55 protein-coding genes and 1 tRNA gene (2 of these 56 cut by a window edge) are annotated in these 57,671 nt (G+C 64.4%); 22 read left to right on the top strand and 34 right to left on the bottom strand.

What is annotated here, in order from left to right; translation table 11 throughout:
- Window positions 1-185, top strand: partial view of a glycine betaine ABC transporter substrate-binding protein gene (locus tag FGL95_RS06485; protein ID WP_169585412.1) — the end only. The gene continues 784 nt to the left of window position 1, outside the view; only the last 185 of its 969 coding nucleotides appear in the window; the start codon falls outside the window, past its left edge; the stop codon is at window positions 183-185.
- 2 nt (window positions 186-187) lie between these two features.
- Here the strand turns inward: FGL95_RS06485 and FGL95_RS06480 are convergent, their stop codons facing one another.
- Genes FGL95_RS06480 through FGL95_RS06475 form a run of 3 tightly spaced genes read right to left on the bottom strand, consistent with a single transcriptional unit; the run spans window position 188 to window position 1,793 of the window.
- Window positions 188-1,057: a TauD/TfdA dioxygenase family protein gene (locus tag FGL95_RS06480; RefSeq protein ID WP_169585411.1), complete on the bottom strand. Its 870-nt coding sequence runs from the start codon at window positions 1,055-1,057 to the stop codon at window positions 188-190.
- Window positions 1,058-1,106: 49 nt separating this feature from the next.
- Window positions 1,107-1,181 carry a putative leader peptide gene (locus tag FGL95_RS33120; RefSeq protein WP_420838032.1) on the bottom strand — a complete coding sequence of 25 codons (75 nt, stop codon included), beginning with the start codon at window positions 1,179-1,181 and terminating at the stop codon, window positions 1,107-1,109.
- A 42-nt stretch (window positions 1,182-1,223) separates the two neighbouring features.
- Entirely contained in the window at window positions 1,224-1,793 is a 570-nt protein-coding gene (locus tag FGL95_RS06475; protein WP_169585410.1) for an NUDIX hydrolase, read from the bottom strand.
- Window positions 1,794-1,862: 69 nt separating this feature from the next.
- On the opposite strand from FGL95_RS06475, the gene FGL95_RS06470 reads away from it, so the two are divergent.
- The 4 genes from FGL95_RS06470 to FGL95_RS06455 are packed head-to-tail and all read left to right on the top strand — an operon-like array spanning window position 1,863 to window position 5,509.
- Entirely contained in the window at window positions 1,863-2,513 is a 651-nt protein-coding gene (locus FGL95_RS06470) for an ABC transporter permease (RefSeq protein WP_169585409.1), read from the top strand.
- A complete protein-coding gene (locus FGL95_RS06465) occupies window positions 2,467-3,714 on the top strand; it encodes a betaine/proline/choline family ABC transporter ATP-binding protein (protein ID WP_169585408.1) in 1,248 nt (415 codons plus the stop codon). The genes FGL95_RS06470 and FGL95_RS06465 overlap by 47 nt, the downstream gene beginning before the upstream one ends.
- Before the next feature lie 26 nt (window positions 3,715-3,740).
- Complete coding sequence (locus tag FGL95_RS06460) at window positions 3,741-4,517, top strand: ABC transporter permease (protein WP_240962838.1); 777 nt, start codon at window positions 3,741-3,743, stop codon at window positions 4,515-4,517.
- On the top strand, window positions 4,517-5,509 hold the full coding sequence (locus FGL95_RS06455) for a glycine betaine ABC transporter substrate-binding protein (RefSeq protein ID WP_169585406.1): 993 nt from the start codon (window positions 4,517-4,519) through the stop codon (window positions 5,507-5,509). Before FGL95_RS06460 ends, FGL95_RS06455 begins: the two co-directional genes overlap by 1 nt.
- A 6-nt stretch (window positions 5,510-5,515) precedes the next feature.
- Here FGL95_RS06455 and FGL95_RS06450 read toward each other — a convergent pair whose 3' ends face one another.
- The 3 genes from FGL95_RS06450 to FGL95_RS06440 are packed head-to-tail and all read right to left on the bottom strand — an operon-like array spanning window position 5,516 to window position 8,083.
- Complete coding sequence (locus FGL95_RS06450) at window positions 5,516-6,778, bottom strand: acyl-CoA dehydrogenase family protein (protein WP_169585405.1); 1,263 nt, start codon at window positions 6,776-6,778, stop codon at window positions 5,516-5,518.
- Between the two features lie 16 nt (window positions 6,779-6,794).
- Window positions 6,795-7,790 (bottom strand): phosphotransferase, encoded by a 996-nt coding sequence (locus tag FGL95_RS06445; protein WP_169585404.1) that lies wholly within the window; start codon window positions 7,788-7,790, stop codon window positions 6,795-6,797.
- The gene (locus FGL95_RS06440) at window positions 7,787-8,083 is read right to left on the bottom strand and encodes a DUF6285 domain-containing protein (RefSeq protein WP_169585403.1); all 297 of its coding nucleotides are present in this window, start codon (window positions 8,081-8,083) and stop codon (window positions 7,787-7,789) included. Before FGL95_RS06440 ends, FGL95_RS06445 begins: the two co-directional genes overlap by 4 nt.
- A gap of 27 nt (window positions 8,084-8,110) precedes the next feature.
- On the opposite strand from FGL95_RS06440, the gene FGL95_RS06435 reads away from it, so the two are divergent.
- A complete protein-coding gene (locus FGL95_RS06435) occupies window positions 8,111-8,569 on the top strand; it encodes a nitroreductase family deazaflavin-dependent oxidoreductase (RefSeq protein ID WP_169585402.1) in 459 nt (152 codons plus the stop codon).
- Between the two features lie 6 nt (window positions 8,570-8,575).
- Here FGL95_RS06435 and FGL95_RS06430 read toward each other — a convergent pair whose 3' ends face one another.
- The 7 genes from FGL95_RS06430 to FGL95_RS06400 all read right to left on the bottom strand — a co-directional run bounded on the left by FGL95_RS06430 (window position 8,576) and on the right by FGL95_RS06400 (window position 19,530).
- Window positions 8,576-13,516: a diguanylate cyclase gene (locus FGL95_RS06430; protein WP_169585401.1), complete on the bottom strand. Its 4,941-nt coding sequence runs from the start codon at window positions 13,514-13,516 to the stop codon at window positions 8,576-8,578.
- An 89-nt stretch (window positions 13,517-13,605) separates the two neighbouring features.
- On the bottom strand, window positions 13,606-14,148 hold the full coding sequence (locus tag FGL95_RS06425; protein WP_169585400.1) for a hypothetical protein: 543 nt from the start codon (window positions 14,146-14,148) through the stop codon (window positions 13,606-13,608).
- Between the two features lie 76 nt (window positions 14,149-14,224).
- Complete coding sequence (locus FGL95_RS06420) at window positions 14,225-16,024, bottom strand: potassium channel family protein (RefSeq protein WP_169585399.1); 1,800 nt, start codon at window positions 16,022-16,024, stop codon at window positions 14,225-14,227.
- Between the two features lie 15 nt (window positions 16,025-16,039).
- A complete protein-coding gene (locus FGL95_RS06415) occupies window positions 16,040-16,423 on the bottom strand; it encodes a DUF6394 family protein (RefSeq protein WP_169585398.1) in 384 nt (127 codons plus the stop codon).
- A gap of 185 nt (window positions 16,424-16,608) precedes the next feature.
- On the bottom strand, window positions 16,609-16,962 hold the full coding sequence (locus tag FGL95_RS06410; protein ID WP_338079774.1) for a GDSL-type esterase/lipase family protein: 354 nt from the start codon (window positions 16,960-16,962) through the stop codon (window positions 16,609-16,611).
- A 28-nt stretch (window positions 16,963-16,990) separates the two neighbouring features.
- On the bottom strand, window positions 16,991-17,557 hold the full coding sequence (locus tag FGL95_RS06405; RefSeq protein ID WP_169585397.1) for a hypothetical protein: 567 nt from the start codon (window positions 17,555-17,557) through the stop codon (window positions 16,991-16,993).
- A 215-nt stretch (window positions 17,558-17,772) separates the two neighbouring features.
- Entirely contained in the window at window positions 17,773-19,530 is a 1,758-nt protein-coding gene (locus tag FGL95_RS06400; protein WP_169585396.1) for a putative bifunctional diguanylate cyclase/phosphodiesterase, read from the bottom strand.
- A gap of 176 nt (window positions 19,531-19,706) precedes the next feature.
- Between FGL95_RS06400 and FGL95_RS06395 the strand changes: the two genes are divergently transcribed.
- Together FGL95_RS06395 and FGL95_RS06390 are read left to right on the top strand one after the other, a co-directional pair.
- Window positions 19,707-20,705, top strand: a complete 999-nt coding sequence (locus tag FGL95_RS06395) for a magnesium transporter CorA family protein (RefSeq protein ID WP_169585395.1) — start codon at window positions 19,707-19,709, stop codon at window positions 20,703-20,705.
- A 161-nt stretch (window positions 20,706-20,866) separates the two neighbouring features.
- Entirely contained in the window at window positions 20,867-21,037 is a 171-nt protein-coding gene (locus tag FGL95_RS06390) for a hypothetical protein (RefSeq protein ID WP_169585394.1), read from the top strand.
- Window positions 21,038-21,328: 291 nt separating this feature from the next.
- Here the strand turns inward: FGL95_RS06390 and FGL95_RS06385 are convergent.
- Window positions 21,329-21,401 (bottom strand) — tRNA-Asn (locus FGL95_RS06385).
- A 155-nt stretch (window positions 21,402-21,556) separates the two neighbouring features.
- On the opposite strand from FGL95_RS06385, the gene FGL95_RS06380 reads away from it, so the two are divergent.
- Window positions 21,557-21,805 (top strand): hypothetical protein, encoded by a 249-nt coding sequence (locus FGL95_RS06380; protein ID WP_169585393.1) that lies wholly within the window; start codon window positions 21,557-21,559, stop codon window positions 21,803-21,805.
- A gap of 21 nt (window positions 21,806-21,826) precedes the next feature.
- Here FGL95_RS06380 and dnaG read toward each other — a convergent pair whose 3' ends face one another.
- The 3 genes from dnaG to FGL95_RS06365 are packed head-to-tail and all read right to left on the bottom strand — an operon-like array spanning window position 21,827 to window position 25,711.
- Complete coding sequence (gene dnaG / locus FGL95_RS06375) at window positions 21,827-23,731, bottom strand: DNA primase (RefSeq protein ID WP_169585392.1); 1,905 nt, start codon at window positions 23,729-23,731, stop codon at window positions 21,827-21,829.
- 1 nt (window position 23,732) lies between these two features.
- Window positions 23,733-25,016: a deoxyguanosinetriphosphate triphosphohydrolase gene (locus FGL95_RS06370; RefSeq protein WP_169585884.1), complete on the bottom strand. Its 1,284-nt coding sequence runs from the start codon at window positions 25,014-25,016 to the stop codon at window positions 23,733-23,735.
- Window positions 25,017-25,018: 2 nt separating this feature from the next.
- Window positions 25,019-25,711 (bottom strand): YdcF family protein, encoded by a 693-nt coding sequence (locus FGL95_RS06365; protein ID WP_169585391.1) that lies wholly within the window; start codon window positions 25,709-25,711, stop codon window positions 25,019-25,021.
- Window positions 25,712-25,799: 88 nt separating this feature from the next.
- On the opposite strand from FGL95_RS06365, the gene FGL95_RS06360 reads away from it, so the two are divergent.
- Together FGL95_RS06360 and FGL95_RS06355 are read left to right on the top strand one after the other, a co-directional pair.
- The gene (locus FGL95_RS06360) at window positions 25,800-27,767 is read left to right on the top strand and encodes a TPM domain-containing protein (protein WP_169585390.1); all 1,968 of its coding nucleotides are present in this window, start codon (window positions 25,800-25,802) and stop codon (window positions 27,765-27,767) included.
- A 94-nt stretch (window positions 27,768-27,861) separates the two neighbouring features.
- Window positions 27,862-28,680: a MerR family transcriptional regulator gene (locus FGL95_RS06355; protein ID WP_169585389.1), complete on the top strand. Its 819-nt coding sequence runs from the start codon at window positions 27,862-27,864 to the stop codon at window positions 28,678-28,680.
- On the opposite strand, the gene FGL95_RS06350 is transcribed toward FGL95_RS06355, so the two are convergent.
- From FGL95_RS06350 to FGL95_RS06340, 3 genes are all read right to left on the bottom strand, one after another.
- Complete coding sequence (locus FGL95_RS06350; protein ID WP_169585388.1) at window positions 28,677-29,291, bottom strand: hypothetical protein; 615 nt, start codon at window positions 29,289-29,291, stop codon at window positions 28,677-28,679. The two genes, FGL95_RS06355 and FGL95_RS06350, sit on opposite strands and share 4 nt — an antisense overlap.
- Before the next feature lies 1 nt (window position 29,292).
- Entirely contained in the window at window positions 29,293-29,955 is a 663-nt protein-coding gene (locus FGL95_RS06345) for a DUF6875 domain-containing protein (protein WP_169585387.1), read from the bottom strand.
- 161 nt (window positions 29,956-30,116) lie between these two features.
- Entirely contained in the window at window positions 30,117-31,508 is a 1,392-nt protein-coding gene (locus tag FGL95_RS06340) for a glycine--tRNA ligase (protein WP_169585386.1), read from the bottom strand.
- A gap of 166 nt (window positions 31,509-31,674) precedes the next feature.
- Here FGL95_RS06340 and FGL95_RS06335 point away from each other — a divergent pair, with 166 nt between their 5' ends.
- Complete coding sequence (locus FGL95_RS06335; RefSeq protein WP_169585883.1) at window positions 31,675-32,016, top strand: metalloregulator ArsR/SmtB family transcription factor; 342 nt, start codon at window positions 31,675-31,677, stop codon at window positions 32,014-32,016.
- A 1-nt stretch (window position 32,017) separates the two neighbouring features.
- The gene (locus tag FGL95_RS06330) at window positions 32,018-32,422 is read left to right on the top strand and encodes a transcriptional repressor (RefSeq protein ID WP_169585385.1); all 405 of its coding nucleotides are present in this window, start codon (window positions 32,018-32,020) and stop codon (window positions 32,420-32,422) included.
- Here the strand turns inward: FGL95_RS06330 and FGL95_RS06325 are convergent.
- The 4 genes from FGL95_RS06325 to FGL95_RS06310 all read right to left on the bottom strand — a co-directional run bounded on the left by FGL95_RS06325 (window position 32,419) and on the right by FGL95_RS06310 (window position 36,868).
- Window positions 32,419-32,820, bottom strand: coding sequence for a YbjN domain-containing protein (locus tag FGL95_RS06325; RefSeq protein WP_169585384.1), 402 nt, complete (start codon window positions 32,818-32,820; stop codon window positions 32,419-32,421). The genes FGL95_RS06330 and FGL95_RS06325 overlap by 4 nt on opposite strands.
- Window positions 32,817-33,608 carry an isoprenyl transferase gene (locus FGL95_RS06320; RefSeq protein ID WP_169585383.1) on the bottom strand — a complete coding sequence of 264 codons (792 nt, stop codon included), beginning with the start codon at window positions 33,606-33,608 and terminating at the stop codon, window positions 32,817-32,819. Before FGL95_RS06320 ends, FGL95_RS06325 begins: the two co-directional genes overlap by 4 nt.
- A complete protein-coding gene (gene recO, locus FGL95_RS06315) occupies window positions 33,580-34,356 on the bottom strand; it encodes a DNA repair protein RecO (RefSeq protein WP_169585382.1) in 777 nt (258 codons plus the stop codon). The genes FGL95_RS06320 and recO overlap by 29 nt, the downstream gene beginning before the upstream one ends.
- Window positions 34,357-34,837: 481 nt before the next feature.
- Window positions 34,838-36,868, bottom strand: coding sequence for a S8 family serine peptidase (locus FGL95_RS06310; protein WP_169585381.1), 2,031 nt, complete (start codon window positions 36,866-36,868; stop codon window positions 34,838-34,840).
- Between the two features lie 101 nt (window positions 36,869-36,969).
- Between FGL95_RS06310 and FGL95_RS06305 the strand changes: the two genes are divergently transcribed.
- On the top strand, window positions 36,970-38,211 hold the full coding sequence (locus FGL95_RS06305; protein ID WP_169585380.1) for a neprosin family prolyl endopeptidase: 1,242 nt from the start codon (window positions 36,970-36,972) through the stop codon (window positions 38,209-38,211).
- A gap of 63 nt (window positions 38,212-38,274) precedes the next feature.
- On the opposite strand, the gene era is transcribed toward FGL95_RS06305, so the two are convergent.
- The 10 genes from era to bla all read right to left on the bottom strand — a co-directional run bounded on the left by era (window position 38,275) and on the right by bla (window position 47,874).
- Window positions 38,275-39,180: a GTPase Era gene (era, locus tag FGL95_RS06300; protein WP_169585379.1), complete on the bottom strand. Its 906-nt coding sequence runs from the start codon at window positions 39,178-39,180 to the stop codon at window positions 38,275-38,277.
- Entirely contained in the window at window positions 39,173-39,499 is a 327-nt protein-coding gene (locus FGL95_RS06295) for a cytidine deaminase (RefSeq protein ID WP_169585378.1), read from the bottom strand. Before FGL95_RS06295 ends, era begins: the two co-directional genes overlap by 8 nt.
- The gene (locus FGL95_RS06290; protein WP_169585377.1) at window positions 39,492-40,820 is read right to left on the bottom strand and encodes a hemolysin family protein; all 1,329 of its coding nucleotides are present in this window, start codon (window positions 40,818-40,820) and stop codon (window positions 39,492-39,494) included. The genes FGL95_RS06295 and FGL95_RS06290 overlap by 8 nt, the downstream gene beginning before the upstream one ends.
- A gap of 12 nt (window positions 40,821-40,832) precedes the next feature.
- Window positions 40,833-41,381, bottom strand: a complete 549-nt coding sequence (gene ybeY / locus FGL95_RS06285) for an rRNA maturation RNase YbeY (RefSeq protein WP_169585376.1) — start codon at window positions 41,379-41,381, stop codon at window positions 40,833-40,835.
- A gap of 28 nt (window positions 41,382-41,409) precedes the next feature.
- A complete protein-coding gene (locus FGL95_RS06280; protein WP_169585375.1) occupies window positions 41,410-42,465 on the bottom strand; it encodes a PhoH family protein in 1,056 nt (351 codons plus the stop codon).
- Between the two features lie 93 nt (window positions 42,466-42,558).
- Complete coding sequence (locus FGL95_RS06275; RefSeq protein WP_169585374.1) at window positions 42,559-43,305, bottom strand: 16S rRNA (uracil(1498)-N(3))-methyltransferase; 747 nt, start codon at window positions 43,303-43,305, stop codon at window positions 42,559-42,561.
- A 9-nt stretch (window positions 43,306-43,314) separates the two neighbouring features.
- Complete coding sequence (gene dnaJ / locus FGL95_RS06270; protein ID WP_169585373.1) at window positions 43,315-44,469, bottom strand: molecular chaperone DnaJ; 1,155 nt, start codon at window positions 44,467-44,469, stop codon at window positions 43,315-43,317.
- A gap of 90 nt (window positions 44,470-44,559) precedes the next feature.
- The gene (hrcA, locus tag FGL95_RS06265) at window positions 44,560-45,603 is read right to left on the bottom strand and encodes a heat-inducible transcriptional repressor HrcA (protein ID WP_169585372.1); all 1,044 of its coding nucleotides are present in this window, start codon (window positions 45,601-45,603) and stop codon (window positions 44,560-44,562) included.
- An 80-nt stretch (window positions 45,604-45,683) separates the two neighbouring features.
- On the bottom strand, window positions 45,684-46,892 hold the full coding sequence (gene hemW / locus FGL95_RS06260) for a radical SAM family heme chaperone HemW (RefSeq protein WP_169585371.1): 1,209 nt from the start codon (window positions 46,890-46,892) through the stop codon (window positions 45,684-45,686).
- A gap of 79 nt (window positions 46,893-46,971) precedes the next feature.
- Window positions 46,972-47,874, bottom strand: a complete 903-nt coding sequence (gene bla / locus FGL95_RS06255; protein ID WP_169585370.1) for a class A beta-lactamase — start codon at window positions 47,872-47,874, stop codon at window positions 46,972-46,974.
- Window positions 47,875-48,056: 182 nt separating this feature from the next.
- Between bla and FGL95_RS06250 the strand changes: the two genes are divergently transcribed.
- The 8 genes from FGL95_RS06250 to FGL95_RS06215 all read left to right on the top strand — a co-directional run.
- A complete protein-coding gene (locus tag FGL95_RS06250; protein WP_338079733.1) occupies window positions 48,057-48,938 on the top strand; it encodes a LysR family transcriptional regulator in 882 nt (293 codons plus the stop codon).
- A complete protein-coding gene (locus FGL95_RS06245; protein ID WP_169585368.1) occupies window positions 48,935-49,825 on the top strand; it encodes a serine hydrolase in 891 nt (296 codons plus the stop codon). The genes FGL95_RS06250 and FGL95_RS06245 overlap by 4 nt, the downstream gene beginning before the upstream one ends.
- Window positions 49,826-49,964: 139 nt before the next feature.
- The gene (locus tag FGL95_RS06240; protein WP_169585367.1) at window positions 49,965-52,244 is read left to right on the top strand and encodes a putative bifunctional diguanylate cyclase/phosphodiesterase; all 2,280 of its coding nucleotides are present in this window, start codon (window positions 49,965-49,967) and stop codon (window positions 52,242-52,244) included.
- A gap of 305 nt (window positions 52,245-52,549) precedes the next feature.
- Complete coding sequence (locus FGL95_RS06235) at window positions 52,550-54,358, top strand: nitrite/sulfite reductase (RefSeq protein WP_169585366.1); 1,809 nt, start codon at window positions 52,550-52,552, stop codon at window positions 54,356-54,358.
- The gene (locus FGL95_RS06230; protein ID WP_240962800.1) at window positions 54,355-55,089 is read left to right on the top strand and encodes a phosphoadenylyl-sulfate reductase; all 735 of its coding nucleotides are present in this window, start codon (window positions 54,355-54,357) and stop codon (window positions 55,087-55,089) included. The genes FGL95_RS06235 and FGL95_RS06230 overlap by 4 nt, the downstream gene beginning before the upstream one ends.
- A complete protein-coding gene (cysD, locus tag FGL95_RS06225; RefSeq protein WP_240962799.1) occupies window positions 55,068-56,036 on the top strand; it encodes a sulfate adenylyltransferase subunit CysD in 969 nt (322 codons plus the stop codon). Before FGL95_RS06230 ends, cysD begins: the two co-directional genes overlap by 22 nt.
- A 1-nt stretch (window position 56,037) precedes the next feature.
- The gene (locus tag FGL95_RS06220; RefSeq protein WP_169585365.1) at window positions 56,038-57,333 is read left to right on the top strand and encodes a sulfate adenylyltransferase subunit 1; all 1,296 of its coding nucleotides are present in this window, start codon (window positions 56,038-56,040) and stop codon (window positions 57,331-57,333) included.
- A 17-nt stretch (window positions 57,334-57,350) separates the two neighbouring features.
- On the top strand, window positions 57,351-57,671 hold the start of the coding sequence (locus tag FGL95_RS06215; protein WP_169585880.1) for a CbiX/SirB N-terminal domain-containing protein. It continues 447 nt past the right edge of the window; 321 of the gene's 768 nt are visible here — the first part of the coding sequence; its start codon is at window positions 57,351-57,353; its stop codon lies off the right edge, out of view.

Raw genomic sequence — 57,671 nt, 5'->3', positions numbered from 1 at the left:
GTTCCGCTGTGATTCGAGCCCAGGTACTCGAAGACAACCCGGTGATAGCCGACCTGATGGCCAAGATCTCCGAGCGACTCACCGACGACGTCATGCAGGAGTTGAACGGCCGGGTCGACATCAAAGGCGAGGATCCGGCAGACGTCGCCTACGACTGGCTGAAGAGCGAGGGGCTGATCGACTGAGGCTAGGGCCCGACCGGGATGTCACCGCGCAAGGTGATGCGGTGCATGATCCGACGCTGCGAGCCGTAATCCCGGTTGGCATAGTGCGCGGTACTTCTGTTGTCCCACAACACAAGATCGCCGAGACGCCAGCGGTGCCGCACCACATGTTCCGGCTTCGTCAGGTGCGCGTAGAGGGCGTCGAGAATGCCCCGGCTCTCCGCCTCCGAGACGCCGACGATGTGTGACGTGAAGCCGGGATTGACGAACAGCCCTTTGCGTCCCGTCTCGGGATGCACTCGCACGACCGGATGTTCGACCGGCACCAGCGCGGTCACCCGTTCGCCGTCCCAGAGGTTCCCCTGCCCCTGGCGGCGTTGCTTCAGGTAGTAGCCGAACTCGCGATTGCCGTCGTGCACCGCCGTCAGCTGATCCACCAACCGCTGCATCGGCGTCGACAGCGATTCGTACGCGAGCTGCGAATCGGCCCAGTTGGTGTCGCCGCCGTTGGGCGGAAGCACCAGCGGTCGCAGGATCGACCCGAGCGGTGGACGCGGCATGAACGTCACGTCGGTGTGCCAGACGTCGGCAAATCCATTGTCCTGACTATCGAGCGCATACACCTCGGCCGGAACGTCCCCGCTGTCGTGCACTGGATGTCCGGCGGTGAGCTCGCCTAACCGACGGCCGAGCTCGATGTGGGCAGCGTCGTCGATGAACTGGTCGCGCAGGAACAACACCTTGTGCTGCACGAGCGCCGACCGCAGCGCAGCTAGCTGCTCCTGCGAGGCCGTCTCGACATCGATCCCGGCTACTTCTGCGCCGAAATGCGGTCCGAGCGGAGTCAGTTCGAGCTGTGATTGGACAGGTGCGACGTCGAAAGAGACAGACATGCGTATTGGGCTTTCTGAGAATGCGAGCAGGGTTGTCGGGGGCAGACGCCTACCGACAACAGAAGCTCGAGCCCACACGACACAGATCGACGGTTCGACGTCGAACTAGCAGGGTCGTGGACACTTCTCCTTACTACCGCACGGAGCCGCAAAGCTCAATTCGCGTTCAGCTGGGCAACGACGACAGGATGCGGTGCGTCAGGCCCCAGATGATCAACTTGTCGTGCGGAGGTTCTTCGCCGGTCCGGAACTCCCACGCCGGCCAGGGACCGAACAATCGATGTGGATGCCGGACTCGCGCCGCGCGGTTCGATAGCAGCGACAGCGGAACCCAATACGCTGCAGCAACTTCGGCGGGATCGGGAGTAAACGGAACTGCCTCGTCGAGGACGAAGACGGCCGTCGAGACGACGCCTTTCATCATTCGACCAGCGATATCGTCGAGCCTGCCGACCGCGTCGCCCAGCGTGACGCCGACCTCTTCGAACGTCTCACGGCGTGCGGTCGCCACGACGTCTTGATCCGATGGGTCCGCTCTACCGCCGGGCAACGCCGCATGTCCGGACCACATGTCACCCTGCCGAACGCTCCGACGGATCACGATGAACTGCGGTTCGGGCTTGGCGGTGAAGACCAGCGCTGTGGCGGCATGCCATGTAGCCGGGGGTTCGATCCGCGGCCGGTGTTCGGCAACGCGGCTCAGTACCGCATCGAGGTCGACCGCATCGTTTCCCATTTCGCCGTCGAGCGTAAAGGCTCGAGAAAATGGTTTGAACCCCAGGTTAAAGGGGTACCACTCGCTCCAATGGACGCCCTCTGGAATTTTGTCGTGAATCGGCGGCAGCAATTGCTTACCGATTCCTATCTGCATGTTTCGGCGGTCGTCCAATCGGTCGTCATTGCGACAATCATTGCCGTCGCGATCGGAATCCTCGTATATCGCAGCCCGATCGGCTCGGCGGTCGCCACCGCGGCTGCCAGCACGATTCTCACCATTCCGTCGTTCGCACTGCTCGGACTGCTCATTCCACTGCTCGGCTTGGGGGTAGCCCCAACCATCACCGCGCTCGTTTTGTATGCATTGCTGCCGATCATCAGAAACACCATCATCGGCCTTGCGTCCGTGAACCCAGCGGTCACCGATGCGGCCCGTGGCGTCGGAATGAATCGAGTCGGTGTGCTGACTCGTATCGAATTGCCGATGGCGTGGCCATCGATCCTGACGGGTATGCGCGTCAGCACCCAGATGATCATGGGCATCCTCGCGATCGCCGCATACGCCAAAGGTCCTGGTCTCGGGAATCTGATTTTCTCCGGGCTCTCTCGCGTCGGCAGTCCCAACGCAGTTCCGCAAGCACTGGTCGGCACCGTTCTCATCGTCATTCTCGCGCTGATTCTCGACGGGCTCTATGTCCTCGTCGGCCGCTTCACAACATCTAGGGGTATCCGTGACTGACTCTGCCACAACGGAATCGACAGTCTCGGGGGTCGAGATAGTGCTGGAGTCCGTAACGAAGCGCTACTCGGGACAACGCGACGCTGCAGTCGAGGATGTATCGCTCACTGTGCCCGCAGGCGAGACCGTCGTCTTCGTGGGACCGTCGGGCTGCGGCAAGACCACGACGATGCGCATGATCAATCGCCTGATCGAGCCGTCGTCGGGCAAGATCACGATCGACGGCAAGGACGCACTGTCGATCGATCCAAACGAATTGCGTCGCGGGATCGGCTACTCGATCCAGCAAGCGGGTCTGTTCCCACACATGACGATCGCCAAAAACGTTGCGACCGTGCCGGGTCTGATCAAATGGGACAAGAAGCGGATAAACGCACGAGTCGACGAGATGCTCGACCTGGTGGGCCTCGATCCCGATATCTACCGAGATCGCTATCCGCGCCAGCTTTCCGGCGGTCAGCAACAACGGGTCGGCGTGGCGCGTGCACTCGCGGCTGATCCACCAGTGCTCCTGATGGACGAACCTTTCGGCGCAGTCGATCCCATCACCCGGGGACTCCTGCAGGACGAATTGATGCGCCTGCAAACCGAACTGAGCAAAACGATTGTCTTCGTCACCCACGATTTCAACGAAGCGGTCAAGCTCGGCGACCGAATTGCGGTGCTGGGCAATCAATCCAGCATCATGCAGTACGACACGCCCGAAGCAATTCTCGCCAACCCAGCCAATGACATGGTCGCAGGTTTCGTCGGCGCGGACGCGTCGCTGAAGCAGTTGACCCTGACTCGCGTGCGCGATGTGGAACTGCTGCAATGTCCGACGGTTACCGAGGACGATTCCGTCGACGAGTTGCGTCAACTTCTCGAAACCCGAAAGCGTCAGTGGGCCTTGATACTCGACGACCGGAGCCGCCCGCTGCGCTGGGTATCTCCCGCTCACCTCGCCCACGCCACCACACTCCGCGGCGTCGGACAGAACGTCGGCGAGATGGTCTCGACTCAGTCGACGCTGCAGGATGCTTTGGAAGCGCTGCTCGCCGAGAGCACAGCGTCGACGTGCGTCACCGGACGACGAGGTGAATACGTCGGCTTGATCACGATCGACACCCTTGTCGGACACCTGTCGTCGATGCGAGCAGAACACGCGGACGACCACGCCGAAGAAGCCAGCGATATCGACCACAGTGGTACAAGGTCATGAGTGCTCCGACAACCGCGCCGCCCGATATGGAGCAGGAGCCGGACCTCAGCGTCAAAGAGAACTCAGCAGCCAAGCGGGCCGATCGAATCCGCTTGCTCGCGCAACCGGTACTCGTGCTCATCCTCGTTGCAGGCGTGCTGACCTGGGCATTCAGTCGCGATCTCACCGCGACCCAGAAGGGCAGCATCAGCCTGTCCAACATTGCGACTCTGACCTGGCAACACGTGTTGATCACGATCGCGGTCGTTGTGATCGTCGTCGTCATCGCCGTGCCGCTGGGAACCTTGTTGACCCGTCCCGGCTATACCCGCCTCGCACCGCTCTTCGTCGGTGTCGCGAATGTCGGCGCCGCAGCGCCTGCTATCGGGTTGCTGGTGCTCTTCTACCTCGCGACGCGCACCACAGGCTTCTGGATCGGTGTTCTCCCTATCGCGTTCTATTCATTGCTTCCCGTGTTGCGCAATACGATCCTCGGCTACCAAGAGGTCGATGGGACCTTGATCGACGCGGGGCGCGGTCAGGGTATGTCACCCATGACGGTGCTGCGCCGCGTCGAGTTCCCGATGGCTGTGCCGTACATCCTTGCCGGACTGCGTACTTCGCTCGTCCTCGCGGTCGGCACCGCGACCCTGTGCTTTCTCGTCAGCGCTGGTGGCCTTGGCATTCTGATCGACACCGGCTACAAGTTGCGCGACAACGTGACCCTCGTCGTCGGTGCGGTTCTTGCGGTATCGCTTGCGCTGCTGATCGATTGGGTCGGCGCGCTGGCCGAACAGTTCCTCGGGCCGAAGGGGCTGCGCTGATGCGCCGCGCTCGTCGCCTGCGGCGACCGCTCGCGGCGGTCGGGATCGCTGCAAGTCTGGCCTTCGTTGCGTCGTGCGGATTGCAATCCGGCGGCGCGCTGCCGCTCGAGGTCGGTCCCGGCAGCATTCAGCCGGTCCCCGAACTCGAGGGAGTGAAGATCACCGTCGGCTCGAAAGACTTCACCGAACAAATAACCCTGGGCTACATCATCGAATTCGCGTTGGCAGCCGCGGGCGCAGATATCCGCGACTTGACCAATATCCAGGGTTCCAACAGCACCCGTGACGCGCAGCTGAACGGACAGATCGACCTGACTTACGAGTACACGGGTACAGGCTGGATCAACTACCTCGGCAACGAGAATCCCGTCCCGGGTTCCCAGGCCCAGTTCGAGGCCGTCCGCGACGCGGATTTGGCAGCCAACGACATGATCTGGGCCGTAGCTGCACCGATGAACAACACCTACGCGCTGGCGATGAATCGGCAGACCGCGGAGCAGACAGGCGTCAAGACGCTCTCGGACTACGCACGGCTCGTCGCCAGCAACCCGGACGCCGCCACAACGTGCGTGGAAACCGAGTTCAACGTCCGGCAGGACGGCTTCCCCGGCATGGCTGCGAAATACGAGTTCGACGCCGGGCAGGCCAAGCGGCAGATTTTGCAGACCGGCATCATCTACCAAGCGACAGCCGACGGAGCCCAATGCAAGTTCGGCGAGGTGTTCACCACGGACGGTCGCATCATCGCACTGGATCTTGTTCTGCTAGAAGATGATCGACAGTTCTTCCCGAAGTACAACCCAGCGCTGGTAATGAAGACCAGCTTTGCCGAGGCACACCCGCAAGTCGCCGATGTGATGACGCCGATCTCCGCGCGCCTGACCGACAAGGTGATGACCGAACTCAATCGGAAGGTCGACGTCGACGGCACCGAGCCTGCCGACGTCGCACGCGACTGGCTCGTTCAAGAAGGTTTCGTGACGAAACCGTAGGACTGGCTATACACCCTTCGGCGACGCCTGTTTCATGAAGCCGAACAGATAGCCCGCAACCCGGCGCAGCTGGATTTCCTCCGCCCCCTCGGTGATTCGGTACCGACGGTGGTGCCGGTAGATGTGCTCGAACGGTTTGTGCCGCGAGTAGCCGAGTCCGCCGTGCACCTGCATTGCGCGGTCTGCGGCTTCGCAGCACAGCCGGTTGGCCCAGTAATTGCACATCGACACCTGCTCCGACGCCGAGAAAGGACCGTTGCGGTCCATCGACCATGCGGTCTTGTGGATCAGCAGCCGCAACATCTCGCATTGCGTCTGCAGTTCTACAAGCGGAAACTGGATCGCCTGGTTGGCAGCAAGCGGCTTCCCGAAAGGCTTGCGCTGCTTGGCATACGCGACTGATTCGTCGATACAGTACTGCGCCGCACCGAGGCTGGACGCGGCCTGGCGAATCCGGTTCTCGTTGAAGAAATGCTGCACCACCGCAAGCCCTCGACCCTCCTGACCGAAGATCGCACTCGACGGCACCCTGACGTCGTGCAGCGATATCCGGGCGTGGTCGGTGGGCATGTTGAACGTCCACAGATACTCGTCGACGGTGAACCCCGGCGCGTCCACCGGCACCAAGAAGGCGGTGATTCCCGTAGCGTCACCGGCCTTTCCGGAGGTGCGGGCGAGAATGAGGTCTGCAGCAGCAGCGTGTATGCCGGTGTTCCAGGTCTTCGTGCCGTTGATGATCCAGTCGTCGCCGTCGCGTACTGCCACGGTCTCCATATGCGTTGCGTCGGAACCGTGGTCGGGTTCGGTGATGCCGAACGCAAAGAATCGCCGCATGGTCGCCAGGTCATCGACCCACTCGGATTGCTGTGCAGGCGAGCCATATTCGAGCATCAAGAGCAATCCGATGTTGTTGCCGACGATCGCATGCTCGTTCTGCAGGTCGCAATGCAAACCCAGACCGCGATGGGCGAGGTGCTCGCGGATCACCGCCATGCCGAGGTTGGTGCCGTCGCGGCCGCCGTACTCCTTCGGGAACGGATACCGCAGGTGCCCGGCGGCGTCGGCGCGACGGCGCGCCTCGGCAAGCAACGCCTCCCACTCGGCGTTGGGTAGTCCACCGCGATCCCAGTCGGTCCGGGCGTCCTCGCGTCGGTGGTCGAAGAAGCGAATGTTGTCGCCCTCGCGTTCCAACGGAACGATTTCTGCCTCGATGAACTCGTCCAACTCGCCGAGGTAGGCGACGAGGTCGGCGGGTAGGTCGAAATCCATTACAGCTCCTGACTTCTCAGGTCGGTCGCACCAACATCAAGAGATCCCATTCGATCTCGTGGATCCGCCGCCCACTGGCAGCCATCACGACATTTCTGAAACTGCCATCGAGGTGCGCGGCAGCTTGGCTGGCGAGTCCGACACCCCACCACAGCGTGCCGAGGACCTTCCACCAGTGGAACCGATCGGCATCGAAAGTCCCGCCGCGCCGCTCGTAGGCGGCGGCGAACACATCCCTACCGGCGAACCCACCGATCTCGCGGTCGTCTTGCCGGAACCGCCACATCCGCAGCGCCGACCATGCGGCGTCTCGCATCGGGTCGCCGAATCGTTGTGCGCCTTCCCAATCGAGCACGGCACGCAGGCCGTCCGAGCCTACGATGATGTTGCCGTTGCGAATGTCGGTGTGCACGATGGCAGGTTGTGCGGGCAGAGCAGGTAGGTTCCGCTCGAGCCAGTCCAGCGCGAACGCGAAGACGCGCCGATCCGGTAGCAAATGCGCGACCGCGGTCGTGAGCTCTGCCAGCAAGGTCCGCGCCGGATCACCACCGGCGCTGCCCGGCAACGTATCCGGCGCCAGCGCTGGGTCGATTCCGTGCAACGCGGCCATCGCCTCCCCGAGTTGGGTGGCGACCAACTCCCCGACCCCGTTCTGCTCGACGAGGCGTAGCACCTTGCGCGGCACAGTTTCTCCGTCGACCCGATCCGAGAGCAGAAACGGGCTACCGACAAATTCGGTCTCGGTGCACGTCGCCACAACTGCAGGGACGGGCACGCCGTTCGCCCTGGCAAGCTCTCGCACGTCGGCCTCGGTGCTAATCGGCACCAGCGCAATAGCTTCCGGGACGATCGTCGCGACGAGGTGCAGCACGGTGCTGCCGGTGTCGGCGTCGAACACCACGTTGCGGCGCCGCGCTCCAGCGGACACCGGTACGAGGTTCGACACCGTCACCGGCGTGCCGAGGTCCACGCTGAGGAAGGCGGCCAATCCGGCTGTGAGGTCCGCGCTCACCCGGCTTCCCACCCGTCGTGCCCGGGCTTGGCGATTGCGATGTCAGCCCGCGTGATCGCGACAAGCGCCTCCCACAGCGCGGTGGGGTCGTCTGGTGGTAGCGATGTGAGCAATTCCTGTTCGCGCCGAGCCGCATCCGGACCGAGCTCGAGCTCGCGGCCCACGATCCGCGCCAGATTCGCCCCCACCCGCGCCTGGTGTTGCAATCCCGACGGAAGCGCAGGCAAAAGCGTCTCCTCGAGAAGCTCCGCAAGGGTCTCTAGTATCTCGGTCGCCGTTGGCCGATACTGCATGGCTCGACTCTAGGGGTCGGACTGGTCGTGAGTCTTTTCGGAGTCCAGGGACTCCAAAAAGACTCACGACAGGAAGAGCTGCACGGTCACGCGGTAGCGTTGGCCGTCATGCAGGTGCCCCGCGCGGTCGCGAGCTTCAACAAGTACGTCACCAACAACATTCAGGGCCTGTGGGCGTGGCTGCTCCCGCCGTGGGCGGTCGTGCATCACACGGGACGATCCTCGGGCCGCGCATTCAAGACGCCGATCATGGGCTTCAAGACCCCGGAGGGCTTTGCGATTCCGATGCTCTACGGGCCGCAGAGCCACTGGGTCAAGAACCTGCTCGCCGCGGGTGGCGGCGAAATCCAGCGGGGCGGCAGGCGCTACAAGCTCGTCGACCCGAGGGTCGTCCCCGCATCGGAGATCAGCGCGAAGGGCATCGCGGGCGTCTACACCCGGGCCGCTGCAACGACGCTCGTCGCCACGCTCGGCGAGCGCGTGTAGTCCGATCTAGAAGGTGTGTGTCCGGACGCAGTTTCGACCTGCGTGTTTCGCTTCGTACAGCGCCGCGTCGGCACCGGAGAGCAATTCGCTGCGCTGATCGCTCGCCGTTGCCAGCGCCGAGGCCACGCCGACGCTGACCGTCACGATCCGCGCATCCAAGGTGTACGGCAGCCGCGCGCCCTCGACCGCGAGCCGCATCCGCTCGGCTACGGCCACCGCAGCGTCGAGGTCTGCTCGAGGCAGAATCGCCGCGAATTCCTCGCCACCATAACGGCAGAGCAAGTCGGTGTCGCGCAGGCTGCGTGCGAGGAGCCGGCTGATCTCGACCAAGCACGCGTCGCCCGCGAGATGACCGTAGTCATCGTTGTACTGCTTGAAGTGGTCGACGTCCGCCATGATCACCGAGACAGGTTGGCCGGTGCCGAGCGAGCGTGTCCACTCGACCGCGAGGGCAGCGTCGAAGCGACGGCGGTTCGCCACTCCCGTCAGAGGGTCGGTCGTGCTGAGCATCTCCAGCTGCGCGTTCGCTGATCGCAACTCCACGGTCCGCTCGGCGATGCGTCGTTCGAGCGAGGTGTAGAGCTGGGCATTGTCGAGGGCGACCGCAAGCTGGCCCGTGAGCATGTCGACGAAACCGAGCCGGTCGGTGGTGAAGGCCCCGGTGGTGAGGCGGTTCTCCAGAACGAGCACTGCTCGGAGCTCACCCGCGCGCAGCACTGGGACCACCAACAGGGCGAGCCGTTCTTCGCCGACGAGATAGGCGTCCCTGGCGAACCGGTCGTCGGCGGTCGCGTCATCGACGGCGAGAGCCTCGCGCGTGCGCAGCACGTACCGAACGGCGCTGACCGGCACCAGGGCCGTTGCGCCTGGACCGTCGAGGGCGATGTCGCCACCCGCGTCCGTGGCCGCCCGGTAGATCTGCCAACCAGCGCTCTCGTCGTGCAATACGACCTGCACCGCTGTTGCGCCGGTGATCGCCCGGAGGTGTTCGACGATCGCGCCGTGCAATTCGGGCATCGTGGTCTGGGACGCGAGCGCTTGTGCGACGCGCAGGATCGCGGTGGTGTCCATGGTGTCAGCAGTGAGAATCGCGCCGGCGACGACGCCGGGGCGCACGATCGACCGGTCACGCAGAAACGGATAGGTGCGTTCCAGCTCGACCGCCAGCGCGTCTGCACCCCAGTCGACGAGTGCCTGCCGCGCCTCGGCGAGCTGCAGCCGACCGCTGTGCTCGAGGCCTCGTTCACGATGAAACTCCCCGGCCCGGCGGGCAAGGAGCGCGTGGTGCCACGGCCGTGACACCCGTTCCACGGCAGACAAAGCGGAGTCGAACGCGGCGAGGGCACCGTCGTGGTCGCCCAGCGCCCATGCACGCTCGGCTTCGAGGTAGCTCACGATGTGGGCGACGTTGTCCGGTTGGTCTAGCGCGCGGCGCCGCAACCAGGTCAGCACCTCGTCGAGGTCGGCGAGGAGTGCTGCGTGCGCACGTTCGCCCGGTCGCTGCTGACGCAATTGCAGGCAGAGGTCGAGCCCGAACGGCACAGTGGACATCAGAGTGATCACGATTCCAGGGAGGTGCCGCGCCTCCCGGTGGGCGGCTCGACTGTTAGCCGCGAGCGACTCCCAGTCCCCCGCCAAAGCCGCCGCGATGCTGCGAAAGAGCCACAGGTACGCACCGATGATGGGGATGAGCTCCGCAAGCTCCTCGACCGGCGGCCCGTCCGCATTCGATGTCGGCAGGCCCGTCGCGGCATCCGGACCACCTCGTGCCTTAAAGCAGAATTGGCGAACGATCGAGAAGCAGCGCTGCACCGGGACGATGGCCGTGCGGTCCGCAAGAGCGAGCGCAGCGGCGAGCTCGGTAAGTGCCTCGTCGACGTGCGGTGCGGTCTCGAAAGTATCGATGACCAGCGGGAACGACGCCCAGCCCGCCTGCGGCAGGTCGCCGACGTGCAACAGCCCGTCCCGGGCCTGCTTTGCGACGGCGACGCATGCGTCGAGTGGCTCGAACCAATGCGCGCTGGACACTGCGTAGAGGAACTCCGTGTAGGCGACTGCTCGTTCCCAGCCGTGGGCCTCCCCGGTGGCGATGAGGTAGGTGAGCAGGCGCTCGCCCGCGCGGTACTCGTCGAGTAGGGCGACGAACGCCACTGGACCGTGCCCCAGCACCGCCATCAGGTCGCTGCTCGGGCCGTGCTCCTCCCACAGTCGCTTAGCCTGGGTTACCAGCCACCCGGATACCAACGGCGCGGCGAAGAAGCCCGCTGGGCTGAGCCGAGCCATCACCGCGACGAGCGCCGAGACGGCCGGGTCGGTCAGCGCTGGGCCGCCTGCGAAGAGTTTCGGATCGAGCTCGTTGGTCCACGCAACGACGTCCGTCAGCCCGCGGACGACCTCCGCCTCCGCATCGTGCTCCGGGTACCGCACCCCCAGCCGTGCCAAGAAGAGCAACCCGAGCTCCACGGCGGCCGTGGACAGCTGCCTGTTGGTCAACGAGGCCACTTGGGTGGCGGTGACCTGAGCAAGCTCACCTGCGTCGCCGGTCAGCACGCACAGTGACTCGTACAGGCTGTCCGCCTCGTCGAGCCGTCCCAGCTGGTACAACGCCTGGTGACGCTCGGATTCCACCGCGAAATGCTCGCGCGCCGCCGTCGGCTCGTCCCGCAGAATGTTCGCCGCAGCGGCGAGAAATTGTTCAGTGGCGGTGAACTCGGTCCGCCGCCGCTCGTCGTCGGCGGCGGCACGATAGAGCCGTACGACGAGCCTGCGTTGCGTCCGATCCTGCGGCGCGACACTCGCTGCGAGCAGTAGTCGAGCAGCGAGCAGGTCCCGCCCTGCCGCAGCCAGCCGCCAGCCCATCTCCGCCTGGAACCGCCGTCGCGCTTCGGCACCCAACCGCTCGAAAGCGGCCTGCTGAACGCGCCCGTGCCGGAATCGCAGCTGCCCGACCACCGCGTCCGTCGCGAGCCCGCCGTGCCGCACCGGCGTCACCAGGCCCGCCGCCAACGGCTTGGTCAGGACGGTGACGAGCTGATCGAACGGCATGCCACAGGCGATCGCGAGATCGGTCCCTGATACCTCCGCGCCGAGGCAGGCCATTGCACCGAGCACGCGGACTGCGTCCGGCCCGAGGTTCTCGATCCGGGTGGTGAGCAGCGCGACCACGTCACTGTGTCCGACGTCGTTGTGCCCGACGTGCTGCCGGACCGCGTCCGCATCCCAGGTCCAGCCGTCATCCCCGAGCGCCAGAGCGCCCTGTTCCCGTAGGGAGTTCAGTAGCTCGATCGTGTCGAAAGGGTTGCCCCCGGTCCGTTCTCGGACGATGTGTGCCAGCCCCGCGGCGTGCTCCAGGGGGATCCGCAGAATGTGCCCGAGCAGGAGCGCGAGGTGTTCGACGTCGAGCGGCGCGAGCCGCACGGTCCGCTGTCCGACACCCAGCCGCTCCCAGCGGGCCAGCATTGTCGCGAGCCGCGGGTCGACGTCGGAGTCCCGGTAGGTGCCGACCAGCAGCAAGCCCTCCACCGCTTGGGCATTCGCGATAGCGTCGAGGATCTCCAGGGCACCCGGTGGCGCCCACTGCAAGTCGTCGAGGACGAGCACGACGGGACGGCCAGGAGAGGCGATGGCCCGTAGCAAATCGATGACGGCCTGACGGGTGCGGTCCTCGAGCTCGCGCTCGTCCAGGTCGCCGGCAACTACCGGCTCCCCGAGTACCTGCGCAAACTCTGGGGCCATCGCGACCAGAACCGCGGCGTTCGACCGCAGCCGTCGACCGAGCTCGCGGGACTGAGCCTCCAGCGCGTCCGTCGGCTCGGCCAGCAGCAGTCGCGCGAGCCCGCGCAAGGCCTCGCGCAGTCCCGCTGTCGAGTCCGGGACGACCTGGTCGGCTTTGCCGGAGACGAACCAACCGCCACGCTGAGTTACCAGCGGACGCAGTGTGTTGACCAACGTCGATTTGCCGACGCCAGGAGGGCCGCTGACCAACAGAACACCGCCCGTGCGTCGGGCACGGATGCTGTCGTCGATCGGGTCGGCAACGGCATCCAATGCCGCTGCCAGGACCGCGATCTCGGTGTCCCTGCCGACCAGCTGCGCGGGCGGGGACAGTCGGCTCGGGAAGTCGCGCTCCCCCAGCGTGAAGGTCGCCGCCGTGTCGGCGGCGATCCGGGCAAGGTCGTGGGCGAGGCCCGCTGCTGACTGGTAGCGCCGCTCGGGCTCCTTCTCCAGCAGCCGGGCGAGCACTGCGTCCAACATCGGTGGCAGCGTCGGGTCCAGCTCGGTCACGGGTGTGGGCTTACGGGTGAGTATTTCCCGGACCAACTCGAAAGCGTCTTCCTCGAGAAACGGGGGCCGGCCGGTCGCGGCCTCGTACAGCACTGCGCCGACGGCGTACAGGTCTGAGCGGCGGTCGACGACAGAGCCCGTTCGCCCGGTCTGCTCGGGCGACAGATACGGCAGCGGGCCGAGAATTTCGCGGTGGTGGGTGAAGCCCGGGCGGACATCAGCCATCATCGTGGCGAGGTCGAAGTCGACCAACTCGACGCTGCCGTCCGCGGCCACGAGAACATTGCCAGGCTGCAAACCGTGGTGTGCGACGCCTGCCTCGTGCACCGCCTCCAGGGTCAACGCCAAGCGGTGTCCCACGGCAACGACCTCGCGTGCGGTCAACCGACGCTCGGCCAGTAGCTCCGCCAAACGACGCCCGCCGACCCCAGCAACCACCAGACCTGAGGGGTCGAGCACCGGCAGCAACCTGGGTACACCCGGCACTCCGTGTAGACGGCGCAAGACCGACACCTCATGTGCGATCCGCTCCAAAGCCCCTTCGCCGAACGCCTCTTTGTGAATGAGTACACCGACATCGGGCTCGACGGTGCGCCAGACCCGAACCCGGCCGTCCTCGAGCACCGGCCCGTCCGATCCGCGCTGAGGGGGCACGTCAGCCACCCTTCCTCGGCCTGTCCGCACGCTGGTCAATACGATAGCTGCGCCGATCAGCGACGGCCCGAGAATGCTGTCTGTGCCCTTTCGAATGGTCAGGCGACGATAAACGCGAGCAGTTGTGGGCTCGCGAAGATGCCGCGCCAGTAGGAATAGCCGAACCACACACCAGGAGTGATCTCCCGAATTTCGTCGTGAACCGGCGGGGTCGGTGACGGTGCGTAGTCCAATACCCAAGTTGGTTGCTGATCGACCCAGGAAGCACCGATGTAGACGAAGGCCGGCCAGGCTTCGAACCCGGCTCCGGTAAGGCGGTTCTGCAGCATGCCGCCATTGGGGCCGGTGTAGAAAGTTTTGCCGATCCAGAACGGTGGTGCGAGAAGGGCCAGTGGTGGCGGGCTGGTGACCCAGCCGTTCAATACACCGGTGGGCACCGCGCCCGGACTGGCCGCGGCATAGATTTGCGCCGCCTGTTGGGGTGAGCATCGAAACCGGAGCGCGTCCACCGTGGCGGCTCGGTTGTCCGGATAGAGGGCACATCCGTTGCCGTAATCCAACGGTGCCGCACGGGCAACTCCGGAGGTACCACCGATGGTCACGACGATGAGACTGAGAGCGACGAGCAAGAAGCTTCGCATCGCGCTTGGAGTGCGCGTATTCATATCTGTTAATCGCTTCGACCCGCCAAAATGTGACACACGCCACACTTTGCGTCTAGGTCGGGCGCGTTTTCGGCTCCGACGCGAACCGTTCCGACAACTTCCGCCACAGAAGACCTGCCGGCACATGCCGGTCGAACAGAACGTAGGAGGCAGTCGAGTCGGCCACCATCGTGAGGAGCAGTTCGTGTCGAGTGTGGCCGTTACCGGCGAACAGCAATTCGTCGCCGGCGGCGAGGACGAACTCGCCGTCAGGACATACAACATTCTGGTCCTGACGTGCCAGCAACAGGGGCACGACACTCAACTGCCGTGACCTGTCCTCCGGATCGCGCAACAGCCCAGCCAGGGTGACCCTGCCTTCGTCCAACAGGTCGACGAGTGCGGGCGCGTGCGCACGGTCCAAGGTGACCTTCCACAGCGCGGGCAAGGCCCGGCCGCAGCGGGTATGAAGCCGATCCACCAGATCAGCGGCCCAATCGTCGCCCCGCGCCGGCACCTCGCGCAGAAATCGCCACAGCAGCGGCGTGCTGATCTGGGCATACACCTGTCGGGCCACCACTTCGGTCGGTACAAGCAGCGCGTCGACTTTCATTGCCCGAAACAATGCGGCGTTCGACCGCCGATTTTGTCTCGCGGCAAGGAAGAGGTTCGGGTTCAGCTGCTGAGCATTGGCGAGGATTGACAGATTCGTCGTGTCGTTGTCCGTTCCCGCGACCAAGCCGATCGCGGTGTCCAGGCTGGCCTGCTCCAGTACGCCGAGTTCGGACGCGTCTCCCTCGATGACGTCGTCGTGCATTCCTCTCGACTCGATCACGGTGACGTCCAATCCGGCTGCACGCAGGTCCGCCGTCAGTTCGCGGCCGAATCGGCCGTAACCGCACATCACCCAGCGCCCCTCTGGTGGGAGCTTTCCCCTTTGCGGCAGCTGGGCACCTGGCCCGGCTTCGAGCCATTCCAGCAGTTGATAGGTCGCCGGCGCGCGCAGAGCCACCCGGAGGTTGTCGCCGAACAGGTCGAATGGATTCACGACCGTCGGAGTGCCGAACGCGCGAAGTCGATCTGCAACGGTCACCGAGTCCGTGCGAGCGAACACAGGCAGGTCGGGGCGCAGCAGGGCGGCGGCCATCGAGATCGTCAAATTGGTCTCGTCGTTGTCGGTAAGCGCAAGGACGCCAGCACAATTCGTATGACCCAGGCCGGCCAGCGTCAGCAGGTGCGGACTGGCGGCATCGGCAACGAGCACGGGGATGTCCGCGTGCAGCGGTTCGAGATCGAGTGCCTCGATTCGTTCGTCGGATTTGTCGAGAACCACGACTCGCTGGCCCAGCTCGTCGAACGCCTTGACCAAGAGCCGACCAGCCTGTCCGTAGCCGGCAAGCAACAAGAACGGCTCGCGGAGCCTGGAAACTTTCCGTGCAAATCGCTGCAGCGCCACAGCGCGGCGGAACGACTGGTCGCCCAGCATCGTCAACATCGAACCGATCGCGTACGCCCAGCCGACGACGGATAGATAGATCGAAATTGTCAACCACAGGCGCTGCCCGGTCGTGAACGCGTAGGGCAGTTCGCCGAACCCGATAGTTGTCGCCGTGTAGCTGATCACGTAGAAGGAATCGAACAGCGTCAGGTGGTACTGGTTGCCTGCCGGATCTTCACCGGGAACGAGCGCCAGGCCGACCACGCTGATCGCGAACAGCACGATCAAGCTGATCAGGGGCGCCCGAAGGCGGCGCATAACCAGGAAGATCGCGGCGGAGGGTGGGGCGAACTCCAGCTCCGCCGCCGCCGACGGTGGCGGCAAACCTTTGCGAGCGCCGAGTTGTCGGAGCGCGATCAGCAGCGGGTTGGCCATCGTCGCAGCTCCGCTTCAGCGGCGAAACGTCAGTGTCTCGGACACCAGTAGGACCACCGACACGAGGTTGGCCAGCAGCGCCCCTCCTGACAACGACACCATGCTGGCCGTCGAGCCAGCCGTCATGCCGTGTCCGCTGATCTGCTCAGCGAATACCCAGACCAAGCCGGCGGTGACGAGCTGGAGATCGGCAACCAAGCTGGTCGCGAGGTGCACGGCCCCGAGCTGAGTCCGGTCGCCGAACTTGAGCACTGTGGCAATCAGACTGATCGTGAGCGCAGCGAACAGCTCATAGGTGTTGTGCAGTACCGGATCCGACATGTCACCGATGAAGAACCCGAAATTCAGTGTCGCAGCCAGCAACACGAAGAAACCGAAGACCACCTTCTCGAGGTTCATCCAACCTCCTTCGCTGAAATGCGACCACCATTGAAGCCACTGTCTCACTTTCGGCAGCCGCGCGGATCGACGTTGAAAATCCTGTTTCCAGGGTCGCTGTGCCGCCGACACCGGCGGCGGAGCGTTCACGATCCCATTGGCGAAAATGTTTGCCATTCGAAACGACCAGGCAAACTCTCGCGCGATCAGATGCCGAGCGCCTGCTTGACCACGAGAGCCTGGTGATCAGCGCCGAACTGGTTGGGATGGAACGGAATCGCGACTCCCTGCGGCGCGAAGGGCGAGGTGCCCTCCACCCAGCGGACTCCTGGCGCCTGGCACACGTCGTGGCCGACGCTCGAACTGTAGGTATCGACGAATTCGACGCCACCGGCCGCGGCAGCACGACGCACCATGTCATTGAGCTCGATCAACTTCTCACCGATCCAGCCGAGGTCGGGATCGGTCATGAAGTTCGCGGCTCCGCACAACGAATTCGGAGACATCCCCGCGAGGTAGTCGATGACGAGAATCCGCGCACGCGGCGACCGGGCACGAATCCCGGGTGATGGTGTGCCTGCTCGCGCGTCATAACCGGGCTGCGGCAGACTTGCCCCAGCTGGTCAACGCGGTAAGTTCCTCGTTCTTGTCTGACGCAGCGTTGTAGTCTTCGGATTCGGCGTCCAGGTGGACTTGCAGCGTCACCAATTTGTCACCCTTGACGAACGACAGTTCTGAGGACACGTGGCTGAAGAACGCGGCATCACCGATGCCGGGAACGGGTTCCTCGAAGGCAAACCCACTGTTGAACGATTTATAGTCCTCGAGGTTGTCGTATCCGCTCGTCAGCGCGCCGCTCTCGATCGCAAGGGTCTTGTCACCAGCCTCGTAACGGCAGCGCGGGGTGGCACTCAAAGCGACGATCGTGTTTGGCCCGAGTACGGTCGCGACCTCATCTCGCGGAACCAGATTGCAGGCGCTGCCAGCGTCCACCGTCTCGGTCTGCACAGCGGTCGACGTGGCAGGCGAACTCGCCTGAGTTGTCGCCGCAACCGCGGTATCGGCGTTGCGACTCGCATCTTGCCCACATGCCACCGCGACAGCCGAGGCGGCGAAAACGCTCGCGACGGCAAAAAGCTTCGACCGCAATATCATTCGGACCTCCGCCGACAAACCGAAATAACCTGGCGGGGCAACACTGACGATTGGTCGGTTCCGTTCCAGCCCGTTGCCCGATTGGCTGTCAATTGAACCATCGGGTCTGCCCGGCGACATGGAAGTGCGGCTTTGTTCATCAAGTCGTTGCTTCGTGCCCAGCGCGGTCGCGCCGGTCGATCGCTCTGCTGTTTGGACCGCCGGGGTTCGCGGCTTCATCCGTTGGCGAGGGAAATGTGCAAGTCGTTTACGGGTTGCGGACGCGCGTAGTAGAAGCCTTGGCCGAGTGCGATGCCGTGGGATGCGAGCAGGTCGACCTGTTCGGAGGTTTCCACTCCTTCCACGATGACCTCGAGGGCGAAAGCGGCAGCGATGGCGGTGACGGCATTGAGCAGCGGAACCGCGGATGTCGTGTCGGCAACGATTGCGCGGTCGACTTTGAGGATGTCGCAGGGCAGGGTGGCGATTCTGGTCAGCGAAGAATAGCCGGAGCCGAAGTCGTCGACCGCGACACGGATTCCTTGCTGACGCAGGGTGTGCAGGGCTCGTGCTGCAGCCGGCGAGTCTGCGGCGAGATCGGTCTCGGTGACTTCCAGGACGAGCCGATGCGCGGGCCAACCCGTGCGGGTCAGAGTGTCGAGAACCAGGTCGACGTAAGAGTGATCGGTAAGTTCGGTACCGGACACGTTGACGTGCAGGTCGAGCCGACGATCGCAGTTGGTGGCGGCCAGCTGCTGGATCTGGGTGCAGGCAAGCTCGAGGACAAGCAAGCCGAGTCCAGAGATGAGGTCGTTGTTCTCGGCGATGCGGACGAGCCCCTCAGGGCTGATGTCGGGTGTGTGGAGGTCGGGCCAGCGGACCAGAGCCTCGACGGCCACCGCGACCGCACCGGCTCCTGATATGTCGACGATCGGTTGGAACGCCACGGTGAGCGCACGCTGTTCGATTGCCGCCCGGAGTGCTTCCACGATGGCGGGCCGTTCCGCGGACTCCACGACAGTGCGTTCGCGTCCGGTGTTCTTGGCTCGATAAAGCCCGATGTCGGCCCGACCGACGAACAACGACACGGTGTCACCGTGGCGCCAGCTGGTGATGCCCGCCGAGCTTGGGGTCGGAGCAACGGCGCGGAGCCTGTCCGCCATCGCGATCGCGGCGATTTCGGAGGTGCGCGGGAGCAGCAGCGCGAACTCATCGCCGCCGTAGCGCGACAGTGATCCTTGGGCGCTCGGGAGTTCGGCGCGCCAGGCGGTCGCGACATCTTGCAGGAGTTGGTCACCACTGGTGTGGCCGAGATGGTCGTTGACCGATTTGAAACGGTCGAGATCGAACAGCACGAGGGTCAACGGGTCGCCGGATGCGGCAGCTTTACCCATCTCGACGTACATGGCGCGGTCGAAGCCGCGTCGGTTGAGCAGGCCGGTCAGCGGGTCGAGAATCGCCTGGTTCGCAACGAGATTGAGCGCGATCACCGAAGCACCGATGAGCCCGGCGGCGGTCGCGACTGGAATCGTCGACCACCAGGGCATGTCGCTATCGACGACGCCGGCGACCAGACAAGCCACGACCACGATAACGGTGAGCACCGTCGCTGTTCGCCACGGAAATGCCAGGGCGGCATGACAGGCGATGCAGGTATACAGCGCAGCAACGGCCACATCGCCGGCCACTGACGGGGACTGTCCGATCAGCATCGTCACGCTGGCAATCGCGACCGCGATGAACCCCACGTGCATCTTCGACGACAGTCGTGACCGCATCACGTACACGCCGAGCCCCGTCGCGATCGCGAACGCGGCACCGCCGAGAAAGACGAGTCGGTTCGAGCATGGACTCGGTATCGACAATCCGAAGACGACACCGGCCAGACCGGTTACGACGAAGAATCCCGCAGTCGTCCGGCCCATCAGGTCCCGGCTGGTGTACACCGGCCCCACGCCGGGACCTCGCGGAGCCCACCACGATGTGCGTTGCATGCTGCACCCTAACCAGCTAGCCCCCGCGAGCCGGCGATCTCGCAGTCCGATATTTACGATTCAGCAGCAAGCACGGTCTGGTAGCTCGCGAGCAATCCGTCTTCGCCGGGAGCACAGGACTTGCAGCCAGTCGACCCACGTATCCCGAATTTCGAACGACCGGCAACATATCCGGCATGGACGCTCAGAGCAGTGTGCGAGGTCAGGTATGGCGATCCGGTACCCGCCAGGACGAATTCGAGTTCGACAAGATTTCGGACTACCTGCAACAGGAGGACGTATTGGTCTGGGTCGACCTCTACGAACCAGACCATGAGGTGTTGACCCGCCTCGCCGACGAGCTAGGCCTCAACGTGTGGGCTGTCGAAGACGCCGTCGCCGACGCAGAACGCGTCAAGGCATCGTCGTACTCGACCCACACCTTCTTTACCGTCTACGCCGTGCAGATCGATCAGGACGCAACTACCGAGACCGACTCGGGAATGCTTTCGACGCACCGCATCTCGGCGTTCGTGCTTCCCCGTGCGTTGATCACAGTGCGGCTCTCCCCGTACTTCGACTTCGATACCGTTACTGCGCGCTGGGCCGATCTGGACTCCCTGCAGCACGGTGTCGGCGCCCTCGTACACGGTCTGCTCGACGTGGTGGTCGACGGGCACTTCGATGCGGTCCAAGCCCTCGACGACGGCATCGAAGCACTCGAAGATGATCTCTTCGACACGACCACTGGTCACGGACTGCAACGACGGACGTTCCGGCTCCGCAAGGACCTGGTCGAATTCCGCCGCGTCGTCCTTCCCGTCCGCGAGGTCGTCAACACGATTCAGCACCGTCGCCGCGACGGCGACATCGCGCCCGAATTGGATCCGCTCTTCGCCGATCTATACGACCACGTTCTGCGGGTCTCGGAATGGACCGAAGCGTTGCGCGACATGATCACCGCGGTCTTCGAAACCAACCTCTCCCTGCAGGACATGCGTCTCAACACGGTGATGAAGAAGTTGACCGGCTGGGCTGCGATCATCGCGGTGCCCACCGCCGTCACTGGGTTCTACGGTCAAAACGTTCCCTATCCCGGCTTCGACCAATTCTCCGGCTTCCTCGCCAGTACCACGATCATCGTTCTGATCGTCGCTGCTCTCTACGTGATGTTCCGGCGTCGAGACTGGCTCTGAAGTACCGAGCCCTAACCTCGATATGACAGCGATCTACGGTCCACTGAGCGAGACAACGGTGAAATTCGTGTTCGTGGGCACGTGAAAGTTGGGACCAAGGACCCTCGTCCTAGGGTCCAGCGGCAGGCATTTGGCGACTATCTTCCGGTTATGTTGACCTGATGAAGGCTCGTTCTGGTTCCGGCTTTACCTTCCAGGTGCGGTGGTCACCCCCTGCGCGCGCTTTCATCGCTTCGGTCGTGGAGCTTCCGGCCCTGATGGCGACCGGCGACAGTGCGAAGATGGCGATCGATGCCCTCAAGGCGAAGGTCCAGGAACAGACGAAGGCGTGAAACCTTGCAGGATGCGCGAATCGAACGCCAATCGCCGAGGCCTCAACATTGCCGATCATCTCGCTGCGGACAGACGTATGTGCGCGCCGCGAACGGCGCCGTCTCACCGATCCGACTCCCCATGGGGCACGAATCGACCACACTCGACCACGTAAAATCCCACGTCAACCGACATCTCGCGCACTCTCGAACCAGCAATCAGCGCATCACGAGCGATGTGGACAACTCCACGAAAATTGCCCTCCGCCCGCAAGTATAAACTTGCAGGTCAGAGGGCATTTCTGAACCTTGCTCCCCCGACTGGACTTGAACCAGTAACCGTTCGATTAACAGTCGAATGCTCTGCCAATTGAGCTACAGGGGACCGTGCTCGTTGGCCCTGTGGGCCGGAGTAAAACTCTAGCGCATCCCTAAACGTGAGCCCAAATCCCTTGCCCTTCTGCATGGCGGACCTCGGATCGACAGCCGTCGCGAGCGTCAGGCAGGATGGGAACAGCGTTCAACGAAGGGATCTCGAGCATGATCGGTTTGGTCGTCGGAGTTGCGGCTGGGTACGTCCTGGGGACGAAGGCCGGGCGTGGGCGATACGAGCAGATCAGCCGTGCCGCTCGGGCGGTTGCGGCGAGCCCAGCTACCAAGAAGATCGTCGAGGTCAGCAGGCAGAAACTCTCCGACGCGCTGGATACGCAGCCGCGGTTGGAGCCGATGGAACCCATCGACGAGCGGACCACGATCCTCGTCCCCCAGGACCAGCTCCGGCGTCGCTGACAGCGAACCGCGCACCGGTCGCTAGCTGAACTCGGAGCCCATCGCTTGCTCGAGCAGGCTTCTGCGGTACTGCTCCAGGGCGACGAGGTCGCCGAACATCGCGTGATATTCGTCCGGTGCGTCCGCGGGTGAGACGCGCTGCAGCTTCGACTTCAGCTCGGCGACCTGGTGACCGACCCAGACCTCCTGCAAGCGCGCGAGGACGCCGCTGATGTAGCGGGGCACCGTATCTTCCTCGGCGGGCAGCGGCTCGACAGCCAGTTCCATCACCAGGGACCGCAGTGTGAGGTCTTCGGTCTGATCCGCGACCGCGGCGACCCACTCCCCGCCTCCGAGGCCCCGGCTTGCGCCGCCGGCAGCAGCAACGGCCGTCCGGACCGCCATGTACGCAGGCTGGGTGAACGATTCCGCGGGCAACGAGTCGAACACTGTCCCTGCGATAGCCGGATACTGCAGGACCGCCTTGAGCGCGTTGCGCTGCGGCCAGAGTGAAGGGTCTGTCGCCTTGGGCCGGGCTGCAGCCGGTGCGGAGTTGCCGTTGCGCTGTGGCTCGCGGGAGCGCCGCGGCGTCCGGGTATCGGCGGTCGGTTGCGTCTTCGCAGCCTCTTCGCGGACGCGCTTGAGCACGGCGGGAATGTCGTCGTAGCCGACCCACCCCGCGAGTTGGCGTGCATAGTCGTCACGCAGCGCCTTGTCTTTGATCCTGGCGACCATCGGGACCGTTCGGCGCAGTGCTTCGACGCGCCCCTCCCCCGTGTCGAGGTCGTGCTCGGCCAACGCAGCTTTGATCGCGAACTTGAACATCGGGACGCGCCGCGCAACCAGATCCCGGACCGCCGCGTCCCCGGACCGTTGCCGAAGATCGCACGGATCCTGACCATCGGGCGCGACGGCGACGAACGTCTTGCCTGCGACGCTCTGGTCGCCCTCGAATGCCTTCAACGCCGCAGCCTGCCCCGCCGCGTCACCGTCGAACGTGTAGATCACTTCACCGCGAAAGTAGCTGTCGTCCATGAGAAGTCGCCGCAGCATCGCGAGGTGCTCTTCGCCGAACGCCGTACCGCACGCTGCGACAGCGGTTTTGACTCCGGCGAGGTGCATGGCCATCACGTCGGTGTAGCCCTCGACGACGACTGCCTGGTGGCCCTTCGCGATGTCGCGCTTCGCATGGTCGAGACCGAACAGCACCTGAGACTTCTTGTACAGCACGGTTTCCGGAGTGTTGATGTATTTGCCGGGCATCGTGTCGTCGTCGAACAATTTGCGTGCGCCGAAACCGATGATGTCGCCACTGAGATTGCGGATCGGCCACAGCAGACGACGGTGGAATCGATCGATCGGACCGCGTTTTCCCTGCCGCGACAGACCAGCCGCTTCGAGTTCCTTGAACTCGAAACCCAAGCGCAGCAGGTGCTTCGTCAGCGTGTCCCAGCCGTCCGGCGCATAACCACACCCGAACTGCACGGCAGCGGCATTGTCGAACTTGCGCTCCGTCAAGTACTTTCGGGCCGCTTCGGCGTCGGGCTCACGCAACCGCGCGGCGTAGAACTCCTGCGCGGCCAGGTTCGCGGCAACCAGCCGCGACCGCGTTCCCCTGTCGCGCTGGACCGACGTGCCGCCGCCCTCGTACGAGATCGAGAAGCCGATCCGGTCGGCCAGCTGCTCGACCGACTCGATGAAATTGATGTGTTCGATCTTCTGCAGAAACGCAAAGACGTCGCCGCCTTCACCGCAGCCGAAGCAGTGATAGAGCCCGTGATTGGGCCGAACGTGGAAGGACGGCGACTTCTCGTCGTGGAACGGGCACAGCCCCTTCATCGAATCGCCGCCAGCACGCTTCAACGAGACGTATTCGCCGACGACGTCCTCGATCCGGTTGCGCTCACGGATAGTCGCAATATCGCGATCTGGGATTCGGCCGGGCACGTCAGGAAGTGTATGTCGTGCCCCGGACAGTGCTGGACTGCCCAGCCCTGCTGAGGTGCATGAACCTGCTCTCGGTGCACGACGCGATCTGGTCGACGATCACCCGCACCCGGGCGGTGTCGTCGGCTGCCTGCTCCCACAGCGGGAGCAACATCGCATCCAGACCGTCCGGTGCGGTCGCGAGTAGCCGGTAGGCGACCTCGTGAATGCGGTCCCGTTGCTCAGCCTGCTTGTTCCGATGGCCAGGATCGGACATGACGTACCGCAACGCGACCGTCTTCAGCACTGCAACCTCCGCCGCGACGATCGCCGGGACGACGAGGTCGGCGTCATAGCGCGACAACGGTCCGGCTCCAGCGGCCTCCCGCGTGCTGCTGATCGCCGCCGAAGCGAATCGTCCGACCAACTCGCTGGTCAACTTCTTCAGCGCGACCGAACTCGCCATGGTCCCGTCGTACGGCGATGCGGCCGCCACGACCGGCATGGTCGACAACCGTTGCGCCGCCTCGACCAGCTGATCGGCGACGAGCGTCGTGCGCTGCAAAGCGCCGAGGTCGGCGAGGGCGCGTTGCTCGCTCGGATCGGCGAGTGCACGCAGATCGATGCGCCCGGCAACGACACCGTCTTCGACGTCGTGCACCGAATAGGCCACGTCGTCGGCCCAGTCCATGACCTGGGCTTCCAGGCATTGCCGCACACCAGGCGCGCCGTCGCGAACCCAACCGAGCCGTTCGAGGTCCACGCCGTAGGCCCCGAACTTCGTTCCCAACCCCTGCCGTCCCCACGGATATTTCGTCACGGCGTCGAGTGCCGCGCGCGTGAGATTCAGGCCGACACTGTCGCCGTCGTCCGCGAGGACCTTCGGCTCGAGTCGTGTGAGGATGCGCAGGTTCTGGGCATTGCCCTCGAATCCGCCGTAGGCGTCGGCAAATTCGTCGAGTGCCTGTTCGCCGTTGTGGCCGAACGGTGGGTGGCCGATGTCGTGCGCCAAACCGGCGAGGTCGGCGAGGTCGGGGTTGCAGCCGAGACCGTCCGCGATGCCGCGGCCGATCTGCGCGACCTCCAGCGAATGAGTGAGCCGCGTGCGTGGCGTGTCGCCTTCGCGCGGCCCCATGACCTGGGTCTTGTCGGCGAGCCGACGGAGGGCAGCCGAGTGCAGCACTCGCGCACGATCCCTGGAGAAATCGCCACGATGGGCCGCGCTGGCGCCAGGCAGCCCCGCCGTTTTCGCGGGCTCGGCGACCATGCGTTCCCGGTCGTGGTCGGAGTATGGCCCTTCGGTCAAGGTCACTGACCAGCCGTGTACGGGAAGTCCGCCGAGAAGTGGGTCAGTTGGTACCAGATCAACGCGCCGGTTTCCCTGGCGATTCCATGCGCTTGCGATTCGCGCGTGAACACAGCAGGTCCTTGCCGAGTCGGAGCGGTCCAGGCGTCGAGTCCGTCGTCGCGCGCCATGGTCCGCGTACGCAACGAGTGCCACGGGTCGCTGACCAGCACGACCGACGATTTGCCTCGCGCTCGCAGCGCATCACCGACCGCTTCGATACTGCGCAGCGTGTCGGACCCCTCCTCGACGGCGACGACCGCGTCGTCCGGCACACCACGATCGGTGAGGTACTTCTTGCCCGACCAGGCCTCGGTATAGAGGTCGCCTTCCTGCTTGCCACCAACGGTCACAACCATCGGCGCGACGCCTTGCTCGTACAGCTTCAGCGCTTGTTCCAGGCGGGCTTCGAACACCGACGACGGTGTGCCGGAGTACTGGGCGGCGCCGAGTACCACGATCGCATCGGCGGGCGAGTAGTCGCTGATGCGCGCAACTTGCCACACCCGGACCGCTGTACCGGCGACGACGATCGCCGCGATGAGAATGGTTCCGACGATGAATCGGCGAATCCAGACGCCGACCACCGACACGAAACCCAGGCGTTCGGGTTCGAGTTCTGGCGCAGGTCGGTAGCGCACGGGAGCCGATGTCACCCCCCAAGTCTGCCAGTCGTCTGGCTGACGAACACGGAGCCACAGGCAGCGCGTCGTCACACAAGCGTAGACCGATTAGATTCGTCACATGCCGGTCGCCGCGTTCAGGTTCGTCACGTTCGGGTTCATTGCTGCCCTCCTCGCGCTCGTCTGCCTGCCCGCGACAGCCACGGCCGAGAAGCCGTCGCGGCTGCAGAACCAGATCACCGACCACATCGCGGCGCTCGACACCGCGGCAAAACGCAAGACACAGGACGCGCTCGACGAGCTCTACACGACCCACCGCATCAGGCTGTGGGTCGTCTACGTCGGAGATTTCTCCGGTCAGAGCCCGCAGCAATGGGCGGAAAACACCTCGAAGGCAAGCTCGCTCGGCGATAGGGACGTGCTGTTGGCGGTCGCCGTGTCCGACCGTGCCTACTACATCGACCCGATCGGTCTGCCGAAGGACATATCCGACTCCGAACTCGAAGACATCGACGTGAACAAGGTCGCCCCCGCGTTGCACGACGGCGATTGGGCGGGCGCGGCAATCGCGGCAGCCAACGGGATCTCCGACGCGATGAGCACGTCCGACAGCAGTTCGACGACCGTCCTCCTCGTCGGCGGCGGCGCGATCGTTGCCGGCACCGGCGGCGTGTTGTTGTGGTCGCGCAAACGCAGACGCGATCGGCTCGAAGCGAGCACCAAAGCGGCGCGCGAAGCCGACCCGACCGACACGACTGTGCTTGCAGGCCTACCGCTTCCAGCACTCGACGCGAGAGCGAAGGAAATTCTCGTCGAGATGGACAACGCATTGCGGACCAGCGAAGAAGAACTCGATCTTGCCAAGGGCGAATTCGGCGACGTCGCTGCCCGACCGTTCATCGACGCGTTCGCCAAGGCCAAGAACACACTCGCCCAAGCCTTCTCGATTCGGCAACGGCTCGACGACAACATCCCGGAAACCGAAGAGCAGACCCGCGACATGTTGATCCACCTGATCAGCACTATCGGCAAGGCCGACAAGGAACTTGACGCCGTCGTCGCGGAATTCGACGGGATGCGCGATCTGCTGATCAACGCGAGTGACCGATTGGACGCATTGACGCGCGACATCGTCGACCTGACCGCGCGGATACCGAATTCGGAGACGACTCTCGCGAGCCTGACCACCGAGTTTCCAGCTCCGGCACTTGCGCCGGTGAAGGACAACGTGTCGATGGCGAAGGAGCGGCTCACGTTCGCGGACAAGAACATCGGGCTCGGGCGCGATGCGGTCGCGCTGCCCGCGGGTAAGCAAGGTCCGGCGGTATTCGCAATCCGGACCGCGGAAAGTGCGGTCACGCAGGCCCGCGCGTTGCTCGACGCCGTCGATCGCGCGGCAGCCGATATTCGCCATGCAATCGCCACTCTCCCAGCAGCATTGGACGACGCGCGGCGCGACATCGCTGCGGCGGCAGATCTGGTCGGGTACGGCGGTCCGGAGTTGGGACAGTCGAAGTCGGCGGCCGAGGCCGCAGTGTCGCGGGCCGACGCGGTCAAGGACACCAATCCACTGGGTGCGTTCAACGAGATCGTCGCCGCCGACGTCGAACTCGACAACGCCCTCGCTGCAGCCACCGAGCAGAAGCAGAACGCCGAGCGGCTCGCACAGCAGGTCGACCAGGCGTTGACGGCAGCTCAGTCGCAGGTCGCTGCGGCGAGTGATTTCATCTCGACCCGACGGGGTGTCGTGGATGCCGAGGCACGCACCCGACTTTCCGAGGCACAACGCCAGCTCGACGACGCCCAGCGCCTTCGCGCCTCGGACCCGTCCCGCGCCCTGGCCGCCGCGCAAGCGGCATCGGGTCTCGGTGCGCGTGCCTTGTCGGCCGCACAATCGGACGTCTCGCAGTGGGAAAGCCAAACCCGCTCTACACAATCGGGCGGCCATGCCGGGGCTGTCCTGGGCGGCATCCTGATCGACAGCATGCTCCGCGGTGGCCTCAGTGGCAGTCGCGGCGGCAGTTTCGGTCCGGGGTCGTTCGGCGGGACGAGCAGTTCGCGTCGCATCGGTCGGGGCGGCCGCTTCTAACCCGTGCGCGCGTCTCACCCTCCCAGGGGTGAAATTCGCGCACAGTTGCAGGCTTGACTCTGACACCGTGTGAGCCCATACAACGGAGAACGTCATGTTCAGTATTGGAGATTTCGCCAGACACGGGTGCGTATCGGTCCGGATGCTTCGCCACTACGACGCCATCGGGCTACTGCAGCCGGCACACGTCGACCCGTCGAGCGGCTATCGCTTCTACGAGGCCGACCAGTTGGCTCGCCTCAATCGCGTCATCGCGCTGAAAGACCTGGGGTTCACGCTGTCGCAGGTGCAGGACATCCTCGACGACCAGGTCAGTGCCGCGGAGCTGCGCGGGATGTTGCGGCTGCGACAGTCGGAGCTGCAGGCGCAGTTGGCCAGCGACGCAGCGCGGCTCACCCAGGTCGAGACGAGGCTCCACATCATCGAGAGTGAGGGCGCCATGCCGACCAATGATGTTGTACTCAAGACGCTTCCAGCCGTCCGAGTGGCCGAATTGACCGCCGAGGCCGCAGGTTACCAGCCCGACTTCATCGGTCCGGTGATTCAGCAGTTGTTCAAGGACTTATACGAGCGGATGGCGAGGGTGGACGTCAAGCCGGTCGGTCCGGCGCTCGCACACTACGAAGACGCCCCTGCCGGCGACGGTTCGGTGATCGTGCACGCCGCGATGCCGGTCAACGCCGACCCGCGCGACGACTACGACTTCGCGATCGTCGACCTGCCCGAGGTCGACCAAGCCGCGACCATTCTGCACAAAGGCAGCATGGACACCGTCTTATGGTCGTGGCAGACGCTCGCGCGCTGGATCGAGGCCAACGGCTACGAATCCTCACGCTATGCAAGAGAACTCACCATCCACTGCCCCGAGGACCCCGCCGGCTGGGTCACCGAGTTGCAAGCCGTCGTGCACTAAGCGGCCTGCAGGTCGGTCAGCGCCTCGCGGTCCCACCAGATCAGCGTCGCGTGGTAGCGGTCCGACGGGTAGGGCGCGGTCGGGATGTGGGTCGCGATCTCGCCGCCGGTGGTCAGCCAGAGCTTGATGACGGGATCCGTTCCGGCCGTGGCCATCACGTACCGGACATCGAGCAGGTCCAGCACCGCGACCAACGGGATCCGCGCGAGCGCTTGGGTGAGGGCTTTGCGGTCCGGGCTGCGGTCGGACACCCACGCCGTCTTCATCTCGACGACGCCGTCGGCGATGCGGTCGGCGACCATCTGCCGAACGTCGTCCTGACCTTCGCAGCCTTCCCATTCCTGAATGGCATGTGCTTGCTCGGCCACCGCATACGGACCCTGTGCACGCACCCCACCGACCACCTCACCGTCCGGCGTCACGGCGACCAGAAACAGCGATGTCGATGTGCCGTCACGGATTTCATCGAGCTCCAGGGCGTTCTCCACTCCGAACTTGCGGTAGCTCGCCATCGCGCCTTCCAGGTACGCCGCCCACAATTCGGGTGCTTCCGACGGGACCGCCGCGATCATGCGGCAATTGGAACCGACGATGCGATAGGACTGCAACATGTCAGGCGGCCTTTCCACTGGCGATTCGTTTCGCCATGTCGTTGCGCACTCGCGCGGGAATGTGTGGTGCGAACTTCGTCAGGTAGGCGGCGGCCCAGTTCTCGTCACTGGCGAGAAACGGATAGTCGCTGCTGGTGACGTGGCGGATGGCGATCATCGCGTACGGCGCGTCGAGCGGCCGGAAATGGGTATTCCACAAACCACTTTCGCCACAGCCCGGATAGAACTGACCGATCATCAGGTCGTACTTGATGAAGAGGTTCTTGAATTCGAGCTGAATCTCGTCGATCAAGCTGTGGTCCTCTAGGTCGGGAAAGACCAACAGCGCCGTCTTCAGCATCTCGTCGTTCGCGTCGACCGGCGGTGAGGATTGGAACTCCTCGATCACCTCGGTCAGCGCGCCGGAGATTGCCGCGCGGTCCAGGTTGTCGCCGTCGAGGAAGGCAACCCAGAAGAGGTCCTTCTTGATCGACGGCATCGTGAAGGGGCAGACCGCGCCCTTACGACCGAGCTCGGGGTGCGACTTGCTCAAATAGTCTGTTGCCCAACGCCGCAGGATTCCGGCAGCACCTTCGTGCTGCGGTGCCGGCGCACCTGTGAAGAGGCTCGACAACGTGATCTCGGTGCTAACGGAGCTCGGGGCGTCGAAGCTCGTTGAGTACATCGTCGATCCTTTCGGGTGAGAAGAAGGTCATCTGCTTGTGATGACAATTCTTCGTCCGAGAGGCTTATACGTCTGTCGGCGCTGCGACGTTCAAAGTGTGTCGGCGCTGACACAACCGTGCGCGAATTTCACCCCTTCAGGGGTGAGACGCGCGCACGGGGTCAGGAGCCGATCAACCGCTGAGCAAGGTAGCCCTCGACCTGGTCGAGCGAAACCCGTTCCTGTGCCATTGAATCGCGCTCACGCACGGTGACCGCTTGGTCTTCGAGCGTGTCGAAGTCGACCGTGATGCAGAACGGCGTGCCGATCTCGTCCTGGCGCCGGTAGCGACGGCCGATTGCGCCTGCATCGTCGAACTCGACGTTCCAGTTCTGACGCAGCGCGGCGGCTAGATCTTTCGCCTTCGGTGTCAGGTCGGCGTTGCGCGACAGCGGCAGGACCGCTGCCTTGACCGGCGCCAGACGGCGGTCGAGCCGCAGCACGGTCCGTTTGTCGATGCCGCCCTTGGCATTCGGCGCTTCGTCTTCGGCGTAGGCGTCGACGAGGAACGCCATCAGCGACCGCGTGAGTCCCGCTGCGGGCTCGATGACGTAAGGGGTGTACCGCTCCCCCGTCGTCTGGTCGAAGTAGTTCAGGTCCGTGCCGGAATGCTTTGAATGCGTGGACAAGTCGAAGTCGGTCCGGTTGGCGACACCTTCGAGCTCGCCCCACTCGCTGCCCTGGAAGTGGAAGCGGTATTCGATGTCGACGGTCCGGGTGGAGTAGTGCGACAGCTTGTCTTTCGGGTGCTCGTAGAGCCGCAGGTTCTCCGGGTCGATACCAAGACCCGTGTACCACGCAAGCCTCGTATCGATCCAATACTGGTGCCACTCTTCGTCTTCGCCGGGCTTGACGAAGAATTCCATCTCCATCTGCTCGAACTCGCGGGTGCGGAAGATGAAGTTGCCAGGCGTGATTTCGTTGCGGAAGCTCTTGCCTATCTGGGCAATTCCGAACGGCGGCTTCTTGCGCGACGTCGTTTGCACGTTCGCGTAGTTGATGAAGATGCCTTGCGCCGTCTCGGGGCGCAGGTAGTGCATGCCTTCTTCGGACTCGATCGGGCCGAGGTAGGTCTTGAGCATCATGTTGAAGTCGCGAGGCTCGGTCCACTGACCGGTGGTGCCGCAATCCGGGCAGGTGATGATCTCCATGGAGATGGAGTCAGGGTTGTCGATGCCCTTCTTCTCCGCGTACGCCTCTTGCAGATGGTCCTGGCGGTGCCGGTGGTGACAGTTCAAACACTCGACCAGTGGGTCGTTGAAGACGCCGACGTGGCCGGACGCAACCCAGACCTCGCGCGGCAGGATGACCGACGAATCGAGGCCGACGACGTCCTCACGACTGGTGACCATGCTGCGCCACCACTGCCGCTTGATGTTCTCCTTGAGTTCGACGCCGAGCGGTCCGTAATCCCAGGCCGACTTGGTGCCGCCGTAGATCTCGCCGCATGGGTACACCAGACCCCTGCGCTTGGCGAGGTTGGCAACGGTGTCGATCTTGGACTTCGGGGCCACGTCGAGAGCTCTCCATCTTGCGGGGTAAGGGGGATCTGACGACGTCAAGCCTATCTGCCGAGGCGACGAACAGCGGCACCCCCCGTTTGACATGCACAACCATGCATATCATAATGAAATCGGTTTGCAATAAGGAGACGACGTGGCGACGGCTGGAACAGGCGACATCGACATCACAGCACACAGCCACGACCCGTTCGGCGAGGTTCCGCCTGCGCCGGTGCCCCCGAGGGCAACTCTCGAATCCGCAGGGGAGATTCTGCGCGCGCTCGCGGCGCCGGTACGCATTGCAATTGTCTTGCAGCTCATGGAATCCGGGCGCTGCGTGCACGAACTCGTCGAAGCACTGGGCGTGACGCAACCGCTGATCAGCCAGCACCTGCGCATACTCAAGGCCGCAGGCGTCGTCCGCGGCGAACGCAACGGGCGTGAGGTGCTCTACGAACTCGTCGACGACCACCTCGCTCACATCGTCGTGGACGCGGTCGCCCACGCAGAGGAAGGATGACGTGCATCCCGGGAACAAGGTAGGCGTTCGCAGCACCCGCCAGCGAAGCGCGATATCGGCATTGCTCGACGACATCGACGAGTTCAAGTCGGCCCAAGAATTGCACGACGAACTGCGCAAACGTGGCGAAGGCATCGGCCTGACCACCGTCTACCGGACGCTGCAAACGCTCGCGGAAGCCAAGACGGTCGACGTACTGCGTACCGACACGGGCGAGTCGGTGTACCGGCGTTGTTCGTCAGGGCACCACCACCACCTGGTGTGCCGGCAATGCGGCTACACGGTCGAGGTCGAGGGTCCGACGGTCGAGCAGTGGTCGCAATCGGTGGCCGACCTGCACGACTTCACCGACGTCAGCCACACCGTCGAGATCTTCGGTACCTGCAAGGCGTGTGCGCAGGTCTAAGGCACCAGGCCCTGCCTGCTGCGATCCGCTCCCGACAGCACCAACAACAGCATCGTGGTCAGCGCCTCGTCGGACAGACCCCCAGCGGGAAACGTGTAGCGCAAGATGACGTCGGCAAGCTTGCCGTTGCCGATGATCGTGATCGACCCGAATTGCAGTGCATTGTTTCGGTCGGCGACGCGCTTGGTCAGGGCAGCACGCAGCGGACGGTCCCAGGTGAGTACGCAGGTCAGCGACAGCACGTCCAGGCCTGGCGACAGCGTCATCGACCGCATCGAGCACAGCGATCCCGCGTACTCGAAGCCGAGCGAGCCGTCGTCGTTGGTCCGTACCTCGACGAACGGCGCCAGCACCGCCATCGCGCGCTGCTGCAGCAGGTCCGCAGACGAGTCGGTCATTTCACTCCTCCGAAGCGGCGATCACGGGATGCATATTCGACGCACGCAGCCCACAGATCGCGGCGGTCGAAGTCGGGAAACAATTTGTCCTGAAACACGAACTCCGCGTACGCGGACTGCCACAGCATGAAATTGGAGGTCCGCAACTCTCCTGACGGACGCAGGAACAGGTCGACGTCCGGCATGTCGGGTTCGTCGAGGTAGCGCGCGACGGTCGCTTCGGTGACACGTTCGGGATCGAGCTCCCCCGCTGCCGCGCGACGCGCGATTTCCCTTGCCGCGTCCGCAATTTCGGCCCGACCGCCGTAGTTGACGCACATCGTCAACGTCATCTCGGTGTTGTCCTTGGTGAGCTCTTCGGCGATCTCGAGTTCCTTGATCACGCTGCGCCACAACCTCGGTCGCCTGCCCGCCCAGCGCACGCGCACGCCCATCTCGTGCATCTCGTCGCGTCGCCGACGGATGACATCGCGGTTGAATCCCATGAGGAAGCGCACCTCGTCGGGGCTGCGCCGCCAGTTCTCGGTCGAAAAGGCATAAGCCGAAAGCCATTTCACGCCGATTTCGATACAGCCACACACCGTGTCCATCAACACGGCCTCGCCGCGCTCGTGCCCGGCGGTCCGCGGCAAGCCGCGCTCCTGCGCCCAGCGCCCGTTACCGTCCATCACCAGCGCAACGTGTTGAGGGATCAGCTCGGACTGCAGGATCGGCGGTCTCGCGCCCGACGGATGTGGGTCAGGTGGGCGGATGGGGCGACTAGGCGTGGGATCGGAGCGGCGAATCACACTCTGAAGTATGCGGGTTGCTGCGTTCGATCAGTGGAAGGGTGCGCAATTGCCGTTCGAGATGCCATTGCAGATGCGCAGCGACCAGTCCGCTCGCCTGCCGACGGACCGCTTCCGACGTGGTCTCGGTGAACGCCCAGTCGCCGCGACGCAATGCATCCATGAGATCGAGCACGCCCGACGATGGTGTGGCCGCACCTGCGGGACGGCAATGGACACACACCATGCCACCTGCAGCCACGTGGAACGCGCGATGCGGGCCGGGTGCGGCACACTTCGCGCACTCGTCGAGCGCAGGCGCCCAGCCTGCAAAACCCATGGCCCGCAACAGGAATGCATCGAGAACCAGCTCCGAGGGCCGAGCCCGCTCCCCCAACGCGCGCAACGCTCCGACCGTGAGCCGGTGCAACTGCAGCGCAGGTGCGCGCTCCTCACCAGCGAGGCGCTCGGCGGTTTCCAAGACGGCGCATGCGGTGGTGTAGCGACCGTAATCGTTGACGATGTCGCCGGCGAAGGCATCGACCGTGTGCACCTGTGTCACGATGTCGAGATTGCGACCCGGGTACAGCTGGACATCGATATGCGCGAACGGCTCGAGCCGCGCGCCGAACTTGGACCGCGTACGACGAACACCTTTGGCCACCGCGCGCACCAATCCGTGCTCGCGGGTGAGCAGCGTGACGATCCGGTCGGCTTCGCCCAGCTTGTGCTGGCGCAACACGACCGCATTGTCTCGATACAACCGCACGCTGGCCGTCTCCCGTCACTTACCTAATCCGATCCAGTCTGGCACGACACCCCGACACGTTCGCCTAGGCGCACCGCCAGCTGATGCGGATTAGGCCTCCGCGATCTAGGCTCATGCACAGCGCAGTTCGCGCACAACCCCACTAAAACAGACCCCAAGGTTCGTTGCATCGATCCGGTATCGGAATGGTCACGAATGTGTCACACTTCATCAGTGGCGTAAACCACATTCATCTGCCGGACAGCCCAGCGATTGGCTATGAGCAACGGAGAAGCACATGGGTATGCAGTCAGCGCGCAGCAGCACAGGGTCGCTGAGCTGGGGAATCCGTTGTGACCGGTGTGAACGATGGACCTACTCCCCTGCACGCTCGGCGGCGGCGTCGGCCATCCGCAGCGCCCAGTCCAAGGGCTGGATCGTGGCGGATCGTGACCTTTGCCCGAGCTGCGTCTCCGCCCTGCGGCGACGGTGAGCCCGGCGGTCAGCTGAACCGCCACACAACGGCGAACGGCTGCGGGAAGCGGGTAATCCGGAACGCGTGGACAACGACGTCCACCGTTCCGGATGGGGCGCCCTCCCATAGAACCTGCTCGACATTGTTCACCCTGTCGAATCCCGCAGCCGTTCCCATATTCCCGTGCCGCTCGGCAGCACCGTCGGCCCGGACAATCAGATCGAGATCGTTCTGCAGTGCAGGCCCCGGCGGGTCGCTCCACACGAGTGTGACCTTCAATCGCGCCGCACCGGCAGGGACCGTCAGCGCTACTTTTTCTTCCTGACCTTGGGAAAGCGGTCCGCCTTCACGGAAACCCGCGCCCACCGTCGTTCCCGGTATCACGACCGCGCCCGCCAGATCCACGCGGCCGTAACCGGAATCGTTGTTCGGCGAGGCTCCGGCCTCGGTCGGCGAATACTGCCCCTCGAGCGCCGAGGCACCGTTGATCAGCAACGCCTTCACGAGCGCTGCACTGGGCTTCGGAGTTCCGTTCTTCACGAGTGTTTCCCGCAGTACCGCAACGCATCCCGCGACCAGCGGCGTCGCCATACTGGTGCCGCTCTCGAAGAAGAACAACGGATCCGATGACGTGCCGAATGCATCCGACGGCGTGACGACGCGGCGCGACAAGGTCGACAGAATCGATGTTCCAGGCGCGACGACATCCGGCTTGATACGGCGTTCCTTCGTCGGACCCCGGCTGCTGAACGCGACCAGCCCTTCCGGATTGTCCGCCTGCAGATCGGTTTTCACCGGATCACGTGGAAAGTCGTTGGGCCAGTACTCGCCGTAGGTCTTGTCGAAGTCCGGCCGATCGTTCTCGCTCGCACCTACGGTGATGCAATTCTTTGCGGCCGACTGCGATCCGATGGATCCGGCGTCGACGATGCCATTTCCGTTCGCGTCCGATCCGTCGTTGCCTGCCGCGAACACCACGACCAGATCAGGGTGGTTCCAGACGAAGTCGTCGATTTCGTTCGCAGTCGAGTCGTACGGCAATCCGGGACGCGTCGCACCCCACGAGTTCGTGTGGACTCGCGCGCCGTCGTTGTCGTACGGCGGCCCGAGCAGATCGTGCAGGTCGCTCGGCAGCCCGCCCAGCTCCCCCGCCGCATCCAACGTCGATTGCAGGACCAAGGTTGCGCGAGGCGCCGTGCCTTGAATCGCACCACCCATCGACGCCGACATACCATCACCGAGAACCGATCCCGCAACATGAGTGCCGTGCCCGTCCGGGTCGTCCGCGCGCGCAGGCTTCGGGCGCCCGAGCGCGTACAGCTTGGCAACGCGGCCGGTGAACGCCGGATGCACGTCTGACGTGGAACCCTCGTCGAAACCTGTATCGGCCACCGCCACGACCTGGCCTTCGCCCTGAAACGTCGTGTTGTTGACGACGACCTCGGCGTTGATGATCTTGCGCGCCCTATTGTTGAACAACTGCCGCCGCGGCACCTCCTCGATGTGTCGCACCGCGTCCAGAGCGGCGATCCGATCGAGCCTGCCCTCCTCGACGGTCAACCGCACCTTCCCCCGACTGCTCTGCAGTACAGCAGGATCCAGCCCTGCCGCCGCGGCGACCGCCGCCACGATGGACGACGCGGTGCCGTCGACGTCGTCGTGAAACACGACGTCGACCATGCGCGTTCTGCGCGAGGGCCGTCGATCGGCGGTCGTGACGATCGACCGCGACGGATCGGGCGCGGTCGGCCGCAACGACGGATTTACTTTGAAGCCGCGAAGGTAGACACCGGCCCAGGTGACGAACGGCAAGGCGCTGATCGCGGCAAGGTCCGCCGACGCGTAGCCGCAGAGATAGGTGTCGTCGGGTACGTATTCGTGGATGACGCAGCCGAGGTCGGCAAGGGCTGCCTGGTCCTCGGTCGACAGCGGTCCACTCGCCTGGACCAAGACGTAATTCGACTGCGACGCATCCCCGATGTCGGGCACCGCAGCTGCCAATGCCCTCGACTGCCGCGCCGGATCCAGCGAGACCCCGTTAATCGTGATGCGTGTCATTAACTCCCCTTTGGAATCACTAAGTCTCAGGAATTTCCGCTGAGCACAGTAGTAGCGTCCGTGATCAAGCCCGGATATGAGAACACCACGGAGGTCTGACAATGGCGACCAGCTCGCTCAATCGGAACCCAGAGCACGACAGTCGGAGGCGTAAGCGGTCGCAGCGTCGACGCTCGGACGCCGAACTCGGTAAGTGGGCGGAGCTTCGCAACGAGGAGATCCGGCAGTACCTCCGCGATCGTCACGCCAAGCTCGACATCGTCAAGACCACTCGTACTCCCTCCGGGCAACAGCTCGACTGGGTCCCGATCGAATCCCAGCCCGGCGCAACGACGCTCGCGACTCCGCCGAGCGAAGACGTGCCTGTGCACACCGAAGAGGGCGACCGGTGCGTGGACCCGGTCAGGTTCGAACTCCAAGGTCCGGGAGCGAAGATCGGCCCCGAGGGAACCGTCCCGATCGTTCGCAAACCGTTCGCCGAGATCAACCCCAACGTGCCGTTGAGCGACTGGTTGGCAAAGGGCACTCGCGCCCGGCGGCTGCGGCCCGCCGACGACCCGCGCAGCGACATGCCGACCGGCGAAACTCACAAGTACAGCTACACCAGCCAGGGTGTCGTCAGCTACGGCACCGAAGGCGCCATCAACGTCTGGGATCCCTACGTCGAGTACGCCAACGAGTTCTCCGCGGGACAGCTGTGGCTGAGCGCCGGCGAGCACATCGGCACCCAGACGGTCGAGGTCGGGCACCAGGAATATCGGAACAAGTACGGCGACTGGGTGCCCCACCTCTTCGTCCACTACACGACCAACCACTACACCGATTCCGGCGACAACAAGGGCGGCTACAACACCGAAGTCGACGGCTGGGTGCAGTACTCGAACGAGATCTTCCCCGAGGCCAGCTATGCGTCGCTGTCCCACGAGGGTGGCTCCCAGTGTGAGCTCCAGATCAAAGTCCAGCTGTGGCAGGGCAATTGGTGGGTCCGGATCAACGGAACCTGGATCGGGTACTACCCCGCGTCACTGTTTCACTCCGATGGTCTCGGAAAGGCTGCGACCACCGTCGCGTGGGGTGGGCAGGTCATCGACGCGAACGAGGGAAGCATCACACGCACCGATATGGGCAGCGGTGGCTGGCCCGAAGAAGGTTGGCGCCACGCGGCTTTCATGCGAAACCTGGCTTACCAAGCGACGACTGACGGCAAGATGGAGCGATACAACCCGGTTGCGTGGGAATCGGATCCCGCCTGCTACGGCATCGACGGCTTCTTCGACAACACCGATAACTGGGGTAGCTACTTCTACTACGGCGGCCCAGGAAAGAACCCCGGCAGCGCATAGCCCACCCTCGTGAGTCTTTTTGGAGTCCCTGGACTCCTAAAAGACTCACGAGCAGGTGCTGGGTCAGAAGCCGAGGCGGCCGAGCTGCTTGGGGTCGCGCTGCCAATCCTTCGCGATCTTCACGTGCAGTTCGAGATAGATCTTGGTGCCGAGCAATCGTTCGATCTGGTGGCGTGCGGCTGTGCCGACTTCGCGCAACCGCGCGCCGCCCTTGCCGATGATGATGCCCTTCTGGCTGGACCGCTCGACGTACAGCAACGCATGGACATCGAGCATGTCCTCACGACCCTCGTGGTCGCGGACTTCCTCGATCACGACGGCGAGTGAGTGCGGCATCTCGTCGTCGAGGCCTTCGAGCGCAGCCTCCCTGATGAGTTCCGCCATCAGCGTTTCTTCCGGCTCGTCGGTCAGGTCGCCGTCTGGGTAGAACGCGGGACCTTCCGGCAACTTCGATGCCAGCACATCGACGACGACCTCGACCTGCTCGCCCTTCGTCGCAGACACGGGGACGATCTCGCATTCCGGTCCGAGCAGTTTCGACACTGCCATCAGCTGCGGAGCCAGCTGCGCCTTGCCGACCTTGTCGATCTTGGTCACCAGTCCGACGATCGGCGTCTTCGGTGCCATGTGGCGGATTTGCTCGAGAATCCACCGATCGCCCGGACCGACTTTCTCGTCCGCCGGGATGCAGAGGGCGATGACGTCGACCTCCGAATACGTATCGCGCACAAGTTCGTTGAGTCGCTGTCCGAGCAACGTTCGCGGACGATGCAGGCCAGGGGTGTCGACGAGAATCAGCTGCGCGTGCTCGCGATGGACTATGCCGCGAATCGTGTGCCGCGTCGTTTGTGGGCGCGACGACGTGATCGCGATCTTCGAGCCGACCATCGCGTTGGTCAACGTCGACTTGCCGGTGTTGGGACGCCCGACGAAACAGACGAAGCCGGAATGGAATTCGGTGTCAGGCATGAGTCGGTTCCGATCCGTCAGGCCGCGTGACGATCAACTTCGCAGTCGTCGTCACTTCGGACACGGCGGCGAATCCGGGATCGTCGCTCGCGCCGCCGACGATCACCGCGGCCTCGAATCCCTCCGCACCGCTGGAAATTGCTGCGGCAACGGCCGCCTGTAGAGCGCTCAGCGTCAACGCCGCGAGCCCTACTTCGCCCGCCGCATAGGTTCTGCCGTCACTGTCGCGAACCGCTGCCCCGGTGCGACCGCCGGTCCGAGCCAACGCGCCACGGGCGAGCACGACGAGCTTCTGGTCCTCGGCATCCAATTCACTCATCCTGAGCCCTCTCCGTGGTCTGCGCGTCGGCAGTCTCTTTCGCCTTCTTGTTCGGGACTCGACGGACCAGCACCGTATTGACCCGCACCCGACCGCGCGTATCGGCGCCGCCCTCGCCACGCAGCACCAAACCGTGACTGACGACTTTCGACCCAGGCAGCGGCACGCGCCCCAGTTCGTGGCCCATCAGGCCGCCGACCGTGTCGACGTCGTCGTCTTCGAGTTCGAGACCGAACAGGTCGCCCAGGTCATCGATCGAAAGCCGGGCCGACACTCGGTATTTGCCGTTGCCGAGGTCCTCGATGGGCGGTGTTTCGTCGAGGTCGTATTCGTCGGCGATCTCCCCGACGATCTCTTCGAGCACGTCTTCGATGGTCACGAGACCGGCGATGCCGCCGTACTCGTCGACCAGCAAGGCCATGTGGTTGCGGTCGCGCTGCATCTCCGCGAGCAATGTGTCGAGTGCCTTGGAGTCGGGCACGAACACGGCAGGCCGCATCACCTCCGAGACCGGCAGGTCACGGTCGCGACCCGACGACGTATTCGTGCGCTGGACAAGGTCTTTCAGGTACACCACACCAAGCACGTCGTCGACGTTCTCCCCGATCACCGGGATTCGCGAGTGCCCGCTACGGACCGCGAGGGAAATTGCCTGGCCCACTGTCTTGTCGGATTCGATCCAGACCATTTCGGTCCGCGGAACCATCACCGCTCGTGCAGCTGTGTCACCCAGCTCGAATACGGACTGGATCATCCTGCGCTCGTCGTCGGCGACCACCCCACGTTCCTGTGCCATGTCGACGATCTCGCGGAGCTCGATCTCGGAGGCGAACGGGCCGTTGCGGAATCCCTTACCGGGCGTGATCGCATTACCGATGAGAATCAGCAATCGGCTCAGCGGCCCGAGCGCAAATCCGATGCCTTTCAATGGAACTGCGGCGGCGAGTGCAATCGTGTAGGCGTGTTGGCGGCCGAGAGTCCTTGGGCCGACGCCGATCACGACGTAGTCGACGAGAACCATCACGACAGCGGTGACGATCAAAGCACCCGACGTACCCATCAACTCGATGAGCGCGCCTGCCAGCAGCACCGTCGAGGTGATCTCGCACAGGATCCGGAGCAGCACCATGAGGTTGATGTAGCGGGGACGGTCGCCGACGATCCGCAACAAGGTTGCGGACCCCGGCTTTTCACCACTGCGAACCAGATCCTCCACTCGCGCGGGGGAAATCGTGTTCAAAGCGGAATCGACAGCGGCGAACAACCCACCGATCGGGACGAGCAGAATTGCCATGACGAGCAGTGCCGGAGGGCTATTCAAGGCGGAGCCTCATCAACGCGTACTGCCGGGACCGTCGAAAAATCCGGCCTTGCCCAGCAGTCGCCGATCTTTTTCGGCAAGTGCCGCTTCCCGCTCGGCCCGACGCAGGCCTTCGTACCACTCCTCCAGGAGGCGGTTCTGCAGGCCGAACATCTCTTTTTCTTCCTCGGGCTCGGCATGATCGAACCCGAGCAGATGCAGCACACCGTGAATGGTGAGCAGCGCCAGTTCGTTTCCGAGCGAGTGGCCGGCTTTCTTGGCCTGCTTCGCCGCGAACGCGGGGCACAGAACGATGTCGCCGAGCATCGACGGACCAGGCAGCGGACTGTCCGGCCTACCACCGGGCTCGAGCTCGTCCATCGGGAACGACATCACGTCGGTCGGGCCTGGCAGCTCCATCCAGCGCATATGCAGATCTGCCATGGTGTCGAGGTCGACGAGGACCATCGACAGTTCCGCGGCAGGGTGCACGTCCATCCGTGCGATGGCGAAGCGGGCGACGTTGATCAAGTCTTCCTCGGAGACGTCCATCCCCGATTCGTTCGAGATCTCGATACTCATGCGCTCACCTTATCTGCAGGCGAGACACTCAACGCCTTCCCGCTGCACGGCGGTGGGCCCGATTGCCGAGCGGCGCCCGGTCGAGATTCGTCTCCGCGCGCTCGTAGGCGTCGACGATGTCGGAGACCAACCGGTGCCGGACGACGTCGCTGCTGTTGAGCTGCGCGAAGTGGATGTCGTCGATATCGGTGAGAATCTCCGACGCTGCCCGCAGCCCGGACCGCGCGCCACCAGGAAGGTCGACCTGAGTGACGTCGCCGGTGACGACGATCTTCGACCCGAAGCCGAGCCGAGTGAGGAACATCTTCATCTGCTCGGCCGTCGTGTTCTGCGCCTCGTCGAGGATGATGAACGCGTCGTTCAACGTGCGGCCACGCATGTACGCCAGCGGCGCGACCTCGATCACTCCCGCAGCCATGAGCTTCGGTATCGACTCTGGATCCATCATGTCGTGCAACGCGTCGTAGAGCGGCCGCAGGTACGGGTCGATTTTCTCGTTCAACGTGCCAGGCAGGAAGCCCAGCCGCTCCCCCGCCTCAACCGCCGGGCGCGTCAGAATGATGCGCGTGACCTGCTTGGCCTGCAACGCTTGGACCGCCTTCGCCATGGCGAGGTAGGTCTTGCCGGTACCGGCCGGACCGATGCCGAACACGATGGTGTTCGCATCGATCGCGTCCACGTAGCGTTTCTGATTCAGCGTCTTCGGTCGGATCGTCTTGCCGCGTCGCGACAGGATGTCGAGACTCAATACCTCGGCGGGTGATTCCGAAAGGCCTTGGGTGAGCATCGAATACGTGTGCCGGACCGTCTCTGTCGAGATGGCCTGACCGCGTCCGACCAACGACACGAGCTGCTCGATCACTCGCTCGGCTAGCGCAACGTCCGCAGCTTTGCCGGTCAGGGTGATCGAATTGCCACGAACATGGATATCCGCGTCGAATAGCTTCTCCAGCTGGCGGAGGTTCTCATCCGACGAACCCAGCAGTGGGAAGACAGCTTCAGGGGCGATTTCGATGCCTGAGCGGACTGTCCGCGCGGCCGGACCAGTAGCAATCCCGCTCGGGCTATCGCTCTGTTCAGTCAATGTGTAGCTATGGCCTACTTTCCGGTTTCGCGCGGCGTGTCTCCAAAGTCTAACTCCGGGGTCCGACAACGGCCCAGTGGATTAGTGGAGCGCTCAACCCCACCGCGGTGTCAACACGCCGATCGCACCCAACGCCACGGCGGCGGCCGTTGACGTGCGCAACACCGTCGGACCGAGCAGGGCGGTCGCGGCTCCGGCCTTACCGAATCGCTCCAGCTCGGCGTCGTCGATACCACCTTCGGGTCCGACGATCAGCACGACCTCCTCGGCAGCAGCGAGCAACAGCTTCCCGAAGGGAACGATCGCCGACTCGTGCAACGCGACGACGAGCGCGCCCCGAACCACTGCGTCGTGGATGAGAGTCTCGACCGCAGCAGTGTCGTGGAGTTCGGCGACCGGTGGGACGTACGGACGACGCGACTGCCGCGCTGCCGCGAGTGCAGCGGCGCGCCATTTCGCCACACCTTTTTCAGCTTTCGGGCCCTTCCACCGCGCGACGCATCGTGCCGCTTCCCACGGCACGATTGCGTCGATGCCTGCCTCGGTCGCGAGCTCGACCGCCAATTCCGAGCGCTCCGATTTCGGGAGTGCTTGGACGAGAGTCACTTTCGGGTGCGGCGTCGGCGCGACAGAACGCGACTTCACGAGCAGATCGAGCCGATCATGCTCGGCAGCAACAACTTCCGTCTGAGCTAGTCCACCACGACCGTCCGAGAGCGTCAGCCGCTCGCCCACGCGGATCCGCCGGACCGTTGCGGCATGGTGGCCTTCCGGACCGTCGAGCACCGCGACTGCAGCTACCTCCGGCAGCGGGTCGAGGTAGAAAACGGTGGCCGCCACAGAATTAGCTCAGCGCCCGGAGAACGACGCGCGGAGACGGGAGAACAACCCGCCCGGTGTTGCTGAATGCGACGACACGACTTCGGCGTGCTCGCTGTCGCGCAGCTTCTTGTAGTCGCGAAGCGCGTGCGCCTGTTTTCCGTCCAACCTGGTCGGGACGACGACCTCCAAGTGCGCGTGCAGGTCGCCGCGAGTCGTGGACCGTAGCTTCGGCATGCCTTGCCCGCGCAACGTCGCGACCGCACCCGGCTGCGTGCCTGCGTCGATGGTCACTTCCGTTGGACCGCCGAGAATCGTGTCGATGACGACCGTCGTACCGAGAGCAGCGTCGACCATGGGCACCCGGACACTGCAGTGCAGGTCGTCGCCGTCACGGACGAAGATGTCGTGCTGCTGCTCGACGACCTCGACGTGCAGGTCACCTGCCGGACCGCCACCGGGCCCGACCTCACCCTGACTCGCGAGCCGCACTCGCATGCCATTGCCGACGCCGGCCGGAATGCGTGCGGTGATCTCGCGCTTCGCCCGGACACGTCCGTCACCGCCACACTTGCGGCAGGGGTCGGGGATGACTTCGCCGACACCACGGCACGTCGGGCAGGGGCGCGAGGTCATGACCTGACCGAGGAACGAGCGCTGAATCGTCTGAACTTCGCCCATGCCCTTGCAGGTATCGCAACGGACCGGCTTCGAATTGCCGTTCGTACCAGCGCCGATGCAGACGTCGCACAGAATCGCGGTCTCGACGGTGATGTGCTTGGTGACGCCGGTCGCGCACTCCTCCAGCGTCAGCCGCGTGCGCAGCAACGATGCAGCGCCAGGCTGTACGCGGCCACGAGTCCGACGCTGACCGCCACCTGCAGCTCCGCCACCGAAGAACGCCTCGAACACGTCACCGAGTCCGCCACCGAAGCCTGCGCCACCGAATCCGCCACCGCCGCCACCCGATTCCAGCGGGTCACCGCCGAGGTCGACGATGCGGCGCTTCTCCGGGTCGGACAGCACTTCATAAACGCTGGAAATCTCGCGAAACCGCTCCTGCGCTGATTCGTCTGGATTCACATCGGGGTGCAACTCGCGTGCGAGTTTGCGGTAGGCCCGCTTGAGTTCCTGGTCTGACGCGTCCTTGCCGACGCCCAGTATTCCGTAGTAGTCGCGTGCCACGTTCGAGTCTCTCGTCCTGTTTGGTGTCCATCTATCTTGCAACACGCCTGCGTAGGACCAAATCCGTCGAGGATGGTCGCAGGCGTCGAACTAGCGCTCGGCGAGTACCTCGCCGATATATCTCGCAACGGCAGCGACCGATGCGATTGTTCCCGGGTAGTCCATCCGAGTGGGTCCGAGAACCCCCATTCCCCCGAAGATCGTCCCCGCTGTGCCGTAACCGGTCGACACCACCGACGTCCCGCGCATCTGCTCGACCTGAGTCTCTTCGCCGATCCGCACGGTCACCGTTCCGGGGTGCTGGGCGGCAGCGAGCAACTTGAGTACCACCACCTGCTCCTCCAGCGCCTCCAGGACCGCGCGAAGCGAGCCCGGGAAGCCGTTGGTGCCGGCAAAGTCTGCGGCATTGCGCGTGAGGTTGGCAGTTCCGCCGAGGACCAGCCGCTCCTCGTGATGTTCCACCAGGCTCTCGACCAGCACAGTCGCGGCGCGAACGACCACATTTCGGATGTCGGGCGGCGCGTTGTCGGCCAGCTCGGCGACCGCGGTCGACGCAGCAGCCAACCTTTTGCCTTCCAAGGCAGCGCCGATCAGCGTGCGCAACTGCGACAGCTGCGCATCGTTGATGACGTCACCCAGCTCCACGATCCGCTGGTCGACGCGGCCACTGTCGGTGATCAGCACCAGCAGCAGCCGGGCGGGATTGAGCGCGACGATCTCGAGGTGGCGCACCGACGACGAGGTCAGCGTCGGGTACTGCACCACCGCGACCTGCCGAGTCAGCTGGGCGAGCAGGCGGACCCCACGACGCAACACGTCGTCGAGGTCGACACCCGATTCGAGAAACTCCAGAATGGCGCGCCGCTCGGCGGGCGACAACGGCTTGACCTCGGAAATCCGGTCGACGAACTGGCGGTAGCCCTTGTCGGTAGGCACGCGCCCCGAGCTGGTGTGCGGCTGCGTGATGTAGCCCTCGGCCTCCAGCACGGCCATGTCATTACGGACCGTGGCGCTGGAAACACCGAGGTTGTGGCGCTCGACCAGCACCTTCGATCCCACCGGCTCCTTGGTGGACACATAGTCGGCGACAATGGCCCGCAGCACTTCGAAGCGTCTGTCTTCAGTGCTCGACATAATCCACCTCCTACTGCCTGCGGCGAACTTCGCGACAACCCTGAAGTCCCAGTTTAGGCGCCGCAAGCCCGTGCGCGCGTCTAACCCCCGGAGGGGAGAAATTCACTCACAGTAAGTATGTCGCGTACCACCGCGTCGGCGAGCAGTCTCCCGCGGTCGGTCAGAACGAAGTGACCTGCAGTTTGCTGGACCAGGCCATCGTCGGCCGCGCGCTCGGCTGCGGCGCGTTCCGTGCTGTCGAGGTCAGCGAGCGGCAGGCCGGTCCGCAGCCGCGTTGTCAACATCACACGTTCCAGGTGTCGGTCCGCGGCGCTCAGCTGCTCTGACCCACCGACTGGAAGGACACCACCGGCCAGCTGCTCGGCATAACGCGCAGGGTGTTTGACGTTCCACCAGCGCACCCCACCGACGTGACTGTGCGCTCCAGGACCAGCACCCCACCAGTCGCCGCCGTCCCAGTAGCCGAGGTTGTGGCGGCAACGCGCGTCTTCGTCGGCGGCCCAATTCGAGACCTCGTACCAGCGCAGACCGGCTTTCTCCAGTGCCTGGTCGATCCGTTCGTAGCGGGACGCGAGTACGTCGTCATCCGGCGCAGGCAACTCGCCCCGACGGACCTTGCGGGCCAGCGCCGTGCCGTCTTCGACGATCAGCGCGTAGGCGGACACATGATCGACGCCAGCTGCAAGAACGGCCTGCAGCGAGGCGTCGAGGTCGGTGTCGCGTTCGCCTGGCGTGCCGTAGATCAGGTCCAGGTTGACGTGGTCGAAGCCGGCGTCGCGCGCTTCGATCGCTGCCGCAACGGCACGCCCAGGCGTGTGCGTGCGGTCGAGAACTTTCAGCACGTGCTGCGCGGCGGACTGCATACCCAGCGACACTCGGGTGTAGCCAGCATCACGTATTCGGTCGAAGAACGCGGGTGACGTCGACTCCGGATTCGACTCGGTCGTCACCTCGGCGTCGGCGGCCAACCCGAACGTGGACCGTACGGCTTGGAGCACGTCCGCCAGTCCGTCGCCGCCCAGCAGCGACGGAGTTCCCCCGCCGACGAAGACCGTGTCAGCGGGTATCGAGCCGATCATCTCGACGGCGAGGTCGAGTTCGGTCCGCAATCCCTCGAGCCACGACTCCGGCGACGCCGACGACCCCAACTCCCCCGCCGTGTAGGTGTTGAAGTCACAGTATCCACAGCGGGTCGCGCAGAACGGGACGTGGATGTAGATGCCGAACGGTCGCGTGCCCAGACCCGCGAGCGCCGTCGTCGGGAGCTCGAAGGACGTCATGCGTGCCATTGTCCGCCACCCACCGTGCGTGAATTTCACCCCTGGGCGGGTGAGACGCGCGCACGGGGTTACGCATGGCAACCGCAGCTCAGTGCCCGAGACGATCCAACGCCGCAGCGGTGGTGGCCGCGATCAAGTCGTTCAACGGATCCGACTCCCTACGGTTGGTCGCGGTGCGGGTCAGGATGGTGATCATCACGCGCTGCCCGGCGGGACCGGTCAGCAGTCCCGCGTCGTTGGTCGCGCCGTAGTCTCCCCCGCCGGTCTTGTCCGCGCTGGTCCACTCGGCGGGTAGTCCCGCCCGAATCCGTTTGGCGGAGGTGACGTTCGAGCGCATCCAGTTCTCGAGCCGGTCGCGCGACGCGACGGACAGAACGTCGCCAGTCAGAACTTTCAGAAAGCCCGTCGTCAACGCCTCGGCGGTCGTCGTATCTCGTTCATCGCCAGGTATCGCAGTGTTGAGATCGGTCTCCCAGCGATCGAGTCTGGTCACCGCATCACCCACCGTTCGTGCGAATTCCGTTATGGCAGAGGGTCCCCCGATTTCGCGCAGCAGCAGGTTGCCTGCGGTGTTGTCGCTGTTGATCAATGCTGCGGCACACAGATCGGCGAGAGTCATGTCCGTACCTGCACGGTCGGCAGTGACCGGCGAGTTTGCGACTACATCGACAGGTGCCACCGGAATCGATGTCGCGAGATCGAGTTCGCCACGATCACTCCGCCCGAGCACCGCCGCGACCGCATAGACCTTGAACGTCGAACACATCGCGAACCGGGTGGACGCTCGGTGCCGGATCGTCGAACCGGTCCGCAGGTCGATCGCCGTCAGTCCCAGCACGCCATCGAAGCGTTTCTCGAGGTCGACGAATGCCGGATCGACGGATTCGTCGGCCGCTGCCGTAGGGGTGTCTGCCTTCTGCTTGCTTGCGCAGCCGGTGACGGCGGTGAGCCCCACCGCCGCAAATCCGGCCAAGACTTGCCGTCTGGTCATCCTGTCGTTGATCACGTTCCATACACATCACGTCGGCCGCCCGTTACGCCAAGTCCCCTGCGAGCGTGTCGCGATAGCGATCACGAATCGGTGCAGCATCTGCCGCTCGGTTACGACCGAAAATGTGCCGGGAGCGGTCCGGCGCCGACCGCGTCGCTGCCGGACCGTGCTTCGATCGACCGGTGGACTTGATTCGACATCTGAAGTACTTCGTCGCGGTCGCCGAGCTTCGCAACTTCGGCCGTGCGGCGACCCGATTGGGAGTTACTCAACCACCGGTTTCGCAAGGTCTGCGCCGGTTGGAGGAGCAGCTGGGAGTACGCCTGGTCGAACGCAGTTCGACAGGTGCGAGCGTGACTGCCGAGGGGGCGGTCCTGCTGCCGCGCGCGAAACTGATCGTCGACGACGTGGCCCGGTTGTTCGACGAAGCCGAGCGATTGTCCGGGCCGATCAAGCACCTGCGCTGGGGCATCGTGCCGCAGGTCGACACCGAAATCGTTACCGCTTGCATCGCAACGTTGCGCACGGCCATGGCCGAAGAACCGCTGCCGGTCACCACTGTGACAGCCCACACCGACGAACTTGTCGAAGCGGTTCGGCGAGGAACGCTGCATGTGGCAGTGGTCGAGCACCCGGCGCTGATCGACGGTCTCGGCGCTGGACCCATGGTCACGCTGCCACGGCAGGTCGTCGTGCCCGCGCAGCACCGCGCCGCGTCAGCCGATACCCCACGAGCCGCAATGCTGGCCGGACTCGATTTCGTCACCGTCCCACGGTCGGCCAACCCACCGTCGCACGACTTGCAGCTGGACGCGTTCCGACGACGGGGCCTCGACCCGAACACCCAACTTGCGTCGACCCACCGCGACATCGCCATCGCGGTTGCATCCGGCACCAGTTTCGGCCTCGCTACTGCGGCCGCCCCCGTCCATACCGGAACGGTCCATCGGCGAATGCTGGCCGACGATGTGGCCCTCCGGCTTCGAACAATCACCGCAGCCGGGCAACCCGATTCGAACCTCGTCTACGCACTCGACAAAGCGCTGCGCCGGTTTTCGAAATGACAGCGACCATCGACCAAATCGGCGCCATTTTCGCTGATGCGGGCTGCCGTGGATGGTTGCGTGCGCAGGTCGTCGGGAAACCGGAATCGGTGGTGGACTTCGGCGGCACCGAACCGGTCGTTGCCGCGTCCGTGTACAAGCTCGTCGTCATGGTCGCCGCCGCACGGGCATTCGATCGGGGACAGCTCGACCCACAGCAAGCGATAAGAGTGGTGCCACGCGAATGCACACCCGGACCCACCGGCCTGTGTACGTTCAGCGACCCGGTCACGATGTCGTGGCGCGACATCGTCCGGTCGATGATGACCGTGTCCGACAATGCCGCAGCCGACGTAGTGCTGTCCGCGGTCGGCCTCGGGGCGATCGACGACGTAATTTCCGACCTCGGTCTCACGAACACCCGGGTCATCGGCGGAACCGCTGCCGTTCACGAACAGATCGTCCACGACACCGGCAGCCTCACCCTGGATGAAGCTGTCGCACTTCTCGCGAGCAACAACACCGTGCACCAAACCGCCGCGTTCGACCCGGCTTACACGACCGCGACCTCAGCGGCCGACACCAACCGGGTGCTGGAGTGCATCTGGACAAACACCGCAGCCAGTCGCGAACAATGCGCGTTGATGCGGACAATCCTCGGACAGCAGATCTGGCCTCATCGCATCCGGTCTGCATTTCCCTATGACGACGTCACGGTGGCCGGCAAAACGGGAACAATCGGTCCGATCAGAAACGAAGCCGCAGTTGTCGTCTTCCCCCACGAAACGCCGATCGCTGTTTCCGTCTATACCCGCTCGGCGCGGGCTGATCTGTTCTTGCCGGTCGTCGATCACGCAATCGGGCTCGCTGCCCGAGTGGCAGTCACCGAGCTCAGATCGGGAACCTGAGCGCCTTCCACACCGTGCGCGATTTTCACCCCTGGGCGGGTGAGACGCGCGCACGGTTGCGGAAGGGTCGCAACCCGCCCCGCCGCACCAGCGCTGCGATAACATCCGATCAACGAAGCGGTGCCAGGAGACGACGACCATGCGAATATCGGGGCCGCGCAGAGGGGCAACCATCGCGTACGTCTTCCTTGGCCTCTCGGTGGCGCAGACGCTGATTGCGCTGATCGTCGGATCCACCACACTCTGCACTGCGCTTCTGGTCGTCACGTCGTTGGCTGCGATCGCATCGATACTCGTCGGAATCCGAAGCCGTCGACCGGCATTCGCGTTGCCGTGGTGGTTGCTCCTCGCCTCGTGCATCGCGTCGGCATTCGGTGGCATGTTGACCGGCGCGCTCGCAACGGCGGACAACCCCGTGCCGCTCACACCGCAGCTGATCATGCTGCTCACCTATCCGCTGCAGGTCGCCGCTGCGGTCACCTGGCTGCGCGCCTATGCGCCCGCAACCGCGCGAACGGTGTCGATCGACTCGACGATCGTCGGTGTGGGCGCGCTCATCACGGTGTGGGTCCTGCTGCTGGCACCAGCATTCGCACAGCACGCCCCGGCGAGCGATCCGCGTTTCTCATCGGCCACCCACCTCGTGTTCGACGCGATCGTGCTCGCGGTCGTCACGCACGTGGCGTACACGTCTGCGCGGGGTAACCGTGCGTTCGGGATGATCTTCGGCGCGTTCCTCACCCAGCTGATCGGTGACGGCCTGCTCGCGATCGACGCAGCTCAAGGAACGGCGATCAGGGGCGGCAGCTATATGGCCGTGTTCATCACGACGTACGGATTGTTTGCCGCTGCGGCGTTGCACCCGAGCATGGTCGACATCGGGACCGGCGCCGGATCAGTACCCGATCGGTTTCGGCAGCGATTCGTCGAGGTGGCCGCTATCTGCATGCTGGCAGCCGCCATTCCGGCGGCTCGGCCGCCGTTCGGCGTATGGGATCAAGTCGTACGAGCCGTCTTGATCTCGTGCTTGATCGCGGGCGTACTCCTCCGCAGCGAGCGGGCGGTTCGCACAATCGCGGGCAAAGAATCCGATGCACGACATCTCGCTATGCACGACGAGCTCACCGGTCTGTCCAACCGAGCATCGCTGTATGCCGAACACGCTGCCCTCGACCGGCACGGACCGTTCGAGCCGATGAGCTTGCTTTTCATGGACCTGGACAACTTCAAGCTCGTCAACGACAGCTATGGCCACCGAACGGGCGACGAGTTGATCAAGGCTGCCGCCGAACGGCTCGCGAACGTCGTCGGTGACAGAGGCTGGGTCCATCGGCACGGCGGCGACGAATTCGTCGTGACGACCTATCTTGATCCCGAGCGCACGGACGCTCTGGCCCGTGCGATCCTCGACGAGTTCAGCAAGCCGTTCACGCTGCGGCGCGTGCGGGTGACGTTGTCCACGAGCATCGGAATCGCTCGCACGACGGGTGGTAAAACGCCACCGAACCTGGACGACCTGATCCGCGAGGCAGACTCGGCGATGTATCACGCGAAGTCACGTGGAACCGGCAGCTACGCCTTCTTCGACGATCAGCTGCGCGCGAGCGCCGTCGAACAATTGAAGGTGACGACGGACCTGACCGAGAGCCTCGACGACCATGAATTCGAGCTCTACTACCAATCGATCATCGACGTGGCCACCGGCGAAACCGCCGCGTTCGAAGCGCTGATCCGCTGGCACCACGACGGGATCGTCCATCCCCCGGAGTACTTCATCCCCATCGCAGAATCCAGCGACATCATCATCGACATCGGCCGCTGGGCGCTGGGCCGCGCCTGCGAACAACTTGCGCAATGGCGCAACGCCATCGACGGAGGCAATCAGGCCGTCTCCGTGAACCTGTCCGCCAGACAGCTTCGGGACGTCGACTTCGTGAGCACGGTGACCGACACCCTTGCCGCGTACGGACTTCCGGCGTCTGCATTGTGGCTCGAACTAACCGAAACCGCGTTGATCGATGACGACGACATCGCGCTGACGATCCTCGAGCAGCTCAGCTCCCTCGGCGTCACCATTTGTATCGACGACTTCGGGATCGGCTATTCGGCGCTCGGCAATCTCAACAAATATCCGATCGACGTAGTCAAGATCGACAAGAGCTTCATCGCAGCCCTGGGCACGCAGGACGAGGGTGATCCCAAGCATCACGTCCTCGTGACGTCGATCGAGGCGATGTCGACCGCCCTCGGTCTGATCACCGTCGCCGAGGGAGTCGAATCCGCGGACCAGTTGGAACAGGTCAAAGCGATCGGTTGTCAGTTCGCGCAGGGTTGGTTGTTCGGCATGCCGCTACCGATGATGCAGCCGTGGACAGATCACGTGAGACCTGCGTCTCAGCTCCGCGCCCAAGGTCAGTAGTCAGCGCCGTCGTCGCCTAGCCGTATTTCCCCCGATTTTCAGGGAAATGCCGGAACTGTGGCAGAATGAGGCCATGACCGGACGTGGAGCGCAGCTTGCGGAGCAACCCCGCAGCACTGGCGTGTGCCTCGTCTCGCGACGTCACGTCGACTTCAAGCGCGTCTGTAGCTCCTGCTGTCTGCACGTTTAACCTGCTAGACCAGCCAGCCCGATTCTGATTCGCCAGGCTGCGGTTGCAGAAGCGCGACCAGCCCTCGCGCGCGCGCATCGCACCGGCGACCTTGATTTGCAGGAGCCATTCTCACATGACGTCGAGCCCCCCGCGGACGGACGATTCAGCCGTCCCGGCGCCAGCCCACCATGCTCGACCGGACAAGCCAGCGTCCGAACGCAAAGTTCGGGCGGACCGTCCTCGCCCGGCAGCTCCGGCGACCGTGGCGCCGCGTGAGCGCACCGCCCGCCCGGCGAAGCGCCGCGGCGAAGGCCAGTGGGCGCTCGGCTATCGCGAGCCACTGAACCCGAACGAGCAAGCCAAGAAGGACGACAACCCGCTCAACGTCCGCGACCGCATCGAGTACATCTACTCGAAGAACGGTTTCGACAGCATCGACAAGGGCGACCTGCGTGGCCGTTTCCGCTGGTGGGGGCTCTACACCCAGCGCGAACAGGGTTACGACGGCACCTGGACCGGCGACGAGAACATCGACTTGCTCGAAGCCAAGTACTTCATGATGCGCATCCGCTGCGACGGTGGCGCACTCACTACCGAACAGCTGCGGACCCTCGGCCAGATCTCGGTCGACTTCGCACGCGACACCGCCGATCTCTCCGACCGCGAGAACGTCCAGTACCACTGGATCGAGGTCGAGAACGTTCCCGAGATCTGGCGCCGCCTCGAAAGCGTCGGTCTGCAGACCACCGAGGCGTGCGGCGATTGCCCTCGCGTCGTACTCGGGTCTCCCCTGGCCGGTGAATCGCTGACCGAGGTCATCGATCCCACTCCCGCGATCGACGAGATCGTGCGCCGCTACATCGGCAAGAAGGAGTACTCGAACCTCCCCCGCAAGTTCAAGACCGCGATCTCGGGCCAGCAGGATGTGGTCCACGAGATCAACGACATTGCGTTCATCGGCGTCAACCATCCCGAGCACGGTCCGGGCCTGGATCTCTGGGTCGGCGGCGGACTGTCGGTGAACCCGATGATGGCTCAGCGCGTCGGCGCGTGGATCCCGCTCGACGAGGTCCCGGACGTGTGGGAGGCGGTCGTTTCGCTGTTCCGCGACTACGGCTACCGCCGGCTGCGGGCCAAGGCGCGCCTGAAGTTCCTGATCAAGGACTGGGGCATCGAGAAGTTCAGGGACGTTCTCGAAACCGAGTACCTGAAGCGCAAGCTCATCGACGGCCCGGCTCCGGAGAAACCGACGGTGCCGATCGACCACGTCGGTATTCAGAAGCTGAAGAACGGGCTCAACGCCGTCGGTGTCGCCCCGATCGCCGGGCGCGTCTCGGGCACGCGGCTCCTCGCGGTCGCAGACGCCGCCGAGAAGGCTGGTTCGAACCGCGTTCGCTTCACGCCGTACCAGAAGCTGATCATCCTCGACGTCGCCGACGACAAGCTCGATCAGCTGATCGCCGACCTGGATGCATTGGACCTGCCAGCCCGCCCGTCGCGGTGGCGCCAGAACCTGATGGCGTGCAGTGGCATCGAATTCTGCAAGCTGTCGTTCGCCGAAACCCGCAAGCGTTCACAGGCTCTCGTGCCGGAACTCGAAGAGCGGTTGGCCGACCTCAACGAGCAGTTGGACGTGCCGGTCACGATCAATATCAATGGCTGCCCGAACTCGTGCGCGCGGTCCCAGGTCGCCGATATCGGCTTCAAGGGCCAGCTTGTCGACGACGGCACCGGGAATCATGTCGAAGGCTTCCAGGTTCACCTTGGCGGCAGCCTCGGCTTCGACAGTGCCTTCGGTCGGAAGCTGCGGCAGCACAAGGTGACCACCGGGGAGATCGGCGACTTCATCGACCGGGTGGTCCGGAACTTCATCAAACATCGCAACGAGGGCGAACGGTTCGCGCAGTGGGCCGTGCGAGCAGACGAGGCGGATCTACGATGAGCGTCGGCGAAGAGAAGACAGCGCAGATGACGACAAAGCTTGCCGAGACAGAGCTGCGGGCGCTCGCGACCCGGGGCGCCACCGAGCTGGACGGTGCGTCGGCGCACGATCTCCTGCAATGGACCGAAGACAACTTCGGCAAGGACTTCATCGTCGCGTCGAACATGCAGGACGCGGTGTTGGTGCACTTGGCAACTCAGGTCCACCCCGGCGTCGACGTGTTGTTCCTGGAGACCGGCTACCACTTCGCGGAGACGATCGGCACGCGCGACGCGGTCGAGGCCGTCTACGGCGTGAACATCATCAACGCTCAGTCGGAGAACAGCGTCGCCGATCAGGACCGACTGCTCGGCAAGGACCTCTTCGCTCGCGATCCCGGTGAATGCTGCAGGTTGAGAAAAGTTGTGCCGCTGCAGAACACGCTCAAGGACTACAGCGCGTGGGTCACCGGTATCCGCCGCGTCGAAGCTCCGACGCGGGCGAATGCACCCCTGATTTCGTTCGACGAAGCGTTCGGTTTGGTCAAGATCAATCCGATCGCGGCGTGGTCCGACGACGACATGGCCAATTACATCGAAAAACACGGCATCCTCGTCAATCCTCTTGTCGAGGAAGGGTATCCGTCCATCGGATGCGCACCATGCACATTGAAGCCCGCTCCGGGCGCCGATCCGAGAAGCGGCCGCTGGGCCGGACTCGCCAAGACCGAATGCGGGCTGCACGCATCATGACGACAACAATCGAAGCCAACACTCTGCTCAATGCGCGCTCCGCAGGCTCCGCGCCTGCCTACGACACGCTCGCCGCACTCGAGTCCGAGTCGATCCACATATTCCGTGAGGTCGCAGGCGAATTCGAGCGACCGGTGATCCTCTTCTCCGGCGGTAAGGACTCGACGGTCCTGCTGCACTTGGCGCTCAAAGCCTTCTGGCCCGCTCCGCTGCCGTTCGCGCTGCTGCACGTCGACACCGGGCACAACCTGCCCGAGGTGCTCGATTTCCGCGACGAGATCGTCGAACGCTACGGCCTGCGCCTGCACGTCGCGAAGGTGGAGGACTACCTCGCTGACGGTCGCCTCACCGAGCGCCCCGACGGCATTCGCAACCCGCTGCAGACCGTCCCGCTCCTCGACGCGATCGCCGAGCACCGCTTCGACGCCGTCTTCGGCGGTGGCCGTCGCGACGAGGAGCGGTCACGCGCGAAGGAACGAATTTTCAGCCTGCGCAACTCGTTCGGTCAGTGGGACCCGAAGCGCCAGCGCCCCGAACTGTGGAACCTGTACAACGGCAAGCATGCGCCCGGCGAGCACGTCCGCGTCTTTCCGCTGAGCAACTGGACCGAACTCGACATCTGGCGCTACATCGCCCGCGACGACGTCGCGCTCGCCAACATCTACTACGCCCATCAGCGCCCCGTCTACAAGCGCGACGGCATGTGGATGACGCCTGGTTCCTGGGGCGGTCCGCGCGAGGGTGAAGTGCTGGAGACCCGTTCGGTCCGGTACCGCACGGTCGGCGACGGTTCGAGCACCGGCGCAGTCCTGTCCGACGCGGCTGACAACGAGGCGATTCTTGCCGAGGTCGCCGCATCCCGACTTACCGAGCGCGGCGCTACCCGAGGGGACGACCGCGTCTCCGAAGCCGCAATGGAAGACCGAAAGCGTGAGGGCTATTTCTGACATGAGTGATCTACTGCGCCTTGCCACCGCCGGCAGCGTCGACGACGGCAAGTCCACGCTCGTGGGTCGCCTCTTGTACGACACGAAATCCGTTCTCGCAGACCAGATCGACGCGGTCACTCGGGCGTCGGTCGACAAGGGCCTGGCGACGCCCGACCTCTCACTGCTTGTCGACGGTCTCCGCGCCGAACGCGAGCAGGGCATCACGATCGACGTGGCGTACCGCTACTTCGCCACTCCCCGGCGGTCGTTCGTCCTCGCTGACACACCCGGACACGTGCAGTACACGCGAAACACTGTGTCCGGCGCCTCGACCGCGCAGCTCGTCATCCTCCTCGTCGACGCACGCAAGGGCGTGATCGAGCAGACCCGCAGGCACGCAGCAGTTCTCGCGTTGCTGGGTGTGCCGAAGCTCGTCCTGGCTGTCAACAAGATCGACCTTGTCGACAACCCCGCGAAGGTCTTCGCCGATATCTCCGCCGAGTTCAACTCGCTCACAAGCACTCTGGGCTGGGCGACCGAAGATGTCACCGAGATTCCGGTCTCCGCATTGCACGGCGACAACGTCGCGTCACGATCGGAGAACACGCCCTACTACGATGGTCCGTCGCTGATCGAGCACCTGGAATCCGTTCCGGTCGACGCCGACAGCGCAGGCCGGCACGAAATCGGCCTCCGTTTCCCCGTCCAGTACGTGATCCGCCCACGTACCGCCGAGTACCCGGACTACCGCGGTTACGCCGGCCAGGTTGCCGCCGGTTCGGTATCACCCGGTGACGAGGTCGTCGTCCTGCCGTCCGGCATCCGCACGACGGTCGAGCGCATCGACACCGCCGACGGCGAACTGAGCGTCGCGCAGGTCGGCCGCAGCGTCACCTTGGTCCTCAGCGACGACGTCGACATCTCCCGTGGCGACACCATCGCCTCACCGATCGACGCACCCGAGCCGATCGGTGAATTCGACGCCACGGTCTGCTGGTTGGCCGAGAAGCCGCTCCGCCCCGGCGCGCGACTGCTGCTCAAGCACGGCACGCGTACGACCCAGGCAATCGTCGGCACCCTGGTCGAGCGGTTCGACGAACAGAACCTCACCGCTGCTCCCGACCCGGAAACCCTGGCGCTCAACGACATCGGCCTCATCTCGATTCGCGTAGCCGAGCCGATCGTCGCCGACGACTACGCCGTGAACCGCCACACCGGCAGCTTCCTGCTCATCGATCCCGCAGGCGGCAACACCCTCGCCGCCGGTCTGGTCGGCAATGTACTGAGCGCGGTCGAGGTCGGCGGCAAGGCTTGACCGCCACCCCCACAACTGTGCGCGAGTCTTACCCCTCCGGGGGTAAGACTCGCGCACAGGGGGCTGCGCAGCCGCTGATCGCGGTTGCGCATGGCAGCCGTGACCCTCGTTCAGCTGCAACGATTCACGCGGCGGTCGAACAAATCCGTATTGCGAGGCCCGACCTCGACGTGCGCCTCGCGTTCCTCGACCTGAACGCGCCGTCGATCGACTGCGTCGTCGATGGCGTTGTCGCCGATGGGTATCGCGAAGCCGTGGTCGTACCGCTGCTGCTGGGCAGCGCTTTCCATGCTCGGGTGGATCTTCCCGCGATCCTCGCCCGCCATTCCCGGCTGAGC

The organism is Antrihabitans stalactiti (genome assembly GCF_012932915.1).
In the GTDB taxonomy this organism is placed as follows: domain Bacteria; phylum Actinomycetota; class Actinomycetes; order Mycobacteriales; family Mycobacteriaceae; genus Antrihabitans; species Antrihabitans stalactiti.
This window is presented reverse-complemented; position numbering and strand designations above follow the sequence as displayed.

Bases quoted from the DNA above. Each gene is read 5' to 3' on its own strand.
- FGL95_RS06480 (WP_169585411.1), bottom strand. From the start codon at position 1,057: ATGTCTGTCTCTTTCGACGTCGCACCTGTCCAATCACAGCTCGAACTG.
- FGL95_RS06475 (WP_169585410.1), bottom strand. From the start codon at position 1,793: ATGGGAAACGATGCGGTCGACCTCGATGCGGTACTGAGCCGCGTTGCC.
- FGL95_RS06470 (WP_169585409.1), top strand. From the start codon at position 1,863: ATGGACGCCCTCTGGAATTTTGTCGTGAATCGGCGGCAGCAATTGCTT.
- FGL95_RS06465 (WP_169585408.1), top strand. From the start codon at position 2,467: ATGTCCTCGTCGGCCGCTTCACAACATCTAGGGGTATCCGTGACTGAC.
- FGL95_RS06460 (WP_240962838.1), top strand. From the start codon at position 3,741: ATGGAGCAGGAGCCGGACCTCAGCGTCAAAGAGAACTCAGCAGCCAAG.
- FGL95_RS06455 (WP_169585406.1), top strand. From the start codon at position 4,517: ATGCGCCGCGCTCGTCGCCTGCGGCGACCGCTCGCGGCGGTCGGGATC.
- FGL95_RS06450 (WP_169585405.1), bottom strand. From the start codon at position 6,778: ATGGATTTCGACCTACCCGCCGACCTCGTCGCCTACCTCGGCGAGTTG.
- FGL95_RS06440 (WP_169585403.1), bottom strand. From the start codon at position 8,083: ATGCAGTATCGGCCAACGGCGACCGAGATACTAGAGACCCTTGCGGAG.
- FGL95_RS06425 (WP_169585400.1), bottom strand. From the start codon at position 14,148: ATGCGAAGCTTCTTGCTCGTCGCTCTCAGTCTCATCGTCGTGACCATC.
- FGL95_RS06420 (WP_169585399.1), bottom strand. From the start codon at position 16,024: ATGGCCAACCCGCTGCTGATCGCGCTCCGACAACTCGGCGCTCGCAAA.
- FGL95_RS06415 (WP_169585398.1), bottom strand. From the start codon at position 16,423: ATGAACCTCGAGAAGGTGGTCTTCGGTTTCTTCGTGTTGCTGGCTGCG.
- FGL95_RS06405 (WP_169585397.1), bottom strand. From the start codon at position 17,557: ATGATATTGCGGTCGAAGCTTTTTGCCGTCGCGAGCGTTTTCGCCGCC.
- FGL95_RS06400 (WP_169585396.1), bottom strand. From the start codon at position 19,530: ATGCAACGCACATCGTGGTGGGCTCCGCGAGGTCCCGGCGTGGGGCCG.
- FGL95_RS06395 (WP_169585395.1), top strand. From the start codon at position 19,707: ATGGACGCTCAGAGCAGTGTGCGAGGTCAGGTATGGCGATCCGGTACC.
- FGL95_RS06390 (WP_169585394.1), top strand. From the start codon at position 20,867: ATGAAGGCTCGTTCTGGTTCCGGCTTTACCTTCCAGGTGCGGTGGTCA.
- FGL95_RS06380 (WP_169585393.1), top strand. From the start codon at position 21,557: ATGATCGGTTTGGTCGTCGGAGTTGCGGCTGGGTACGTCCTGGGGACG.
- FGL95_RS06360 (WP_169585390.1), top strand. From the start codon at position 25,800: ATGCCGGTCGCCGCGTTCAGGTTCGTCACGTTCGGGTTCATTGCTGCC.
- FGL95_RS06355 (WP_169585389.1), top strand. From the start codon at position 27,862: ATGTTCAGTATTGGAGATTTCGCCAGACACGGGTGCGTATCGGTCCGG.
- FGL95_RS06350 (WP_169585388.1), bottom strand. From the start codon at position 29,291: ATGTTGCAGTCCTATCGCATCGTCGGTTCCAATTGCCGCATGATCGCG.
- FGL95_RS06345 (WP_169585387.1), bottom strand. From the start codon at position 29,955: ATGTACTCAACGAGCTTCGACGCCCCGAGCTCCGTTAGCACCGAGATC.
- FGL95_RS06325 (WP_169585384.1), bottom strand. From the start codon at position 32,820: ATGACCGACTCGTCTGCGGACCTGCTGCAGCAGCGCGCGATGGCGGTG.
- FGL95_RS06310 (WP_169585381.1), bottom strand. From the start codon at position 36,868: ATGACACGCATCACGATTAACGGGGTCTCGCTGGATCCGGCGCGGCAG.
- FGL95_RS06305 (WP_169585380.1), top strand. From the start codon at position 36,970: ATGGCGACCAGCTCGCTCAATCGGAACCCAGAGCACGACAGTCGGAGG.
- era (WP_169585379.1), bottom strand. From the start codon at position 39,180: ATGCCTGACACCGAATTCCATTCCGGCTTCGTCTGTTTCGTCGGGCGT.
- FGL95_RS06295 (WP_169585378.1), bottom strand. From the start codon at position 39,499: ATGAGTGAATTGGATGCCGAGGACCAGAAGCTCGTCGTGCTCGCCCGT.
- ybeY (WP_169585376.1), bottom strand. From the start codon at position 41,381: ATGAGTATCGAGATCTCGAACGAATCGGGGATGGACGTCTCCGAGGAA.
- hrcA (WP_169585372.1), bottom strand. From the start codon at position 45,603: ATGTCGAGCACTGAAGACAGACGCTTCGAAGTGCTGCGGGCCATTGTC.
- hemW (WP_169585371.1), bottom strand. From the start codon at position 46,892: ATGGCACGCATGACGTCCTTCGAGCTCCCGACGACGGCGCTCGCGGGT.
- bla (WP_169585370.1), bottom strand. From the start codon at position 47,874: ATGACCAGACGGCAAGTCTTGGCCGGATTTGCGGCGGTGGGGCTCACC.
- FGL95_RS06245 (WP_169585368.1), top strand. From the start codon at position 48,935: ATGACAGCGACCATCGACCAAATCGGCGCCATTTTCGCTGATGCGGGC.
- FGL95_RS06240 (WP_169585367.1), top strand. From the start codon at position 49,965: ATGCGAATATCGGGGCCGCGCAGAGGGGCAACCATCGCGTACGTCTTC.
- FGL95_RS06235 (WP_169585366.1), top strand. From the start codon at position 52,550: ATGACGTCGAGCCCCCCGCGGACGGACGATTCAGCCGTCCCGGCGCCA.
- FGL95_RS06230 (WP_240962800.1), top strand. From the start codon at position 54,355: ATGAGCGTCGGCGAAGAGAAGACAGCGCAGATGACGACAAAGCTTGCC.
- cysD (WP_240962799.1), top strand. From the start codon at position 55,068: ATGCGGGCTGCACGCATCATGACGACAACAATCGAAGCCAACACTCTG.
- FGL95_RS06220 (WP_169585365.1), top strand. From the start codon at position 56,038: ATGAGTGATCTACTGCGCCTTGCCACCGCCGGCAGCGTCGACGACGGC.